Below are 56,958 nucleotides of genomic sequence, written 5' to 3' on the forward strand. Positions count from 1 at the left end.
AAAAGAAATGGAACTTGCGTTTAGAAGATGAAGAAACAGGTGAAAAGATTGATCCACGTCTTTCTTTACTTGGAATGGAAGAATCGATTGGAACTGTACAAATTCCGTACTTCTCTGATGATGGAAACAAAGTACTAGAACGTACAATTCCAGTGAAAAAGGTTATGACAGAAGAAGGCGAAGTGTTCGTTACAACTGTATACGACTTAACGTTAGCAAATTACGGTGTGAACCGAGGGCTTGGCGGACAAGAGCCGAAAGACTTCAATGATGACGTTCCGTTTACACCTGCATGGCAAGAGAAAATGACAGGAGTAAAACGTGAGCTTATTATTCAAATCGCTCGTGAGTTCGCACAAAATGCTGTGGATACGAACGGTCGCTCAATGATTATTGTCGGAGCTGGTATTAACCATTGGTTTAACTCTGATACGATTTATCGCGCCGTTTTAAATCTTGTACTTCTCGTTGGGGCACAAGGTGTAAACGGCGGTGGCTGGGCGCATTACGTTGGGCAAGAAAAATTACGACCAGCAGAAGGATGGCAAACAATCGCGATGGCAAAAGATTGGCAAGGGCCACCAAAATTACAAAATGGTACATCTTTCTTCTATTTCGTAACAGATCAATGGCGCTATGAAGATACACCAGTTGGACATTTAGCATCACCAGTGGAAGGAAACTCTCGTTATCAACACCACGGTGATTATAACGTTTTAGCGGCGCGACTTGGTTGGTTACCTTCTTATCCTACATTTGAGAAAAATGGAATTGAACTATATAAAGAAGCTGTTGCTGCTGGTGCAACAACACAAGAAGAAATCGGAAAATACGTTGCACAAAAACTAAAAGAAAAAGAACTGAAATTTGCGATTGAAGATCCAGATAACAAAAATAACTTCCCGCGCAACTTATTCGTATGGCGTGCGAACTTAATTTCAAGTTCCGGTAAAGGGCACGAATATTTCTTAAAACATTTACTAGGTACAACAAACGGATTAATGAATGACGATAGTGATTCATTACGACCAGAAGAAATTAAGTGGCATGAAGAAGCACCAGAAGGGAAGCTTGATTTACTTATTAATTTAGATTTCCGTATGGCTGGAACAGCGCTGTATTCTGATATCGTATTACCAGCTTCAACTTGGTACGAAAAACATGATTTAAGTAGTACAGATATGCATCCATTTGTGCATCCTTTTAATCCAGCAATCGGTTCACCGTGGGAAGCACGCTCTGACTGGAATATTTTCACTTCACTTTCTAAAGCTGTGTCAGATTTAGCGAAGAAAATAGATCTTGAACCAATGAAAGAAGTTGTTGCAACACCACTTCTTCATGATACACCGCAAGAATTAGCGCAACCACTTGGCAAGATTAAAGATTGGAGTAAAGGTGAATGTGAACCAATCCCGGGTAAAACGATGCCACAAATTCATGTTGTTGAAAGGGATTATAAAACGATTTATGACAAAATGACAGCACTTGGACCAAATGCCGGAAAACAACCGATTGGTACGAAAGGGATCTCTTGGTCAGCAGAAAAAGAGTATGAGCAATTAAAGAGCAAATTAGGAGTTGTTCGAACGGATACTATTGCGAAAGGTTGCCCAGACATTAAAGAAGCAATAAATGCTGCTGAGGCAGTATTAACACTTTCTTCTACAACAAATGGTCATATGGCTGTAAAAGCATGGGAAGCACTTGAAAAACAAACGGATTTAAAACTACGTGATTTAGCAGAAGAACGTGAAGAAGAATGCTTCACATTTGAACAAATTACAGCACAGCCAAAAACAGTAATTACTTCTCCAGCCTTTACAGGTTCTGAAAAAGGTGGACGCCGTTACTCACCATTTACAACAAATGTGGAACGTCTTATCCCTTGGAGAACGATAACTGGTCGACAATCTTTCTACTTAGACCATGACATGATGAAAGAATTTGGTGAAACGATGGCAACATTTAAACCAATTCTGCAACATAAACCGTTCCGTAAATCACGGCCCGAAGTAGAAGGGAAAGAGATTACACTAAACTATTTAACACCGCATAATAAGTGGTCGATTCATAGTATGTACTTCGATTCATTACCGATGTTAACGCTATTTAGAGGTGGTCCAACTGTTTGGATGAATAAAGAGGACGCTGCTGAAGCGGGTGTTGCAGATAATGATTGGATTGAGTGCTTTAATCGTAACGGTGTTGTTGTAGCGCGTGCTGTTGTAACGCATCGTATACCGAGAGGAATGGCATTTATGCACCATGCGCAAGATCGTCACATTAACGTACCTGGTACGAAATTAACAAGTAACCGCGGGGGAACGCATAATAGTCCAACTCGAATTCACGTAAAACCGACACATATGATTGGTGGATACGGTCAATTAAGTTATGGATTTAACTATTATGGTCCGACTGGGAACCAGCGCGATTTAAACGTTGTAATTCGCAAACTGAAGGAGGTAGATTGGCTTGAAGATTAAAGCACAAGTCGGAATGGTAATGAACCTAGATAAATGCATCGGCTGCCATACTTGTAGCGTAACGTGCAAAAACACCTGGACAAATCGTCCAGGTGCTGAATATATGTACTTCAATAACGTAGAAACAAAACCTGGAATTGGTTATCCGAAACAATGGGAAGATCAGGATAAATATAAAGGCGGCTGGGAATTGAAAAATGGTGAAATTCAGCTGAAATCTGGTTCGAAAATGAAACGTCTTATGAACATTTTCCACAATCCAGATCAACCAACAATTGATGATTACTTTGAACCTTGGAATTATGATTATGAAACATTAACAAATAGCCCACAGCGTAAACATCAACCAGTTGCTCGTCCGAAATCAGCAATTACAGGCGAATTTATCGACAAAATTGAATGGGGTCCAAACTGGGAGGACGATTTAGCAGGCGGACATATAACAGGATTACAAGATCCGAACGTAAAGAAAATGGAAGAAGAAATTAAAACAGATTTTGAAAACGTCTTTATGATGTATTTACCACGCATATGCGAACATTGTATGAATCCATCGTGCGTATCATCTTGTCCATCTGGTGCAATGTATAAACGTGAAGAAGACGGGATTGTACTTGTGGATCAAAATGCATGTCGTGCTTGGAGATTCTGCGTATCATCTTGTCCATATAAAAAAGTGTATTTTAACTGGCAAACGAATAAAGCTGAAAAATGTACAATGTGTTTCCCACGTATTGAGGCTGGTATGCCAACAATTTGTTCAGAAACATGTGTAGGACGTATCAGATATATTGGGGTAATGCTATATGACGCTGATAAAGTAAAAGAAGCAGCGTCTGTTGAAGACGAAAAAGATTTATATGAATCTCAGCTTACTGTTTTCCTAGATCCAAATGATCCAGAAGTGGCAGCTGAAGCGAAAAAACAAGGCATTCCTGAAGAATGGATTAAAGCGGCACAACAGTCACCAATCTATAAAATGATTATCGATTGGAAAATTGCTCTACCTCTTCACCCAGAGTATCGTACAATGCCAATGGTTTGGTATATCCCGCCGCTTAGCCCAATTATGAATATGGTGGAGGGAAAAGGTAGTAACTGGCAAGCAGAAGAGATTTTCCCTGCTATTGATAATATGCGTATTCCAATTCAATATTTAGCGAATTTACTCACTGCAGGAGATGAATCACATATTCGTCTTACATTGAAAAAAATGGCTGTTATGCGAACGCATATGAGAGCAATGCAAATTAATAAAGAACCAAATGAAGCTGTATTAAAAGAACTTGGCTTAACGAAACAGGATGTAGAAGATATGTATCGTCTTCTTGCTATCGCAAAATATAAAGATCGTTTTGTTATCCCGACATCTCACAGAGAACAAGTTGCAGATTTATATAGTGAACAAGGAAGCTGTGGTTTATCATTCGCAGGTGGTCCAGGCTCTTGTATGACAATTTCTTAAATAATGGGGGCGGAAAAATATGAAACAAAGTTTACAAACTGCTTTTTCATGTTCTTCATTTCTTCTCTCCTACCCAGAAATCGGGTGGAGAGAAACTTTAACTGAATTACAAGAAGAGATGGAAGCGATTGAACAGGACGATGTTAAAGCTTCACTTACAGCATTTATAAAACAAGCGCTAAATAAAACGAACGATCAACTCATTGATGGTTACGTATATACATTTGATTTTGGTAAAAAGACGAATATGTATTTAACGTATATGAACACTGGTGAACAAAGAGAAAGAGGGATTGAATTACTAGAGTTAAAGCAGCATTATAAAAAATCAGGTTTTGAAGTAACAGATAAAGAATTACCTGATTATTTACCGCTATTGCTTGAGTTTTTTGCAAATGCAAATGAGCAAGACAGTGAACCAATTATGAGTAAATACAAGGAGAACATACAAGCATTACACGTTCAGTTAAAAGAAGCAGGTAGTATGTATGAACCAATTCTTGCGGCTGTTCTACTCGCTATCGATACATGGGGTGTACAGACAAATTAGAAAGGAGAGTTGTTAAAATGATGGATCAATTTCTATGGGTATTGTTTCCCTATATCATTTTTGCAATCTTTATCGGTGGACATATTTTTAGATACAACTATGATCAATTTGGATGGACATCAAAATCTAGTGAACTATTAGAAAAGAAAATGCTCCGAATCGGAAGTCTATTATTCCACTTTGGGATTATGTTCGTAATTGGCGGTCATGTTATGGGGATTTTAATTCCAGAAGCTGTATACTGTTCAATAGGTATTTCTGAGCATATGTATCATGTAGTAGCAATTAGTTTTGGGCTTCCGGCAGGTGTTGCTTCTATCATCGGTTTAATTATATTAACGTACCGCCGCGTAACTGTAAAACGTATCATTGCAACGAGTACAAAGGGAGATTATATTGCGCTTATTTTATTACTTATCGTAATGCTAGCAGGACTTTCTTCAACATTTTTAAATATCGATTCAAAAGGATTTGATTATCGTACAACAATTGGCCCTTGGTTCCGAAGTCTCTTTATTTTCCAACCGAAAGTTGAATATATGATGGAAGTACCAGTATGGTTTAAAATTCATATTCTTGCGGGAATGGGGCTTTTCGCAGTATGGCCATTTACTAGACTGGTACACGTATTTAGTGCCCCAATTAAATATATAAGCCGTAGCTATGTAATTTACAGAAGACGTATTCCTAATGAGCTGAAAAAATAATTTAGTTTTATATGTTTCGTAATTTATAAAGAAAGCCGAGATCTAATTGGAGACCTCGGCTTTCTTTGTAGGTATAAGTATCTAAATAAGACGCTAATCAATACTACAAACAGAAGCAGAACAATCTTCACAAGCAATTTCACATTTTAAAAATTGTAAATCGTGTATTGTAATCTTTCCTTTATGAATAGAAATTGTACCTTGCTTTTTTAATTCATTTAACATTCGATTTACACTTTCACGTGAAGTTGCACAGAAATTAGCAAGTTCTTGATTCGTTAATGGTAAATCGATGAGAATACCATTTTCCTTTAAAACACCATAACTATTTGTCATTCGTATGAGAGTAGAATATAGGGCACCTTTTTTGCCATGTAATACTAAATCTCGGAACTTCGTTTGCATTCTTCTTAAATGTTCACTAATCCATTTCATAAATTCAAATACAAGAGCTGGTTTTTGGAGTAATTCTTTTTCTAACGCTTCACGCTTTATAACGCCTACTTCAACATCTTCAAGGCATTTTGAATTTAATAAATACTTCGCATTATCCGTGAACAATGTTAATTCTCCAATAATGTCGTATGCCGAACAAATTCGAAGTGTTAGTTCTTGTCCGTCAGCACTAAGTTTACTAATTTGTACTTTTCCTGAGTGGATGATATAGAGTTCGGTTGCCTCCATACCTTCCTGAAAAATAAAACTACCTTTTTTAATTTGCATTTTATATTCAACAGATGCAAGTAATTCTTTTAAATCTTGAGATAATGTCATACTGTTTGCCACAGCAATCACCTTTCTTCTTATAAGCAATACATTTCCTATTTTGAGTGTAAATATGATGAAAATGCAAGAGCTATTTTAAAAATAATGTAAAATTTCAATGACCGTAAAGAGTATGGCCTGAAGATGTGAACAAAATGCGAACGGATTTGTGAAAAGTTTTTGAATGGGGAAAGTGATGTGAGAAAAGTCACATTGAATATGTAGCTTCTTTTTTATAATAAAGGCAAATAAAAAAATGAAAGCTTACTAAGGATTGCAGCAGAAAAGAAGGGATAGAGATGCACGAGAACATAAAAGATTCTTTAAAGCGGCCACTCCAAGATTTACGTATTTCAGTTATTGATCGTTGTAATTTTAGGTGTACATACTGTATGCCTGCTGAAGTGTTCGGACCTGATTACGCTTTTTTAAAGGAAGAGCTTTTATTAACGTTCGATGAAATAGAAAGGTTAGCGAGATTATTTATAAGTATGGGAGTTAATAAAATTAGGCTTACTGGCGGTGAACCTTTATTGCGTAAAGACTTATCGACGTTAATTGCAAGACTTACAAATCTAGAAGGCTTACAAGATATTGGACTCACAACAAACGGAATTCATTTAGCAAAACAAGCTAAGGCGCTAAAAGAAGCAGGATTAAAGCGTGTGAATATTAGTTTAGATGCAATAGAGGATCATGTCTTCCAAAAAATTAATGGAAGAAATGTAAGTACGAAACCTGTACTGAAAGGAATTGAAGCAGCGAAGGAAGCTGGATTAGAAGTAAAGGTAAATATGGTCGTAAAAAAAGGGATGAATGATAGTCAAATTCTTCCTATGGTTCGTTATTTTAAAGAACAAGAAATACAGTTACGTTTCATTGAGTTTATGGATGTAGGCAGTACGAACGGATGGAACTTTGAGCAAGTCGTTACGAAGAAACAATTAATAGAGAAAATTAATCGTGTATATCAAATTGAACCTGTTAAACCTCGTTACTTTGGAGAAGTTGCGAAATTGTATCGATATGTAGGAAGCGATGCCGAAGTTGGATTTATTACTTCAGTATCTGAGTCATTTTGTTCTTCTTGTACGAGAGCCCGTATTTCGGCAGATGGTAAGTTTTTTACGTGCCTATTTGGAGAAAAAGGAACGGATTTGCGAACGCTTCTTCGAGAAAATATTTCTGATGCCTCACTATTAAAAATTTTACAACATACATGGCGATATAGAACAGATCGATATTCAGATGAAAGAACGGTTGAGAGTGCAAGTAAACGTCCAAAAGTTGAAATGTCTTACATTGGTGGATAGTGAAAGGAGGATTTCTTATGCAAGAGCGTTATTCAAGACAAGTGTTGTTTTCTGGAATTGGTGAAATGGGACAAAGAAAAATAAGAGAAAAGCATGTGCTCCTAATCGGTGCGGGTGCACTAGGAGCTGCAAATGCAGAGGCTCTTGTTAGAATGGGAATTGGGAAATTGACAATTGCTGATCGTGACTACGTTGAATGGAGTAATTTACAACGGCAACAGTTATATACAGAAGAAGATGCACACCAGTGTAAACCGAAAGCAATTGCAGCGGCAGAACATGTAAGAAAGATTAATTCTGATGTGGAAATTGTACCAGTTGTAACGGACGTCACAATGCAAGAAATGGAAGAGTTAACGAAAGAAGTGGATCTCATATTGGATGCGACTGACAACTTTGATACGCGTCTACTTATAAATGACATTTCACAAAAAGAAAATATACCTTGGATATATGGTGGATGCATTGGAAGTTATGGTGTAACGTACACAATTCTTCCAGGAAAAACACCATGTTTTCGCTGCTTAATGGATCATCCTATGGGCGGTGCAACATGTGATACAGCGGGGATTATTCAGCCAGCTGTACAAATGGTCGTTGCTCACCAAGTGACAGAAGCAATGAAAATATTGGTGGGTGATTTCGAGGCGCTGCGAGGAACAATGTTATCATTTGATATTTGGAACAATCAGTATCTCTCATTGAAAGTGAATAGGCAGAAGAAAAATACATGTCCATCTTGTGGGAAATCACGAACGTATCCAAGTTTAACATTTGATGCACAGATGAAAACGGAAGTGCTATGTGGACGGAATACGGTTCAAATCCGTCCAGGGATAAAACGTGTTCTTCATTTAGAGGAAATTGAAAAACGATTACATAAAAGTGTACATGTCCAAAAAACGCCGTACTTGCTATCATTTCTAATTGATGAATATCGTTTCGTTTTATTTACAGACGGTAGGGCATTTATTCATGGAACAAATGACGTGAAAATAGCAAAACGATTATACGCAAAATATATAGGCTGAATAGAAAGTGAGTTTCACTTTCCAAAAACGAGGTGAAAAAGAATGTTATTAAAACGTAATCCAATTCCAGTGGCAGAAGCAGTTGCACGAGTAATGGAATATGCTTATCAGGGTGAAATAGAAGAGGTTTCTCTTATAGAAAGCTACGGTAGAACGCTTGGAAAAGATGTTATTGCAGATCATGATGTCCCGCATTTTGATCGCTCTCCGTACGACGGGTTTGCGATTCGAGCAGAAGATACGAAAGAAGCAAGTAGCAGTAATCCCATTCTGTTTGAAGTGATTGGTGAAATTGGAGCAGGTTTTGTTTTTACAGAAGATGTGAAAGCATTTCAAGCTGTCCGTATTATGACAGGTGCGGCAATTCCTGCGGGGTGTAATACAGTAGTTATGTTAGAGCTAACGGAAGGATTTGAAGAAAACGAAAAGACTTATATGAAATTGAAACGCTCCTTTGTTGCTGGGGATAACATTTCTTTTAAAGGAGAAGATGTAAAACAAAATAGCATTCTGGTGAAAAAAGGGACTGTTATTAATCCTGGAGTAGCAGCACTTCTTGCTACGTTTGGTTATAGTACCGTACGCGTTGTAAAACAGCCGGTTATTGGAATTGTAACGACAGGAAGTGAACTGCTTGAAGTACATGAACAATTAAAGACAGGGAAGATTCGAAATAGTAACTCCTATATGATAGCTGCGCAAATTGAACGAGCAGGCGGAGTTGTACGGTATTATGGACAATTCGCTGACGATTTTGAGACGTGTTATAACACTGTGGAAAAAGCGATAAAAGAAGTCGATATTTTAATTACAACTGGTGGCGTTTCGGTAGGAGACTATGACTATTTACCTGCCATCTATGAGAGATTACGAGCTAATGTACTTTTTGACAAAATAGCGATGCGACCAGGAAGTGTGACAACTGTAGCTGAGGTAGAAGGAAAATTACTATTTGGTCTATCTGGTAATCCTTCTGCTTGTTATGTCGGTTGTGAATTATATGTTAGACCAGTGATTGGAAAATACTTGCATAGGGAAGATTTGCACATATATCGTGCAGAGGCAATTTTACAAAAAGACTTTCCGAAAGCAAACCCATTTACTCGTTTTGTAAGAGGGAGAGTGGAAATTGTAGATGGGCAATTACAAGTTACACCAGTTGGTTTAGATAAATCTAGCGCAATTTCTTCACTTGCAGAAGCGAATGCATTTATCGTTTTGCCAGGGGGAACGAGAGGATTTAAAGCTGGAATTACTGTTTCAGTACTGTTATTAGAATCAAACAACGGAAGTGAGTGGCCGTGGGAAGAGCCGCTTCGATCATACAAGTAATAGAAAAATAGGTTGCTAACTTATATAAAGATAAGAGGTGCAAAATGACACATACGTATTATGAAGTAATTGATACACCTATTTCAATTGAAGAAGTTACAAACAAAGTAATTCGTCGTGAGTGTGGTGCGGTTACTACTTTTATTGGTACTGTTAGAGAATTTACGAAAGGTCGACGTACACTTTGTTTAGAGTATGTAGCTTATAAGACAATGGCGGAGAAACAGCTTGAGAGAATTGGCACTGAAGTAGGAGAGAATTGGCCGGGGATATATGTCGCTATTACACATCGCATTGGTACATTACAAATTTCTGATTTTGCTGTTGTCGTTGCTGTTTCTACACCACACCGGAAAGCTGCATATGAGGCGAACGAATATATTATGGAGCGTATTAAACAAATTGTTCCAATTTGGAAGAAAGAGTTTTGGGAAGATGGTGAGTCATGGATAGGTGATCAGTTAGAGAGGGTAACATATGCAAATGGTGAGCCTAGAAAGGAGATGAGAATATGATTGAAGTGCTATTATTTGCACATTTACAGGAAGAAGTAAGTAAGTCGTCATTGCACATAGATTGTGAAAATATTACAGTTGCGAAGCTGAAGGAAGTACTCATTAAGAAATACAACATAGCAATTTCAAACGAGATTATGGTCGCGATAAATGAAGAGTATGCAAATGAGAATGACATCATTCAAACTGACGATATCGTAGCAATGATTCCGCCAGTAAGTGGTGGTTGATTCTTTTCAGCCTAATCATGTTAGGACGTAATTAGGCTGGAGAGAATGAATATAACTATGCATACATAGGAGGGAACAGGATGAAAAGTCCTAATTTTCAATTAAGTTTACAAACTTCTAATCTAATTATCGGTTTTATGGTATGGGTCATTTTATCATCATTAATGCCTTATATTAAAGCGGATATTCCATTAACTGCGGGACAAATTTCTATGGTCACAGCAGTACCTGTTATTTTAGGCTCTATTCTTCGTATTCCAATTGGTTATTGGACGAATCGTTTCGGAGCAAGAAAATTATTCTTTATTAGTTTTATTCTATTGTTATTTCCTGTCTTTTATATTAGTGTTGCTAATTCTATGATGGATTTAATTATTGGTGGATTATTTGTAGGAATTGGTGGAGCTGTATTTTCAGTAGGGGTAACCTCTTTACCAAAATACTTTTCGAAAGAGAGCCACGGTTTTGTAAATGGTATTTACGGTGTCGGTAACGCCGGAACAGCAATTACTTCGTTTTTAGCACCTGTCATTGCAACTTCAGTTGGCTGGAGAACGACAGTACAATGTTATTTAGTTTTACTTGCAGCATTTGCACTTATGAACTTTTTATTAGGTGATCGTAAGGAGAAAAAAGTGAATACACCATTAATGGAACAAATAAAAGGTGTATATAAAAATGAGAAACTTTGGTTTTTATGTATCTTTTACTTTTTAACATTCGGATCATTTGTCGCATTTACAGTATACTTACCAAACTTTCTAGTATCTCATTTCGGATTAGAGAAAGTAGATGCAGGTATGCGGACAGCCGGATTCATCGTACTCGCAACAATTATGCGTCCGATTGGTGGTTGGCTCGGTGATAAGTTTAATCCATTTAAAATATTAATCTTCGTATTTATCGGTTTAACACTATCAGGTATTATTTTATCATTTATGCCTAGTATGAACGTGTATACATTTGGTTGCTTACTAGTAGCATTTTGTGCAGGGATTGGTAATGGTACAATCTTCAAACTCGTTCCAATGTATTTCTCAGAACAAGCTGGTATTGTAAATGGTCTCGTATCAGCTTTAGGTGGACTAGGAGGATTCTTCCCACCGCTAATTTTAACATTACTATTCCAATTAACAGGTCATTATGCAATTGGATTTATGGCGCTATCAGAAGTCGCACTTGCTTGTTTAATCATTACAGTATGGATGTATAGCCAAGAGAAATTGTTAGTGATGTTAAAGAATCATTAATAAGGAAAAAGAACCATCCCAAAGTATATTGGGATGGTTCTTTTAGTAATAGGCTTCAACATGTTTTTATTGATATCTCAATAAACGCTTGTTTTCTATAAGAATGTGTTTTTAAAATGAAAAACAGAAGGCTTATGGAATTTTATTTTAAAATATAGAAGTCAAAAGTTATTCATTTAAAGGGTAGATTAGTGAAGGAAATCTTAAATCTATTCTAAAGATCGAACTCATTTTTAGAATGCAAATATTTAATTGAATCGGGATGTTTAGATGAAAAAAATATAAGTCCACTCAAGATAAACAAGTATCAGGTGTGTTAGGTGGTTTAAGCGACAAGTATGGGATTGATATAAGTATTCTTCGCATAGTAACTGCAGTATCAGATTTTTTTTAGGGCCAAATTTTTTGGTAAGGCTAACGGATATTGTGAAAAAAGTACTACACTAAAGAATACAGTTTAGTTCGATAAGATAAAATTATGAATTTGTATAAATAATCCATAATTTTCTTTATGAGTTATATTTGATATGTTAAAGAAAAGAGAGGGGAGGGAAATGAAATAAGAATTTTTGATGAGCATTTTCATATTATCGATTTCAGTTTTCTGATTATTGAGAACTAAGGGTGTTTTCCGATGAATGAAATGTGTCCACATTTAGTAAAGCGTTTAATCCAACTAAAATATATTTAGAATGAGGTTTTAAATGTTTGTATTTATTATATTAGACGTAATATTACCGATATTAATATTGATGCTAATTGGTGCAATCTTACAAAGAAAGTTCCAATTTAACTTAAAGCAGCTATCTACACTTATTACTTATTGCTTAATGCCAGCGGCTGTATTTGTGAATATATATGATATTCGTATAGAAACAGGTTTGTTGCTCCAGATAATATACTATTTAATGCTTTATAGTCTGAGTCTGATCATAGTAAGTCATTTCATTTCAAAAATATTGAAGTTAGAAAAAGGAGAAAGTGCAGCTCTAAAAAATAGCATTTCGTTAATGAATTCCGGTAATTATGGGTTACCAGTAAGTCAATTGATTTTCAGTCACAATCCAGTGGGGGTTTCCATTCAAATTTTTATTATTATTTTCCAGAATCTTTTAACTTATTCATATGGGATATATAACTTACTATCAGCAACAAAAACAATCGGAGGTATTATTCGATCATTTCTAAGACTGCCTGTATTTCATGCGCTCGTATTAGGGGTTCTCTTTCAATCTTTTAAAATTCAAATACCTAATTCTATCTTGTTACCTCTTAATCAGCTTGCGAATGGTTTTGTTGCAATAGCACTCATATTGCTAGGGGCACAATTATCTAACATTAAACTTAATTTTTTCCATCGAGTCATAACATGGGCTTTAATTGGAAGGTTACTGATGGGACCATTATTAGCACTTGCCGTAATATACATACTAAACATCGATGGTATTGTTGCACAATCATTATTTATTGCAAGTTCTTTTCCTACTTCAAGAAATACATCAACCATTGCTATGGAATATCAAATAGAGCCTGAATTACATGCACAAATCGTTTTATTTTCAACACTTTTCAGTATTATTACAGTAACTGTTGTTATTTATTTGTCATATATTTTGTTTTGAATATACGTGCAAAAACGAATAGATTTGAGGCGGTAAATGATGGACGGAAACCCCATCGATATGAGAAGAAAACAGTCTATGATATATGGGGGGCGTTTACAATTGTACCGTGTCTGATAATCAAGTGGCTTAATTCAAAAAAAGGAAACTCGTTACGGGTTATTTCGTATGAAAATCTTTAAAGCATCTACATATAGACTGGCGAAAAAAGACAAAATTCCGTTTATAATTGACGTTACATGAGCTTAGTTTGATAGCAGTGGGGTGGGAGCGTCAAGTAAGAATTTTTTCTTTATTGATTTTATGCGGTTTTTCCGCAAAATTGTAACTAAGGGGGATTCCAAGTTGAGTAAACAGAATATCAGCACAACAGTTTCAGGAGATATAATTGTTACCCATCTAGTTGGCAATATAAAAACAGATGATGTGTATGAATGGTTTAATGGTTTTGAGCAGGTTTGTCAGCAATTCATTTCTGAAGGGCGGAAATACAAATTGTTGGTGGATAGAAAAGGATACACGCCAAATCATTTTTCTGTTCAAAAAGTATGGAAAGAGAAGTTCTTCAATGAAATCATTTTGAATAACAGTAAGGCAATTGCATTTCTCCTTGAAGAGGGGGAGATAATGGATTATTTACAACAATCTAATACGAAAGAATCTGTGAGATTTTTTGATGATTATGAACAAGCGCTAATTTGGTTGGATGAATATCCAATATAAAACCTGTATTGAAGCAGTTGCTCTCAAGCAACGGCTTTTTTGTCCGTAATTGTTGCTGTTATTTTTCTTCACAGATTCTTGTCCAATTGTTTGTCTGATCCTAAAAAACGAAACTAAAGCAAAAAGAACAAACGTCTCTAAAAAACGTTTGTTCACAGTTAATTCCTATTTTAGCTAAGTGATAGATTCCATTTTATGAGTACGAGAAATTCTTTTTATAAGTTTAGGAAGGACAGAAGTTAATTCCTGTTTCATACGCTTCGTAAACGATGGGTCCTTACCTGAAGTCGAAATAGTGACAACATATTCATCATTTCGAATGACACCAGGTGTGTGAAACGATGATGCTGTACCATCACTTACAACGTTAACCCACTGGAAATCATGAGCGGCCTGTTTGACCATCATATTTACAGCATGTTGATTTGTAGCTGCATAAATTAGATGAGCATCTTTAATATCATCATTACTAAAAGTTTTTTGTTTCCAAGTAATATAAGGAAGTTCCTTCATTTCCTCGCAAATTTCTGGGCTGACAACAGTGACGAAAGCGCCTGTATCTTTTAATCCAGACGCTTTTCGATATGCAATTTTACCTCCACCAATGATCATGACAACTTTATTTTGTAGATTAAACATAAGAGGGTACATGTTATACATATATGCATTCCTCCATTCGTTCTAATAATGTTAGTTTCATATATGTATCAAACTGAAGACAGTTACAAGTCGTGACGTGATTATATTTTTTTGTATGCAATTTAATTTTTTGAAGTAATAATCCGGTAAAGAGAAGGTAGGGCATGACATATACATGGGATGCAGTTGATGTTATAGTCTTTAGCTCAGCAGTAAAAGAGGGGGTTCCTTTCGTTAAAAAGGAGCATGATAATGGTAGACTGAGTTTTTGTTCGACAGCTGCTCCGATTTGTTGTAACTCATGTATCGGCTGAAAATCACTACTACCTCTCCCTACGAGTAAAACACTACTACCTTGCATTGGCATAGTTTCACGTATTCTTTTCACTACAAGTTCAACCATATGCGGATGCGTACTAAAAGGTTGTACAACTGAAAATGAGATATGTGGATATTGATTTTTCATTTTCGCTATCTCCAAAGGAATATCACGTTTATAGTGAGCTGCTGCAAATAATAAAACAGGTACAATCATTATTTCAGTTACTCCCTCTATTATCGTTTCTGTAACTGCATCCGAAATAGTAGGTGTCGTTAGTTCTAGAAAAGCTATTTTTTGAATTCTTTCGTTTCGCTCTTTCATAACAGATTGAATAAATTGAATGAATTGTTCATTACCTTCTTGTAGCCGGCTTCCATGTCCAACATATACAATTCCTTTCATTGTCTCACCATGTCTTTCTTCATAAGAGTTTCTTGTAATTGATGATCTACGTTATGAAACCCAACTTTATTTGCATAGTGTAAAGTTGGAACGTCGGTATACGAGAATGGGAGAGTAAGAATATTGATAAAGCCAAGGCGTTTTATTTCTGCTAGAAACGTATCAATAGAAGCACGACCTTCAAATACAATGCTATCCCATGAGAATTCAGAAAGAATACGTGAATGAATTTCATCGAAGCGATGATCAATTGTGTACTCATGAGTCATCATATAGGAACCAGCACCAATTTTTTCTTGAATAACAGCAATTCGGTTAATGTTTCGTCCTAAATAAATCGTTGAATTCGAAGAAAATTGCGCAGGTTTACTGAACAATCCATATTGCATGAGCTTTTCTTGAATAGAAAGGTTCATATACTGAAGTTCTGCCTGTAAGGAACGAATATCTTTATGATATTTACTGCATGATTGCATTAAGATGTCTACACTGTCAGCGGAACAAAATACAAGACGATCAACGTTAAAAATCTTATTGATTTGTTCAGAGGTTACTGTGTATTCTTTCTTTTTGAAAGTTGGAATTTGATATATTTCTGCACCGGACTCTTGTAACTTTTGCTTTATTGCGCTTTTTTTATTTGTTGCAGCTGCAAATAAAACTTTCTTGCCGTGCAATGGTTTACGTTCTTTCCAAGAGATTTGATTCCGCAAAGTAACAACATCACCAACAATTGTCATAGAAGGATTAGAAATATTTTCGTTTTTGACAATAGAAACAATGGTAGACAGTGTCCCTGTGACAACGCGCTGTTTACCAGTTGTACCCCATTCAATGACTGCTACTGGCGTATCTTCTTTTTTTCCTGCTTGTCGTAAGTTTTCACAAATTGTAGGTAAGTTTTTTATACCCATGTAGTAGGCAATCGTGTCGCTATTGTGAGATGAATTATATTTTCCATGATCGGTTAAGGGACCTTTTGCATGTCCGGTTAATAAAGTGACACTATTACTGTAGTCACGGTGGGTGAGGGGAATACCTGCATAGCTACTAGCGGCGATGCTAGATGTAATGCCTGGTACAATTTCATATGGAATATTTGCTGCTGCTAAAGTTTCTGCTTCTTCACCAACACGGCCAAAAATAGATGGATCTCCGCCTTTTAATCGGACAACAATTTTGCCCTCTTTCGCAAATTGAAGAAGGTGTGCGTTAATTATTTCTTGTCGCATAATATGATTCTTTGGCATTTTTCCACAATACATAAGTTCACATGTTTGTTTTGTATAGCTAAGAAAGAAAGGGTTTAGTAAACGGTCATATAAAACAATATCTGCACGTTTTAAACACTCTATCGCTTTTTTTGTAATAAGCCCTTCATCACCTGGTCCTGCACCAACTAAATATACATATCCGTTCATAATTGCACCTCATCAATTTTTATTTAAAAGGAAGCCAGAGGAGGCTTCCTTTCGAAAATTACATGTATAAATAAATGTCACCGTCAATAACTTCTACTTCGTATGTTTGAATACAGCCGTCATCAGGTTTTTGAACTTCACCTGTTAGTAGTGAGATTTTCCAATCATGCAGTGGACAAAAGACGAATTCTTCAGACACAATCCCTTCTGCTAACGGTCCGTTTTTATGAGGACAACGATTTTCTACAGCTCGAATATCGCCATTTGAAAGGCGGAATAGGGCGATAGACATACCTTTCATTTGTACTTCTTTACCGATTTGAATAGCAAGGTCTTCCGCACGCATAACTTTTATTTTTTCTTTCGTTTGTATCATTTAGATCACAGCTCCTTATTTCACAGTTTCTACTTCATACATCGCTTTTAATGATTTCGTTTCTAGTGCTTGTCCCCATGCTTCCGTATATGTTCTACGAGCTGTTTGGAAACGTTCATTTAACGTAGTAACCATACTTGCATCTTGTAATATTTCTTTTATATGATCGAAGCCTAAACGTTCTGTCCAGTAGGCGGTACGCTCTCCGTAAATACCAGTTTCACGATAATATTGCATGTAAGCTGCAGCGGTGCGAAGGACATCATCTTCAGTAGAGACAATCATTACAAAATCAGCTTCACGTACTTCTGTACCACCATTTCCGCCAATATAAAGTTGATATCCATTTTCGACACAAACAACGCCAAAATCTTTCGTCAGTACTTCCGCACAGTTACGCGGACAACCGGTTACACCCATTTTCATTTTATGAGGTGTATCTACCATTTCTAATGATTGTTCAAGCAACATACCAAGTCCTAATGAATCTTTCGTACCGAAACGGCAAAAACGAGAGCCAACACATGATTTTACATTACGAAGAGACTTTGAATACGCATATCCCGAAGTCATATGTAAGTCAGCCCATACGTTAGGTAAATCTTGTTTCTTGACACCGTATAAGCCAATCCGGCTTGCACCGGTAATTTTCACAAGTGGAACATCATACTTCTTCGCAACTTCAGCAATTTTCATTAAATCATCAGCTGTTGTAACGCCTCCGTACATACGTGGAATAACAGAGAATGTACCATCGTGCTGGATGTTACCATTCATTCTTTCATTAACGAAACGGGACGATTTATCATCTTCATATTCTTCTGGAATCGCCATACGTAAATAGTAGTTTAAAGCAGGGCGGCATTTCGAACAGCCGTCTTCATGTGCAAAACCAAGAACATTTCGTACTTCTTTTGGAGATTTTAAGCCTTTCTCGTGAATGGCCGCTACGACTTCATCACGGGATAAAGGTGTACATCCACACATACCGGCAGATTGCGCTGAGGCATCAAAAGCATCTCCAAGTGTATGAGATAAAACTTGTTCCACAAGTGGACGACATTTACCACAAGAACCTGCGGCTTTCGTACAGCCTTTAACTTCTTCAAAAGTCGTTAACTCTTGTTCTAAAATGGCGTGAACGATTGAACCTTTCGTAACACCATTACATCCACAAATCGTGTCATCCGCACTCATTGTAGCAACGTCAAATTCACTTTCTTCACCAGCTTTGTGAAGAAGGGAAGCTGGTGTATATTCTTGTATATCTTCTTCCTTCTTTAACATGCTAAAGAGACGTGCACCGTCAGCTGTGTCACCATATAAAACGATACCGACGACTTTATTATCACGAATTAATACTTTTTTATAGGAACGTTTACATTCATCAAAGATGGATATTGCTTTCGTTTGATCATCTTCATAAATTTGACCAGCAGAGAATAAATCACAACCTGCAACTTTTAATTGCGTACCGACGATACTGCCCGAATATCCATCAGTTTGTAAATTTGTTATATGTTTTGCTAGTATCGCACCTTGTTCATAAAGAGGAGCAACAAGTCCATATGCGATACCGTCATGCTCTGCACATTCTCCAACTGCATAAATGGACTCATCATTTGTTAGCATATAGTCATTGACTACAATACCGCGATTTACAATTAAACCAGCATCTTTTGCTATTTGCGTATTTGGGCGTATTCCGACAGCCATTACGATTAAATCACAATCTACAACTTCACCATCTTCAAATTGAATGCCCTCAACATGGTCTGTACCAAGAATTTTTACAGTTTTCTTTTCCATTAGAAATTTCATGCCTTGCGCTTCTAAATCTTCGCGTAATAGAGAAGCTGCTTTCGTATCTAGTTGTTGCTCCATTAAGTTTGGCATTAAATGAACAACATGTACGTCCATCCCTAAGTCAATAAGACCTCGTGCTGCTTCTAAGCCAAGTAATCCACCACCAATGACAACAGCCTTTTTCTTTTCATTAGCGGTATCAATCATAAATTGTGTATCTTCAATAGTTCGAAATCCTGTTACACCAGGAAGAGTAGAACCTTCTACAGGCAAAATAAAAGCACTAGAACCTGTTGCGATAATGAGTTTGTCATATGTAAGAGTACGATTCTTTTCTGTAATAATAATTTTTTCTTCTCGGTTAATACTTTGAACTTTTTCATTTGTATACAAAGTTATTTCGTTTTCTTCATACCAACTGTATTCATTCATAATGATATCTTGCATATTTGTTTTGCCTTGTAAAACATGAGAGAGCATAATACGGTTGTAGTTTGGATGAGGTTCATCTCCAAAAATAGTAATCTCATATGAATCACTATCATGTTTTAATATTTCTTCCATACAGCGTATGCCAGCCATACCATTTCCGATCATAACTAAACGTTTTTTCATTTTCGTTTCCCCTTTTTCTGTGAAATGTTGAACAAAGGATTATGTTTTTATTATAGAAAATCAAAAAAGGAAGAGATGTGATGTTTATCACATTTTTATAATGATTCACAAATTGTTAAAATTCGGATTTATTCGAGAGGGATGTGTATAGTCTTTACCAAATGAAAGAGCAGGACATAAGTATGTATACTCATGTCCTGCTCTTTATTTATGCTCTCGTAATGGCACGTGGAAATAAAATATTATTTTCTAAATGAATGTGCTCAAATAAATCAGACTCTAGCGCTTCAAGACGTTGGTAAACAAGTCGATAAGTACCGCAAGCTCCTTCTGGAGGAGTAAAGTCATTTGTAACTTTACGAAGTTCTTTAATAATGTTGCCTGCGTGGTTATGTTCATTTTCCAACTCATCTACTACTTTACGTAATTTCACATAGTTTTCGTCAATTGGATTTTGTTCAAATTCTAAAATTAATGGGAAATCTTCTGTTTCTTCTTTAATTAAATGCTGTTCTAATTCCATCTTTAATTCGTGAAATAGCTTATGAATTTGAGCTAAGTGAGGCTGACTTGCTCCGTGGACGCGTAATACTTTCGTCACATACGGACTTAACTGTGGTAATTCTTCATTTAAATAGCGATGATGCTTATTTATAACATAATCAATCAATTCACGATAAGAAGCATTTTTCCAATCAATTTCAGATTCATTTAATCGTTTCGTATTATTATAAAGTGTATTTAATTCTGTAAGTACTTCTGTTGCTGATAAATTTCTTTCATGAATTGCATCAATAAGTGGTTTATTACCACCACAACAAAAGTCTATTCTATATGATTTAAAAAGATTACTAGCTTTCGGAAATTGTGTAACAATCTCACCGACAATAGAAGTTTCAGTAAATGTATGTTCCATATGAATGCCTCCATAAAGTTTAAATGTAATATCTGAATTAAGAATAGCGATAAATGAAAAACAATGTGGTGATTGAAATCACTTATAATGTGTCAATTTTAAGGATAATCAAATGAGTTTTATAAAAGGAAGAGGGAGAGGGAATTCGTCATAATAGTTTCTGATAATAAAAAAGAAGCTTACTAGAAGCTTCTTTTTTACTACTATTTTTCACATGCAACTCCATCGCCATCACGATCAAGATGTGAGTCATAACCTGGTTGTCCTTTATATAGAGGAGCTTTCCCGGCAGCTCTAACTGCGGCACAATTTTTGTAATATGCACTACTAGTATTTCCTGAAGCAGGTTGTGTTTGAGCTTGCTGTGCTTTTTGCTCTTCTTGTTGCTTACGAGCTTGTTCATCAGCCTGACGTTTTTGCTCTTCTTGTTGCTTACGAGCTTGCTCATCAGCTAAGCGTTTTTGCTCTTCTTGTTGTTTACGAGCTTGTTCATCGGCTAGACGTTTTTGCTCTTCTTGTTGTTTACGGGCTTGTTCATCAGCCTGGCGTTTTTCATCCTCTTGCTTACGAGCTTGTTCATCGGCTAGACGCTTCTCATCTTCTTGCTTTTGAGTTTTTTCGTCCGCCTCTTTTTTCTTTTTGCTATCTTTCTGTTCTTCATTGTTAGAAGCAACTTTTGTACTAGTTGCTGTCGTTTTTTCAGAAGAAGAATCTGAAATACCTGATAGCGCAACAAAAATGACAAATAATACGGCTGTAATAATAAATTGTTTTTTCGCTACACCTGTTTTCTTAATAACAGATAAGATTGCTAGAACAAGGAAGAATATAAATAGAATGAAACTTAAAGTAGAAAAAAACTCGACGACGGGGTGTTCCGATTTTGTTGTACCGGCCGTTATTAATATAATAGAAATCATAAAAAGAATAACGGTAGGACGTCCATATTGTTTTGCTTTTCCATTTTTCTTAAAGAATGAAATAATACATAAGATTAAAAAAATAAAAGCAATAAAAAATAAAGCTGCACCAATATTACTTAAAATCGTCATTTTCATACCTCCATTTGTAAGATTCTTCTTATTGATTATATAGGAACTTATTGGATATTACACGTTTTATATAAATTTAGAAAGTTAATATTTTTACTAGACTTATAAACATTTATTTTATATATAGGGAAAAATAGATATATATCCTATTACGTTTTGAAAGAGATTTCATAAATTATAGTATATCGATTGAAAGGAGGAGATTTGAATGGAATTTCAATTGTTGGTAACTTGTATATTACAAGAAGGTAATGCTTACTTTTTAGTAACGAAGGTAGACGATGTTATTACGTTAAAAGTACCGATTACTGCGGGAGTAGCAGGTTTATTTTTAGCTTTAGGTGTACCAAGATGTTCTTAATTTAAATCTCTATAGTAGAAGGGGAAGGGACATGCCTTCCTTTTCTACTATTACATAATATAATTATGTAAACTTAAATATCATATTTGTGATAGCACGTTTGAAATGGACATGCATATACTATAATGTTTCATTGGATGTTAGCGGTGAAAGGTAGTTTTAATAAGTGCATCCAGTGATGTTTTTAAGTTATGAAAATAAAAGAGGTGCTATTATATATGAAAAGAAAAACATTTGATATTCCAGTTACATTGCGAAGAGAGTGGTTTTTACTAGAGTTAGCTTATTTAACGAAAAAATATGGAATTGAAATTGCAACTAGCAAAATGGATGCTGCACCGTTTTTAAGAGATCAAGTTACAGAATCAAAGATAGGGAAAGGGTTACAATACGATAAATATGATGATGAATATATAATTGAAAATTAAAGGGTAACAACAAAATTAAATTAATTTATAACAAAGTATAAAATAAAGCAGATTCTAAATATAGAATCTGCTTTATTATGAAGTACTTGTAGTCAACTAACCTCTTTCTAGTGTTTTTCCTACATATTTCTCTTGCGTTATTCCAAAAGATTCACGAAGAATGCGAGCATAATCTTTAGATTCTATTGGTCGTTTATTTTTAGTGCCTTTAAAGGTTTCTGTATAATTTTTATTTGTTAATGATATGTGACCATAAGTAGTTAATTTACAAGTGATAGCCCCTTTATTAAAAGGAGATTCTTTATGCTCTACAATCACTTTTTGAATGTTATTCACTTTTTTCTCATCTATTGGATCTACAGTGAAAGCATAGCCTATTTTCCATTCGTTTGAAGGTTCAGATTGTAAGAAACTTGTAGATTCCCCGTTAGCTCCTTTTCTCATTTCTAAAATATGCGTACCTTTTCGAGTATTTCGCTTACGAATTCGATATTCTCCTGTTTGAGAGGAGATGACTTCTCCGTTAAAAGGGACTGGATGTAAAGGGAGATGAGATGCAAAACCTGCATCCACAACATAATCTTTATCCTCATGACTTAATATGATAATGACATGACCATCATCGGGTTTCCATTTATTATCGTACAGATCATAAACAGTACCGGCTACTTTGTATACTTGAAACCCACAATCAATTAAAAAATAATACAATAAGGAGTTTAATTCATAACAAAGTCCACCTCGTTTTTGAATAAGTAACTTTTCTATTAAGTTATCTTTTGAGATATTTTTAATAGTACCAGCCATAATATCAAGATTTTCATAGGGCAGAATCATTCCCATTTTTAAGAGAATTTCATCTAAATCATCAAATGTTATTTCTTTTGCAGGAATTTTTAAGCGTTTAAAAAACTCCTTTTGTAAATTGGTCATCATAAAGTATTCTCCTTTCTTTTTACAGAATTTTCTTCTGCTCACCGATAGGTTAGTACTTCTAAAAAGTTAATTCAAGTGCGCGGAAATTATCATAATATATGTTTCTGGAAATGCGATTGTCTATTCTGAAATTTCAGTTTAATTTTAATCGTAGGAAAGTCTTATAATATAAGCTCCTTTAAAATTAGTTTGTATTTAATGAAAAGAAAGTACATATCTTTATTATATTTTTAAATAACTAACTAGTAATAAAATGTTTTTTCACTAAAATTTTTTCAAGATTTGTATGCTTTATATAAACAATATTGATTTAAAAAATATCTGGATGTAGCTAAGTTAACAATTATTGAGAAACTTTTTTGTTGTATTCTATCAAAAGGAAGAGGTAGAAACAAAGAGAATAACGAGAGTTAAGGAAGAGGGTATACAACTAGTAACCTTCTAAAAATAGGGCTAACATCTTTTTAAAATAAAAGATTAGCTATTATTAAGGAAGGGAAAATATAAAATATTATAAAGAACACCTTCTTTCAAAAAAATAGGGGGAGTAATATGCGACTGATGAGAAGATGCGTGGCCTTACTAATTGTATTTTTTATCATGGCTCCAACGATTAGCACAAATGTACAGGCAGAAGTTGTAAAAGAGCTTGGAAAGGGGTTTCCTGATACAGAAGTATTCACACCTGGAGAATGGTTTTTAGGCCAAAAACCTACTAATTATGATGAGAATAAACCGCCAATTCTCTTTGTACAAGGAAGAAATGGTAATGCTGATAGTTGGTATGGAAAGACAGTATATCATGATATAAATGATATGTATGATTATGCTTTAAAAGCAGGCTATCAAACAGTGTTTATACAATTGTATGATGCAGCGGGGAAAGGTTCGGCTAGTCAGTGGGATAACGGAAAATTGTTGGCACAAAAACTTGAAGAAATATATAATCATTTCGGTAAGAAAGTTAATATTGTAGCGCATAGTAAAGGTGGAATTGATACACAAGCTGCATTAGTTGAATATGGTGCGAATCGATTTGTTGGAAATGTTATTACACTTGCTACACCGCATCACGGCTCAAATTTAGCAGATTTGTCATATAGTTGGTGGGCAGGGTGGCTTGCTTCTATATTAGGTCAAAAAGATGATGGTACGTACTCGTTACAAATAGGTGAAATGGCAAAGTTTCGTTCAATAATAGATAACAACCCAGCAGCTAAATTAAACCGTTACTATACGGCTACTGGAACTAGCTGGGGGCCAACATTTTCTGCATTATCTATGGGTGGGTTATATTTATCATCGTACGGTTCAAATGATGGACTAGTAAATGAATGGAGTGCCAAGCTATCGTACGGTACACATTTATTTACAGATTCCAGATTTGATCATGACAATATAAGAAAAGGATCAGCTGTTTTTGCACGAATTGAACCATATTTACGTACGACAAATGTGGGATTACCAGCTTTAGTAGCATCCAGCACTAGTTCAAATGAAAATCTAGAACAATTAAATACAACTTCAAATCAAAATATTTTAGGAGGCGAATTACCACAAAATCAGTGGATAGAGCAAAGTATTTCTGTTGATAAAAAGGCTGAAGGAATAGTTTCTGTACTAACTGCTTCTTCTGATGTTGAAGTACAAATGGTATCTCCAAAAGGAAAAATCTATGCAAATAAAGATAGCGCTATAACTACTAGTGAAGGCGAATCTTTTTTTAATGGGGCGACAATTAGAACATTTAAGTTTGATAAATTGGAAGTAGGCGAATGGAAAATCAAAATGATGGCGAAGCAGTCGAAAGATGCATATTTAGTTGTAAGCGATTACAAGGATGGCGCGCCATTTGTTCTTCAAATGCCTACAAAAGTTAAAGTAAATAAACCTGAGTATAAACTGAAAAAATCACCTGTAGCACCTGAAATGAAAGGGGATCTTTCCATAACAGTAAGAGTCGTTAATAAAGAAGGTAAGTTAGTCTCTGAATTTAATGAATTACAAAATGTTAATACGAATACATTTACAGGTGCTTTGAAAGATATAAAACAACCGGGAGTATATAACGTTACGATGGATATAAAAGGGATGAATAAAGAAGGAAAATCATATAATCGTACGATTGTTAAGTCGGTTTATGTAGAGAAATAAGGAAGAATAAATAAGTATAATAAAAAAGTGCAGAAATCTTGTGTTAGAAAGAATTCTGCACTTTTTTTGCGTGATGAAAGATAATAAAAGTCGAAGAAAACTGTTATTCAATAAAAAAAGATGCTGAAATAGCATCTGAATGTAAAGAAATAATATTAACTTAGTTTTGTAACTGTTAATTCAACTGAATTTATACCATTGTCACAAGTTACAATACTTTGACGATTAAAACCACTATTATTTCTAAGTTGAAGAGTTGAATTAGCAGGCACTGTAACAATCGTTTCGCCAACGAGTTGAAGACATTCGTTATTTGATGAAGTATTCATTTGAATAGCGAAGTCACCTTGACTATTAGCAAGTGGATTGTTATTTAAAAATATAGTTATGACTGGGATATGTGGAAATACAGGATTTAAAGTAGTATTAATACTGGAAATGAACGAAACTCTATAATCACCAAATTGTCTAAAGTGTATAGTAGTAGGATTTAGTAAGGAAACGCCTCCTGCTAAAGGTCCAACGTGATTAAATGGAAAAGGATCGCCAAAAGGAACAGTTATAAATTCAGTTTGCCAAAAAGTTCCGTATGCAGGACAGCTGCGTTTATGTGAATGGTCACATGAACATTTTTTATACGAGTTTGAAGAATGATAGTATGAACCCAATATATTACCTCCTATTCTTAATAAATTTAAACCACATAGTAGTTTATGAAGGTGAATCACAATTGGCGTGTATGCTTGTACTATAAAAGGAGATAGATGTGGAATATAAAGTGGTCAAATGATGAAATGTAGTATTTGGGTATTACCTGTAACACCTTTTGAAGATGATAAGGTTCATAATTTGATAGAAAAATAAATGGAATTTCTAAATAGATTGAAGTAACGAGGAAACGTTTATCCCGCTATTTTCCGAGCAGTAAGACTCCCATCTCAAAATTCAGCGAAAGCAAAGAAGTTAGGTGGGGATGAACAAAACCCCCACTCATTAAAGTTTCACTTTACTATATTAATTTCGTCTGACAAACAGCAATATTATCTTTCGCTGTATGGATGTTATCATTTGGTGAAGTTATGGCATTTAACTGTATGCATATTAGGTTATTCAGTTTATTTTTTTATTTGCGTAGCTGAGCAGGAAGAAGTCAGAAAATATAGAATAATGTACATATGAAGCATCGTTTGTTTTTGGTGTGAATAGTAATTAAAGATACGCTAAAATATTTAAAATTGTAACGAAAGAGAGATTAAATAATAGAGGGAGCAACTTACATGGAAAATATATTAAAGGTATCTTCAAAATCAAGCCCAAATTCAGTCGCGGGTGCAATAGCGGGTGTACTAAGAACAAGTGGTAATGTGGAAATTCAAGCGATTGGGGCTGGAGCTATAAATCAAGCGATTAAAGCAATTGCGATTGCAAGAGGGTTCGTCGCTCCAAGTGGTATTGACTTAGCCTTCGTACCAGCATTTCAAGAGATTTCTATCAATAATGAAGAAAGAACAGCGATTAAATTAATTGTAGGCCCTAGAAAGAAAAGGTCTTAGTAGAAGAGAGTGTTACTATAAGGGGAAAAGACCAATAGACTTCCCATGTTAGATACGTTATTTTATGTAACCGATCCTTGGGTGTGGACATGGCATTATGCCGGACGCCTGTCTGTTAAGTTCTCCTTAAACTTAGCGAGTGTTCTAGATACTTAAAAATGCCAAATCCTTTATGATATAAGGGATTTGGCATTTTTGATGTTTTAAAAATAAACACCCTTAAAACTGCTCATTCTTTTCCCAAGATTCAACGATATAGTATGGAAAACCTTATTATATCAAGGTTTATAAGTGTTGGTTTTCCTCGATGCTCACATTTTGCTCACATTAAATCTTTTCATTTGTTATCAGGTGTTTGCATTAGATTTTATTATGCTCTCGAAGTTTTCTGCTGCTTGTTGCTGCATGTTCTGTGTGATGTGGCTATACTTGTCTAAAGTCATTTGAATAGATGAATGTCCTAAGCGATCTTGTACGATTTTAGGATGTTCTCCAGCCTGAAGCATAAGTGTAGCATGAGTATGTCGTAAGTCGTGTATACGAATTCGAGGAACACCAGCTTTTTTATAGTGATCATTCAAAAAGCGATGAGGAGCATCTATATGTAAGGGCGAATGTATCGTATTGCCGGTGAAAATAAACGCCTCTTCATTCAAGTGTATACCCCAACGGAAAAATTCTTTCTTTTTATAGGAGTAGTAGGATTGTAACTTTCCTATAACAAAAGAAGAGATACTAATACTTCTATTTGAGGACTTAGTTTTTGTAGCAGCTTTAAATAGTCCTTTTTCTGTTTTTACAAGTGATTTATTAACCAGGATACGTTTATTATCAAAGTCAATATCTTTCCATGTTAGTGCAAGTAATTCTCCGTGTCTCATACCTGTATAGATTGCAAGTAAGAAGAACATATGGTACTTAATATTTTTTTCTTTTAGATACTGGAGGAATCGATTACATTCTTCGCTAGACCATGTTTTCATCTCACCTTGCTCTTCACGTGGTTTTTTAACCTTATTCATTATATTATCATGTATGATTTCCCATTCTACTGCATGTTTGAATATGCATCGGAAGCAGCGATGGATATTGCTGATTGTACCATTTGACAGGCCTTTTTCTTTAAGTTCAGCATAGTAGCTTTGAATCATTACGGACTTAATACTTTTAATTTTTTTATAACTAAATGGGGGAAGGATATAGAGCTTAACTAAGCTCATGTCTTTTTCATAAGATGTAATTTTTAATTCAGCTTTACGAAGGGGGTTTAATTTTTCCCACACATCTAAAACAGTTAATTGTTTGTCATCAAAATATATTCCTTTCTCTATCTCTGTAATCATCGTTGCAGCAGCATTTTGGGCTTCTTTTTTTGTTCTAAATCCACTCTTACTTTTTTGCTGTCGTTTTCCTGTGGTTGGATCTATACCGATATCTATCGTAAAAGACCACGTATTTCCACGTTTACGGAAACTTCCTTTCATATTCAATACCTCCTGTATCGTTATTTTTGTAAATTACAGTATTGTGATATCTTATTCTGTAATTTACTTGCTAATAATTGATTTTTATAATGTAAAAGCCTTTTTTCAGCAAATTTTGTTGTTACATTGAATTTTTCTGAGATTATATATGCTTTTAATTGTAGGGGAGGAAGCTTTCGTAACATAAAAGTAGGTACACAAAATTGTTGTGCGAAGTTTTTAGCCTTTGCTTCTTGGTAATCTAGAAACATCTGATGCATTAATAATTGATTACCTGAATGAAATAGGATATGACAAGTCTCATGACCAAAATCCTCCCATTGTTCTTGCTGAGAGATACGATTATCAATAACTAAGTTAGCTATTTGATTCCTTTTCATTGCATGACTTCCAAACGGAGCAAAGTACAACCAAATGTTTAGCTTTTTCGCAATCTCTATCATATCAATTTGCTCGGGAACAAAAATAGATAAGGATTGGTACAAGTGCTGGATATAGTCTTCAAGTTGTGTTGTATAGTAGGGTTGCGATTGAAACATATTTTCACTCCATTCGTATTTTAAGAACGTATGTTCTTATGATATAACAAAAATGAAGAAGTTGGAAGAATATTAATGAACAAAATTTAAACAAATATGGATTAGTTAATGGCTTGTATTTATTATTCGTACTGCAAGTAAGGGTGATTAGGTAGTGGAATGGATAAGAAAAGTTGAATGAACACATTTGTAAATCACTGTCTATATTTTAGAAATTAAGGTAAAATATAGACAGTGACTTATTCGTAAGTTTTCGTTTTTTATCATAGAACTTAGATAACGATTTAAAAACATATAATTATATTATTAAAGCAGATAGATAAAATACAAATCTCAAAAAATCTAAATATATTATAGTAGAAGGAAGGAAAAATGTTAAAATGATATCTCCTAACCAACTTTTGGAAATACCTGATTTTCAAAGTGATTTACAAAATGAAAAATTAATTATATTTGTCGGTTCTGGATTTTCTCTAGATTGTGGAAATTATAATTGGGTTGATTTAGTAGAACAAATTATTATTCATCTTCAAAGGGAAACTCAGGATAAAAAGTATGAAGCGCTAAAGATTTTATTAGAAACTGGGACAGATGTTCTAGATATACTAGATTTAATGGAAAAATCTACACCTAAACGTAAAATGATAGAGGGATTATTAAATAATATTAAAGACCCAATAGTTTCAGAAAAGCATGAGAAATTAATCCATATTAGTAAAAAGTTAATTACAACTAATTATGATAAGTTAATTGAATATAATTCTGATATAAAACATATTTTCACATATGATAACTTATATCATATTGCTGGTATTCGGGAGAAAGATGAGTTTATATTAAAACTTCATGGTTGTATAAATGATCCGGATAAATGTATATTATTCAGAAAGCAATATGATGATATATATACGAAAGAAAGTGCTGCAATATTAAAAATGGAGACATTAATTCAAGATTATACATTTCTATTTCTTGGTTTTAGTTTCAATGATCCATATGTAAAGCAGTTATTTGATCACATAGATACTATTTTAAATGGATATTCGAAAACTCATTATTTAGTATCAACAGAAAATAGTTTACCATCAGCAAAATACATAGAAACCGTAAAAATTGAAAATTGGAATCAATTAGATTTATTATTAAATGACCTAGAAGAATTAAAAAAAAAAAGAATAATTAATGAGATAGTTACAGAGGAAAAGTTATTTGAAATAGATGATGACGATGATTTTAGAGATTTTATAATTGATTTTCATGAGAAATCACCTAGCTATAGACCATTAGCACTAGGGTCGGAGTTTAAAGGAATTACAAGAAAATTCAAGGATATGAAATGTAGTCCTACCATGAAAATTAACTTTGATAAGCGTTTGTCAGTAAGGTTTCCATTAATTACTGAAATACTTGATACAGAAGATTATATTGAAAGTGATAAAAAAGAATTAATTACGGATTTAATTATTACTGAGTATTGTAAAATTGATTTGTCGAGTTATAAATCTGGAGATATGGTTTTTGAAACCTTAGTAACAAATATAACGGAATTATATGAAAATAAAATCCCACTTAATGGTGATAGACTGAGGTTTTATACTAAAATTTTTGTTGCATGGGTGATTAATGAGTGTGATATCTTTAATGAGAGTATTGAAGATGTTATATAGAGAGTGAAAGTAGGAATAAAGATGAACTATTTTATGATGACCAAACATAAAACTCTTGAAGAAAATATTTTATATACATCTAAAGTTTTATATCAATGTTTAGAAAAACCAATGCATATTGATGAGTTATTCACAAAATATTATGAAACACAAAAAAAAGAAATTAATATAAACATGGAAAAGACACTTTTTCTTAGTTTAGTTTTTTTATATAGTATAGGAAAATTAGAAACTGTCAATCATGTAATAAAGAAGGTGATGTAATGATAATTGAGAAATTAAGCATATATAATTTTCATACAAGAAAATTAATAAAGGATTACACATTTAATACAGTTGGATTGAATGTCATATTAGGAGATAAAAGAAATGAAAACGAGGACACTAATGGTGTAGGAAAATCAACTTTTATTAGGCAGTTACACTTTTTACTAGGAAAGGACTTTTCAAAAGAAAAAATTCCAGATGTTTTAATTCAAAATAATATATTAGTAACTTTAAAAATAGTAGTAGATGGAAAAAGTGTACACTTAGCGAGGCTTTTTACTGATCAAGAGCATGGTTATATTTTGGATGGAGAAAGTTTCAATATCGATTTAAGTATATGGGAAAAATATAAAACAAATAGATATAGATTGTATATCGATAAATTAATGAATTTTAATATGGATAATATTAGTTTTGCGGCTTTAAGGGAATACATAATGAGAGATGAGAAAGAAGGGTTTAATTCTGTCATTATTAAGGGAAGGAATGCTTTACAGCAACATAAAGTATTGAATTCATTATTCAATTTACCTAACAACTATGAAACTGATATAGATAAAATGACAAAGCAAATTAAAAAAATGGAAGATGATAAAAAGTTTATAGAATCTTACAAGCATTCGGCTGAAAAATTAGAAATTGAAAAACAGAATATTGAAAAGGAAATTGCTATATTAGAGAAGCAAATTTTAGAACTTAATATAGGGGATTTTAGTACTAAACAAGCAGATGTATATTCAGTGTTAAAAGAACAACAGAGTAAGATTCAATCATCTATCTATAAAATAAAACATAGTATTAAGCAGTATCAGAAAAATATTGAACATATTAATCGAAAAAGTGTTGAGTTAGAAAAACTAAATGGGTTAAAAGAATTCTATAATCAAATCAATGTTGTATTGCCAGAGAATATTGAAAAGAATTTTGAGGATATCCAAACATTTTATAATTTAATGAGACAAGATAGAGGGAATTTCTTTATAACGAAAATTGAAGAAGCGGAATTTGAATTAAGTATTTTGGAAAAACAAAACAATACTCTGACTGATAAAATTAATGAGTGCACAAAAACTCTCAAAGAAACAAATTTTATTAATGATATTTCTCATATTCAGAGGAAATTAAGCCTTCTTCAAAGTCAACTTGCTCAAATTGAGATACGAATAGCCGATTACGAAAGAATAAATGAAATTAATATAGAAATCCAAGAAAAAAAATTAGAGAGATCTAAAGAAATTGTAAAATTAAACAACAATTTCAAATCATATAATGAACAAATAATTAGACTAAATCAATTATTTAATCAAATTATTTTAGATACATATAATGTTCAAACTGGCTATCTGACCTTCTCTTTTAATAATAATGATAAAATGAACGCAAAATCAGGGAGAATAACAATTGATAGTTTCATTCCTGAAGAAGAGTCATTTGGACGATATAATTCTAAAATAAGAGCAATTGATTTAACATGGTTAATGTATAGAATCGAAAACGGACTACCTATAAACTTCTTGGTACATGATGGTTCATTTTCTGTAACTGATAATTATGCAACATTTAAAATGCTAAAAACCGCTCATGAGTTTTTATGTGGGCATGGAAGAGGGCAATATATTGTTACGCTTAATAGAAAAGATGTAGATGCAGAGGCATTAGCTTATTTTAAAAAGAACAAGCTTGTGATAGCAGATTTGAAAAAGGATCAAGATGAAAATCGTTTCTTTGGTTTTAAATATTGAGTAGAGAAATGATAAGTATTATACAATGTTTTTTGTTCTTTTTATTAAGTAAGTGTTCTTTTTTTATAGAATTGGTTATTTTTGGTAAATTGTAATATTTAGTTGAAGTAAAGTTAAGTGTTAATAGCATATCAACACTTAACTTTTTTTATTTGTTGGAAATTGCTTGTTTTCAGATTGATTAATAAATTCCCAAAAACGTTTTAATTCTTCACGTTTCTCAGGAGACGCATCTTTAATATCTTTAAACCAGAGACCTAGTTCTGGATCGTATGTGGTTTTATCTAATATAGATGTTTCTATTCGATTAGAATTGGACACCCTGCCTAGTAAAAAATCAGTAGTAACGTTAAAAAGATCAGCGATTTTTAAAATAGTTTCCATAGGTGGTTGTTTTGTGTTATTTTCATATGCAGTATATGTAGTACGTGCAACACCTAACTTATTAGATACATATGTTTGTGTCCAAATAGAGTCTTTCTTCTTTTTTTCTTCGCGTAAACATTTCAACTGTTCTCCAAAAGTCTTCAAAATAATCACCACCATTGAGTTAAAATAGTATCTCTTATTATAAACTAATTTTTATGTTACTAATAGTAACTTGTTATTTAAGTTCCTAAGAGGAACTTTTATTGTTGACTTGTTCCTTTTAGAAACATATAATTGAATTAAGATAATCATTAGTAATATAGAGAGGAGTATTGATATGAGGAAATGGTTAAAAGATTTTAGATGCGTAAAAGGTTATACTCAAGAAGAGGTTGCAAATCAATGTAATATGTCTAGAAGTTATTACACACATATTGAAAATGGAACTAAAACACCGTCAGTTCTAATCGCTAAAAGATTGGGAAGAAGCTTGAATTTCAATTGGACTATTTTTTTTGAGAATAAATGTTCCTTAAAGGAACATAATGTGGTGAAGGGGGGATGTTAATGATTAACTTTGATATTGAATCATTCCGTAAAATAATCCGAGAAGAAGTACAAAAAGCAACTGAACATCTTCAACCAATGAAAGAATTACCGCCATTTTTAACGATTACAGAATTAATGGACCTGTTACATATTAAACGCACCAAAGCATCTGAGCTATTAAACCGTTCTGATTTTCCAGTATGTCGTGAAGCCGGGGTTCTTATTCCTACACACCTTCTTTTTAAGTGGATGGAGAATCACACTGAATGGGTAGAAAACAATACGGAGTATTACAATCCATTTAAAGAATCTGTCTAATAATAAATTACCATAGTAAGTTGTCACAAATAAATAATGCTTTAGGTACGAATGGGGGAAGTAAACGATGTCCATAGGAAAAGAAGTTGCTATGGCACGAAAACGAAAGGGAATCACCCAAGAACAACTCTCCTTAGAAATCCCCGTGAGTCGTGAGTCATTAGCAAAATATGAAACTGAACAGCGACGATTACCAGAAGATTTACGAAAATGCATTACTGAAGGAATTGATGATCCACAGTTGTTTTTTAAAATGTGGAGTGAAGCAGCAGGATATGTAAGTATCCCGTTCTTTAATGGAGAGCAAATAGATCTTCATCCTACAAGTATGAGATATATGGTTTATCAAGAGACAAATGAAGCTTTGGAACAACTCGATACAGTATGTTGGTTTAAACCTTCACAAGCTTGGTCCGAAAGTGAGAAAGAGGATTTGAAAAAGGTAATGCATGAAATCTTGGATGCTACAGGTTCAATGTTGAGCCTCGTAGCGGTCCTATGTGATCAATATGGTATTTCAATGAAAGAAGTCTTTAAGTACTGGAAAGTATCATTACGAGCTAGGAAGTATATAAAAGCTTAATTTAATTATTTTATTGGGGAGGTTTAAGTTATGACAATTGATTATGCAAGTCCAACTTTAAAGCAATATAAAATGCTAATTCGTAAGGAAGCCAATTTATATGGTGATATTCGAATTGCGGCAGTTTGTGGAGACTATATGAAAGCTAGGGACCTAAAACAAGAGAAGAAATTAATGGAGATAAGAATTCGAATTATAGAAGCAGCATTCGTGTTGAAAAACAAAAAGAAAAAAGGAAAGGCCACCGCGTAGCCTGCGATAGCCAATCATGACAATAGATAAATTATAGCATATAAGAATTTAATGCGACAAGCTATTGTGCTTGTCGTTATGACCAGGAGGATTTGTTACCCTTAATCTTTTATACATTACTTTCTGTTCATAACGATGCGTACAGTATCACATTATTAAAAATGGGGAGCAAATTATGAAAGTAGAATGTAATCGTCTATTCGACTTAGTTCTACCAGGTGATTTTGCTTTTGCAAATGAATTACATAACTGCATGGTGACATGTATTCATAACATGTTCAATGCTAGTTCATTAGATGAAGCAGATCATTGGGAGAAGGAATTAAATAGATGCGCAAAAGAATTCAAGAGCCTTCGTAATGAAAAAGAGGATCACGATGTATCAAAGAGTTATCGTGTAGTTGTTAAAAGCCTTCAAGGGCAGGGGATTAATGCATCAGTAGTTAGTCGAAGAAAATAAAAAATCTATCACTTGGCAGAGTGATAGATTTTAGACTCTTATAGAGAGTCTTTCTAAAAATAGAATTGGATTAAGTATATCAAAGCAAATCAAGTAAAACAATGGAGGATGAATAATATGGCAGTTTATAGACCTGTTCAAGTTTCATATTGGCAAGATGCTTTCGTTTTAGATCTTACACCGGAGGAAAAATACTTCTACTTATACTTAATGACTAATAGCAAAACTTCTCAGAGTGGTATCTATGAGCTTCCATTACGAGTGATAGAAATGGATACAGGGTATAACCGTGAGACTGTTGAGAAGCTGCTAGAGCGGTTTGCTGATTACGGGAAAATTCATTACAACAAAAAGACGAAAGAAATTATGTTGATTAATTGGCTTAAATTCAATGCTATTACAAATATGAATATTGAAAAGTGTGTGTTAAAAGAAATCCAGAATATTAAGTGTGAAGATTTTTTAATGGATTTTTATGAGACATGTTTAGATTTAGAACAGCAGCAAGATTTTAAAATTCCCCGTATTAAGGAATACTTCCAAGCGCGTTTTGAGTGGCTTATAAGGGGCTTCGAAGACCCTATGAAGGAAAAAGAAGAAACAAAAACAGAAACAAAAGAAAAAGAAGAAACAAAAACAAAAGAAGAAGCAGCAAGCTACTCAAGAGATAAAAAAGTTGCAGAAGAAAATCCAATAGCATTTTATGAGCAAAACTTTGGAGTTCTTAAACCATTTGTGACTGAAGGGATTAATGCGTGGATTGAAGATTTGAATGCACAGCTTGTTATTAAAGCAATGAAAATAGCTCTAGAAAAGAATGCACCTAATATGTCTTATGTACAAGGTATTTTAAGAGATTGGCATGCTAAAGGATATAAGAGTATTACTGACGTTGAAGCTGCACAAGCTCAATTCCGTAAGAAATACCAGTCTCGTGGTGGAAGAAGTAATACTAGAAAAGAAATCGTCCCTGATTGGTTACATACACAAGATACAGAAGTGCAATCTCAGTCTGTAAAGCACGATGAAATGGATTTAGAGGGTGAACGTAAACGTTTAGAACAAGTATTAGCTAAATATAAAAAAGAGGCTTAGGAGGATTGTAATGCCAAAGTAGTTAACAATATTTGATGTTGAGCCTGTAGTAGTATTCGATACTGAGAAAGCACACATTCATCGATTAAATTCTAAAGTTCGTTTTACGGATTTAGTTGTTCAAGTACCAAAGCAAGTAAGAGCTACAGATGAATTAAAACCAACAACAGCGCCAAATGATCAGTATGAATTATTTGAGGAATATACAATTGGAATTTGGAGATTTAAGCGAGTGGAAGATAAGCAGTTCGATTGGGAAGAAGCGGAGGAACTTTGCAAGTCTGCGAGAGATAATAAAGAACCGATTCCAATACGACTTTATTTATCATTAGAACAATCATTTATTCCTGATAATGTTGTGGAATATCTATAACAAAATAAAAAAGTCGAGATTGCTCCCGACTTGCTTCGACAAAATAATCATAACATATGGGAGTGGTCTTAGTGGGAATTATTAAAGAAAATCTTGTAGAAATGACAGCTGAAATAGATTTGAAAATAAACGGAATATATGTTGTTAAAAATGGTCAGGTCCAACTAATAGAACCACCTCAAGGTGGATTTGGTGAACAATCATTTGTATATCAAAGCGGAAAAGTAATTCGTATGGAAGAACGAAAAACACAGTTACTTTAATCAAATTTGAATTTTGTTAAGAAATGGGGAAATTAAAGATGAAGGAAAAACACGGATTAAGTCAATATAGGATTAATCATGCACGGGATCATGCTAGGTATATTGCAGAGAGTGTCGCTAAGATAGAGATTTTATTTCACTTATCACAGGAAAGTCATATTGACGAAGAAAAGGCTGAAAACGGAATTCAATATTTAACAAAAGAAATAGAGCGTAGCACAAAAGACCTAATAGGTTATGTAGAACAACGTGATGACATGCGATAAGAAAACTAAACAAAAGCGTTATTTTGTACAAGAATTTTTACACTTATAAACAAACATAGCAGGCAACTGACTAGATTACCCGCTATGTTCATACACTGCACGGAGGAGTGCCTTCCGTTTTGAAAGAGCGAAGCCCAGGGAGAGAGCGCTCAGATGTAGTATGTGTAATGAAGAAAAGGTTATTCGTAAATGAGAATGAAAAATTATTTTATAATGACTGGCATTCTTTTAGTTTCAAATCTTTCAAAGTCTATAGGACAATATGCAAACGTCGCTATAGGTTCTGAAGTCTCGTTTGTAAAAAAAGTGTGCTTAATTACTTCACCAGAAGAAGAATAAAAAATAATTTTGGTTTTTGATATAGGAGGAAGTGTTATTACTAGTGGTTTACTTGTCATACTAATCAGCTCCTAAATTATTTGTTTTTATATGAACTTAATATGTATTCAATAATGTATATGAATTCATTTTATAAAGTTAGTACTTTGTGAATTAAAAAATTTAGCAAAATAGTTATCTTGTAATCAAAAATAAAATACCCCGTTAGTTATAACGGGGTATTCCCACAAGGTGTGCAAGAAATTCGAGGTGACTGGACGAGAGTACTCTATGGAATTCTTTGCAATAATAATGTATTCAAAGGGATCAAAAAGGTTAATGGAAATTAAACAAAATCCTTATTTAAACAGAAAAGAGCGCCTGGGAAAACGCTCTTTAAATAAGACACATATCGAAATGAAAGGTGGAAGCAATAATATCTTATGTATGTTTTCAGGGTATGTGTAATTTTTGAACAAAATAGTTATTTTATAACCCAAAATAAAAGAACCCGTTTGTTATAAACGGATTCTTCACACAAGGTCTGCAAGAAATTCAAGGTAACTGGACCAGAGCACCTTATAGAATTTCTTTTGATATTAATGTATTCAAAGAAATTTAAAACGTTAATAGTAATTAAACAAAATTCTTATTTTGCACAACAAAGCAGCTAGTTCATAAAACTAACTGCCTGTTGTACAAAGGAAAAGCCGCACTTACAGAAATAGTTTGTAACTTTAAGTTACAGAAATAGTATGAGCAGATTTGAAAATGCTATTCGGAAATAAAAGAAAATAAAAAAGAGCAGCTAGCAAAAGCTAACTGCAATGAGAAATTACAACCATGAATTTAGGAGTATAAAATTACATGGTTGATTATAGTATGGACCCAAATATCAAGTTTATGTAACAAAAATAAACATCGAGCAGTTAATGGGGAAACTACTCGATTCGATACAACCTGGGTAAGAAGCAGATTTTATTGTGATTAGTATTAACGGAATATCGAATTTTATTCAGCTTTTAATAAAATCCTTATTTCAACAGAAAAAAAGAGCGCTATCCCGTGCGCTCTTTGACCAAGTTTAAAATCGAAAAGTATCGGCAATTAAATCTTATGTATGTTTTTAGTTTATGTGCAAGTTTGAATCAAATCTTTATTTTACTAATTTGTAAGTTGATACAGTTCCCCAAACGAAAAGAACCAAGTAAAAAAGTCTTTGTAGTAGACCTGCAGGTAAGGGGAAAAGAAAAACAAGTGAGATAAGGATTGTTATTACTATTAAGCTTAGTAAACAGAAATATGTCCATTTTCTAGTTTTTTTAAGATTCTTAGCAAAAATAAATAGTCCTGGAAATACAGTAAGCATACCTATCCAAACTAGAATAGAATGTCCAATTAGGTTTACATCTGCAGGAATTAATCCTGAAACTATAGTGGAGACTCCTATTATAAGTATAAAAAATGTTGCTATTTTATTAATTTTTGTTTTTTCTAGATGTTGTGAAATATATAGTACTCCAATACAAAATGTTATTCCATTAAGAATAAAGAGTAAATTCATCCAAAGGTGATTAGGGGAGCATATTTCATAAGGGGCTATTTCGTAGGTGAATTCTCCACAGGTTGTTACACCTAGATCACTCATTGCATGATGCAAATAGTTATAAGGTACTGTAGAAGTGAAAATAAAGAAAGGTTCAATTAAAAAGTATAGGCAAGTTGCAATCCAGCTAAATAAGCCAATCCTGTTTGATATATACATTAGATTCCTCCCTTGAAAAAAATATATTTCTATTATAGGTGGTTACATCATTAAAAGTAAAAAATTTCAAGTTAAGAGTCGATAACCCTGTTTAATAATATAGGGTTTTCTAGACAAATGTGTTTAGCGGAAAGGCGTAGAAAAAATGGATGGAGCAAAATTTAACAAAATCGTTATTTGAATAAGGACGGTGAAAAAATGAGTTTACTACAAACATTATTAGAAACAATTAATCAAGAATGGTCTAGTCAAAGTACGGATGTATTTGGAGAAGTTGATAACGTTCTATCAATAGCATATATTCCTCCTGTTTTAGCAAAAGCAATCGAAAGTGAAGGTAATAAGGTGCCAACAGAATTTGATCCTAATAAATTCAGCTCTGATGAAGATGGTGATTATTGTACGGTAGAAATCAGGGTTTGTACCGGTCAAGAAACATTGGTTGAATTTTATTACGAGTAATACAAAGTGTGAAACTGAACAAAAACGCTATTTTATTAAAAAGGAGAAAGCAGCTAGCTCAATGAACTAACTGCTTTGTCGTCCAACAATGACGATACCCACAATACTTTGTAACTTATGGTTACAACTATAGTATGAGCAGAAGCAAAAATGTTATGCAAGAAATTTAGGCCCTACAAGTAAATGATATGTAACTTTAAGTTACAGCTATATTATAAGCAGAATTAAAAATATTATGTGGAAGTGAAAAAGAACTAAATAAAAACTTCATTTTAAACAATAAAACAGCTAGCGTGATTAGCTAGCTGTCCTGTTAAGAAAAGAAAACGGTGCTTATCAAATGTGCAGTTGTAATTGCGAATTACAACTATAGTATGAACAGAGTTGTAAATGTTATGCGAAAATAATCTAATAAAAATTTCATTTTGTGATAAAGGGGAATAGATATGAAACAAGAGATACAGCAATTAGTGCATAAGGCATTAATGTACTTTCCTAAACCATTTGTAAACAGCGGTAACGAATTAATATTTGACCCTCAAAAAAATCTGTATTTTCGTTTGAAAGATGTAGAAAATGAATTGGATTTTAAATGCAAATTGTTTGCATGGTTATCAAGACCTATTAGTAAGGGAGTGAGTCCATATTGCTCAAAAAAGGTTCTGAAAAGCTTTAATTGGTTGTTAGGGATAAGTTTCACTAAAGAAGAAATGAGATTGATCTATACGTATTTAGAAACCGGAATAAACAAATCGCTGTGTGTAAAATTCGTAAAATCAGATTACGATTTATTGTTACAGACGCCCATAAATAAAAGAACAGCTAGTAAAAACTAACTGTTCAAAAATAATAAAAGATTAGCTTTCAATTTGAAGGATAAAAAGTTTCATTTATACAATGTTTTAAAATCTCCCCGCTTCTGTAAGTTCACTAGCTGGGAGGCGCCCAAATCTAACGGTACACATGCCATTTAGCTTTGTAGGTATTACTATTGTAACAAGTTCTTGACCTGCTTGATTATAGTCAACTCTGTGTATAAAAACATCCGTGCCAGGTGGGATTGATTGACCAGTTGTTGTATTTGTAATAGGTACTGGAAGATTATAAACCTGACCAACCATACCTTTAAATGAACGGAAATCATATAAATCATTGCGATAATCATATGGATGAAAATTCTGATACATAAATATCTACCCTCTTTCTAGATGTAATTTTATTTAATACATTTACCTATATATTCATTAATTTATTTCATGCATAGGCAAAAAACATAATTATGAGAAAAATTAAATAAAAGTGAAGAATCTTTTTGTATTGAATTGTATTAATCAACGTGTCCGTGATTGGCTTGTGAGGAGCTGAAATGAAAATAATCTCTATATAGAGCATTGGTTGTATTTTTTAACAAAATAATCCTTTTCTGATAAAAGGTTACTAAAATGTGAGAAAATGATATAATAATCCAAATTAAAAATTTAGTCCTACTGGAAGAACCAGCGGACATCGAACTATAAGAGCATTATTGATATTGCTCTGTAGTTTGGTGTCCGCTTTCTTGTTTTTATTAACAAAATATATAAGGGGTGTTTTTATATATGACGCAATTAACTTTCTTACCTAAAATTGATCGTAAAGCAACGCAGATTCGTGTAGAAGAGATTCTTGAAAACATTCGTATTTATAGACAATTTGGGATGATGAGACATGAGATGAAGGTTACAGCAGCTAGCGAGGTAAGATATCACGGTCCGACAAATGTAGTAGGGAAGCCAGCTGAAGATATCGCTTTAGCCAATGTTGCTATGAGTGAAAGAGAAGTGAAACTACAACGTTTGTCTTTTCAAATTGATAAGGCATTAAGTCGTTTTAGTAAAAATCAAAGGGATATTATTGTAAAAAGATATTTAGAAGATGAAGAAGTCTTTGATTACATGGTTTATAACGAAATTGGTATGAGTGAGCGTACGTATAGACGGAATAAATCTAATGCTTTTTATAAATTAGCTTTTGCTCTTAGATTAGAAGTATATGAGACAGAAGAAACTGGAGGTAATGAATAATGAATTTTGTTCAACCAATACGTGATCCAGAGCAAATACAGCATTTAAAAGAGTATTTTAAGGAAAAGAGCTTACGTAATTACATTCTCTTTATTATGGGCATTAATACAGGTCTTAGAATCTCAGATATTTTGAAACTGAAGGTCGGGGATGTCAAAGGTAGTCATATATCTATGAGGGAAATGAAAACAGGGAAACAGAAACGAATACAAATTACTGTAGCATTGAAAAGAGAACTTAAATGGTTTATTGAAGAAAGAGAAGATAACGAGTACCTATTGCAAAGTAGACAGGGTAGGAATCGTCCAATTGGTCGTAGCATGGCATATAAGATATTAAGTAGAGCAGCGGCAGAATTCGGATTAGATGAAATAGGCACATATACATTGAGAAAGACGTACGGGTACCATATGTACATGCAAACAAAAAACATAGCCTTACTCATGGAGATATTCAATCACTCGTCAGAGAAGGTCACGTTACGTTATATAGGGGTAAACCAAGATGCAATGGATAAAGCGATGACTAGGTTTAAAATCTAAGCATTGCTTTTTCTTTTTAAATCTAGGGGTATTGTAGCATTTTGAAGAAAACTCACGCTAAGAGTATGCAAGATCTTATAGAGTTCTAGTAACAAACAAGAACTCTATAAATGCGCTAGGATAGAAATGTATAAAAAATGCATAGATCCATAGAACCAAAAAAGAAAGTTCCTTGGTGGGAGTATAGTTTCCTCCCTTTTCCTTGCTACCGATAATAATACGTTATGTTAAAAAACATGTATACGATACACAAAACTAAACATATAAAACTAGTTTATAAAAAAGATTCTTTGTATATAACATGCGTCATAAAAATGATATAACGTTTTTTATTACTTTTATTTCATGCATTTATTAGTTAGGATAAAAGTTTTTGGAGGTGAATCATGTTTAATAAAAAGAAATGGGAGGGTCTTATACCGGATGATTTATTAAGTGCCTCTGCATTAGATCCAAATTTGATTGGTCCTACATTCCCACCTATTCCTTCTTTTACTTTGCCAACAGGACCAACAGGACCAACAGGACCAACAGGACCAACAGGACCAACAGGACCAACGGGATCAACAGGACCAACAGGGCCAACGGGATCAACAGGATCAACAGGGCCAACGGGATCAACAGGGCCAACGGGATCAACAGGACCAACAGGACCAACAGGACCAACGGGATCAACAGGACCAACAGGACCAACGGGATCAACAGGACCAACAGGAGATACTGGTCCAACCGGGCCATCTGGAGGGCCACCAGGACCTACCGGACCAACCGGGCCATCTGGAGGACCACCAGGACCGACTGGCCCAACGGGAGACACGGGCCCAACGGGAGACACGGGCCCAACGGGAGACACGGGCCCAACGGGAAACACTGGACTAACGGGAGACACGGGCCCAACGGGAGACACGGGCCCAACGGGAGACACCGGGCCAACGGGAGACACGGGCCCAACGGGAGACACGGGCCCAACGGGAGACACGGGCCCAACAGGAGATACTGGACCTACGGGACCAACCGCAACAATTTGTATTAGAACTGACCCCGATAATGGATGTTCTGTGGCAGAAGGAACAAACACAAAAGCAAATGGATTTGCTTCCCATGCCGAAGGGTTCTTCACAACAGCAAGTGGATTTGCCTCCCATGCCGAAGGAGCGGGCACAAAAGCAATTGGAGATGACTCTCATGCCGAAGGAGCGGGCACAACAGCAAATGGAGGGGCCTCTCATGCTGAAGGATCGACCACAACAGCAAATGGAGATACCTCCCATGCTGAAGGAAGGAGCACAACAGCAAATGGATTTGCTTCCCATGCTGAAGGGAGGAGCACAACAGCAAATGGAGAGTCTTCCCATGCTGAAGGAGATGGCACAACAGCAAGTGGATTTGCCTCTCATGCTGAGGGATGTACCACCCAGGCTATCGGGGAGTGTTCTCATGCTGAAGGATCAAGCACGATAGCAAGTGGAGAAACCTCCCATGCCGAAGGAAACTCTACAACAGCAAGTGGATTTAACTCCCATGCCGAAGGGGATGGCACAACAGCAAGTGGAGGTAACTCTCATGCCGAAGGAAGGGGCACAACAGCAAGTGGAGAGTTCTCCCATGCCGAGGGATTCTTCACGCTAGCAAGTGGGAATTTATCCCATGCTGAAGGGCAAAATACAACAGCAAGTGGATTTGCCTCCCATGCCGAAGGAAACTCTACAACAGCAAGTGGACCTGTCTCCCATACCGAAGGAATCATCACGCTAGCAAGTGGAGAGTTCTCCCATGCCGAAGGATCGAGCACAACAGCAAGTGGATTTGCCTCCCATGCCGAAGGGGGGGGCACAACAGCAAGTGGATCTGTCTCCCATGCCGAAGGGGGGGGCACAACAGCAAGTGGATTTGCCTCCCATGCCGAAGGATCAGGTACAAGAGCAAATGCAGATTTCTCCCACGCTGAAGGACTAAATACTATTGTAGATGTACTTCATCCAGGTTCTCATATCATGGGGAGAAATGGAACTACAATATTCCCTTTTTCTTGGCATTTAGCAAATGGTCTTGTTGTTGGCCCATCATTAAATTCCGCAGTAATTGAAGGAGCAACAGGAAACCTTTACCTCGACGGTACTATATTTTCTCCTGCTGCTGCGGATTATGCAGAAATGTTTGAAACGGTTGATAAAAATCCAATTGATGTCGGATACTTTGTAACTTTAGACGGGGACAAAATTCGAAAAGCAAACGCAAATGATGATTACATTCTAGGGGTAGTAAGTGCAACACCAGCTATGATTGCAGATGCAAGTGATTTACGTTGGCATAATCTTTTCGTAAAAGATGAATGGGGCAGAACTCAATATCATGAAGTTGTTGTACCAGAAAAAGAAGATGCCGATGGAAGAGTAATTCAACCAGCTTTTACAAAAAACGAACCTATATTAAACCCTGAATGGGACTCCTCACAAGAGTATATTTCGCGGCTGCAAAGACCTGAATGGGTTCCTGTAGGTCTTGTCGGAAAGCTTCTAGTTCGTGATGATGGTACTTGTCAAGTAGATGGTTATTGTAAGTCCAATGATGAGGGAATTGCAACTACATCAAATGAAGGATATCGAGTAATGAAGCGCACAGGACCAAATCAAATTATGATTTTAGTTCGTTAAAAAATAAGCAATCGTATAACATATTAAATTAATACTTTTCACTTCCAATAGTGAGACATTGTGTTAACTTACCATGTATACGATATACAAAATTAAACATATAAAACTAGTTTGTAAAAAAGGATATTTATATATAACATGTGTCATAAAAATGATATAACGTTTTTTTACTTTTATTTTGTTTATTTCTTACATTTATTAGATAGGATAAAAGTTTTTGGAGGTGAATCATGTTTAATAAAAAGAAATGGGAGGGTCTTATACCGGATGATTTATTAAGTGCCCCTGCATTAGATCCAAATTTGATTGGTCCTACATTCCCACCTATTCCTTCTTTTACTTTGCCAACAGGATCAACAGGATCAACAGGATCAACAGGACCAACAGGATCAACAGGATCAACAGGACCAACAGGATCAACAGGACCAACAGGACCAACAGGACCAACAGGATCAACAGGACCAACAGGACCAACAGGACCAACAGGATCAACAGGATTAACAGGATCAACAGGACCAACGGGACCAACAGGATCAACGGGGCCAACAGGGTCAACAGGACCGACAGGATTAACAGGACCAACGGGGCCGACAGGACTGACAGGAGATACTGGTCCAACAGGGCCATCTGGAGGGCCACCAGGACCTACCGGACCTACCGGGCCATCTGGAGGACCACCAGGACCGACGGGCCCAACGGGAGACACGGGCCCAACGGGAGACACGGGCCCAACGGGAGACACGGGCCCAACGGGAGACACGGGCCCAACGGGAGACACGGGCCCAACAGGAAACACGGGTCCAACGGGAAACACGGGCCCAACGGGAGACACCGGGCCAACGGGAGACACGGGCCCAACGGGAGACACGGGCCCAACGGGAGACACCGGGCCAACGGGAGACACGGGCCCAACGGGAGACACCGGGCCAACGGGAGACACGGGCCCAACGGGGAACACTGGACCTACAGGACCAACCGCGACAATCTGCATTAGAACTGCCCCCAATAATGGATGTTCTGTGGCAGAAGGAAGTGGTACTGTTGCAATTGGATTTGCCTCCCATGCCGAGGGAAGTGGTACTGTTGCAATTGGATCTTTCTCCCATGCCGAAGGAGTTAACACAACAGCAAGCGCAAATCGCTCCCATGCCGAAGGAGACATCACAACAGCAAGTGGATTTGCCTCCCATTCGGAAGGGCGGGAGACACTAGCAAGTGGATTTGGCTCTCATGCTGAAGGAGGGGCCACAACAGCAAGTGGAGATTTTTCCCATGCCGAAGGAGAAGGTACAACAGCAAGTGGAAATACCTCCCATGCCGAAGGAACCTTAACAAAAGCAAATGCAGATTACTCCCATGCTGAAGGGTTTAATACCACTGTAAATATAGCTCATACAGGTTCTCATATTATGGGACAAAATGGAACTACACAATTCCAATTCTCTTGGCATTTAGCAAATGGTCTTGTTGTTGGACCATCCTTAAATTCCGCTATAATTGAAGGGGCAACAGGAAATCTTTATCTCGACGGTATTGTAATATCTCCTGCTGCTGCGGACTATGCAGAAATGTTTGAAACCATTGATGGAAACTCCATTGATGTTGGATACTTTGTAACTTTAGATGGAGACGGTGACAAAATACGAAAAGCAAACGCAAATGATGATTATGTTCTAGGGGTAGTGAGTGCAACACCAGCTATGATTGCAGATGCAAGTGATTTACGTTGGCACAATCTCTTCGTAAGAGATGAATGGGGCAGAACTCAATATCATGAAGTTGTTATACCAGAGAAAAAAGATGACGATGGAAGAGTGATCCACCCATCCTTTATAAAAAACGAACCTATATTAAATCCTGAATGGGACTCCTCACAAGAGTATATCCCACGTTTACAAAGACCTGAATGGGTTCCTGTTGGTCTTGTTGGAAAACTTCTGGTTCGAGATGATGGAACATGTCAGCCAAAGAAATATTGTAAACCTAATAATGAAGGTATCGCAACTACATCAAGTGAAGGGTATCGAGTAATGAAACGCACAGGACCAAATCAAATTATGATTTTAGTTCGCTAAAAGATAAGCAACCATATAACATAGTGAATTGATGATTTTCACTTCCAATAACGATAAGTATGTAAATAAGCTGTCCGCATGGGCAGCTTATTTTATTATTTTACATAGTGTAGGCTATTTTGAAAAATGCTGGTGGTATCCCTATACAGTTACCCATAATTTTTGTACTGTGTAACTCAAAAGAGAAAGTGAAATGAAATCAATGATATTAAGGGATTCAGCGAAGCGGTCAGTTACACACAATATAAGATATGGGTAAGTGGTAGTATCAAGGAATTGAATGGTGTATATACATAAACATAAAATGTAAGGGGGAGGTAATTGTAATTCATGTTAAATGAAGAACTATTAGAAGTAATAATTAGATACAAAAGGAATACTGGAAGAAATCCTGATGTGTTAAAGCTAAATCCAACTTATTTTAGAAATATTCTAGAAGAATTGAATTATCCACACTGGATTATAAAAAAGAAAATGACAGAAATGAAAAAAAGTATTTTCGGTGTATCAGTGGAATTAACAGATGCAGTGGAAAAATTTGAACTATGAAAAAGTTGGCAGAGTCGTGACCGCTTTTTGGCAGGAAATGTGCCGGTTATTTTGGAATTAACGTGTTATATTTGTATTGTGGGAAGTGGCGGGAAACACAACTCATTATGTTGTTTTTAAAATTCTAAACGGTTCGTAATGATGGCACATAAAATCCGAAACCAGCAGATGGTAACGATTGAATGATACCGTTATTAAGGAGAGCTTTTGCTCTTCTTCCAGTTACTTAATAGTGTATTAATAGATTGATACTTAATATTAGGTGATTGGAAGAAGGATAAAACTTCATTTACCGTAACTGAAGTAAAAATTAATAATTTATATCAAAGCGTCCATTCGTGCGCTTTTTATTATTTGTGTGGGAGGTAGAATTTATATGACGGAAACACATTGAAGTGATGAAATTGCAGGGAAACATTATAGAAGAAGCTAACAAGCTGCATATAGATTTAGAGTTGCTTATACTAGTGCAGAAAAGATTATTGATCGTCTTGAAGAGAATAGAGTTATTGGTCCGTATGAAGGAAGTAAACCAAGAATAGTATTAATTAAAGAGTAGCATCCAAAACGGGTGCTTTTTTCTTTGTTATATAGAAATTACACATTAAACGTATTTAGATACTGTTTTTAGGTATAACATGAATCGACTCATCAATGGTACAGATAACGGATATTTTTCTATTTAGATTAGATGTTAAATGTACCGTGAAACTCTTGGAAATAAAATGCTGGAAAAATATAATGATATTGGTATATTACAGGAGAAGGCGCAATTGTAGAAGTAAAGGGGATATGCCCAGGTTGCATACCATATTGACCATATGAAGGATGGTGAATTAAATGTTGCCAAGTCGAAGTTGGAGCTACAACAATCCTCATCGGGAAAGGATTCATAATATAATCACTCCTAAAGTAGTATTCATGTAATAGGGTATGCGCTTACTGAATATAGATGTGCACAATCTAGGTCTATAAACATAATAATCAACGGACAGAAAATAGGGTTACTAATCTTATGATGTGTCCATTATGGGTGTTTTATTTTACTATGTAGATAGAACAAACATGTGTATAGCAATTATCGTAGGCGCTGCCGTGATCTGGGTGGTGCCTTGTTTGTTGTGAAAGATAAGGATTAACAAAACAAACTCAACTCAACCCATTTAATGGTAAATGATTAAAAATATAGTCTAATGTTACAGATCATATATTTTGTTACGTAAATTTTGATAAAAATAGAGGTAGTTAACCAAGTGAAATTTATGCAGGAAATGGTGAGGGTTTTAGGGTAAAAACAGCGTAAAATCAACAATGTATAAAAGATGTTGTAAGTGGAAGTTCTTAAAAGTGCCACAAACGTTGATATGACAGCGTATTTCCCGAATACCTTGTTTACATAAGTAACCTTATCGGTAGTCATTTTGAATATCTATTCATTTCCCATGCATGTAACAAATTTCGTTATGGATTTGTGAAAATAAGATTCTTTTCACAAAAAAAGTATGAAACTTTTCAAAAGTAGCTATTTTTATTTTGTATAATAAATTTAAGGCGAATTGAAAGGGGGATGTTAAGATGAGAAAGTTGGATCGTTTTACTAAACCGTATTTCGAAACAAGAGGAGAAATAGAAGTTGGATTGTATGAAGTAATTAGACATAAAGGTAATGAAGCTATTCCATTCGAAGAAAAATTCAGTTCATTAAAAGAGGCTAGGATGTTTATTTATCAATACGCTCATAATAATCCGGAATGGCTAAACGTAAATGGCGACATAAGCGAGTTTAACTTTAAAAATAATAGAGTGGAAAAAGAGAACCGTTGGCATGGAAATGTTATTGAAAAGGTGTATAAAGTACGATATAAAGACTTGAATGAATGGAATAAGTAATTATCAAAGTAGCGAATCTGCTGCTTTTTTATTTTGTCACCATTTCAGAAGGACATGAATATATTAGGAGTAAATAAAAAGCATAGGAGTGATAAATATGTTCTTCGCAAAGTTACGTGGCAGAAATGAAGTTCCACCAGTAGAAACGGATGCTCGAGGACAAGCTTTCTTTAAATTGAGTCGGGACGAGCTTAGTTTAAAATTTAAGTTGGAGTTATTCGATATAGAGAATGTAGTAGTTGCCCATCTGCATCTAGGAGCGAAAGGAGCGAATGGTCCTGTTGTAGCTTTTTTATTTGGACCTATAACCAATCCAGTTTCAATAGAGTGTGCAACTTTTACAGGAATGATCACTCAAGAGGATTTGGTTGGGCCGTTGGCTGGTCAAACATTAGATGCTCTTGTAAATGAAATCATCGATGGAAACATTTATATTAATGTTCATACAGTACAACATCCTAATGGCGAAATTCGTGGTCAACTGTATCATTGTTAATTAAAAGTAGCAAATCCGCTACTTTTTTATTTTGGAAAGCAATTAGCGTGAGGTGGTGTAAATGGAAGAAGAAAATATAAACGTTCCTACATGCTCTGTTTGTAATGAGCCGTGCATGTGGACATTAAAAATGCCATTAACTATTACTCATTTTGATAAAACATATCTCCGTGAAGCAAATACGGATAATGCTCATATATGCATTGAGTGTTTAGAGAAGGAAGTGCAAACAATTGGATAAGGGGGCAGGTGTTATGTAATTATGGCCAGACAACGAAGTCCAGACCGTAACAAAGCGTATGAAATATTTAAAGAACATAATGGTGATATTACGAATCGTAAAATTGCTGAATTGTTGTCTACATCCGAAAAAACTGTAAGTGAAAAAACGGTTGGCGGATGGAAATCCAAAGATGGATGGATAGACAAATTAAATGGAGTACTCCATAAAAATGAACGGAGTACTCCAAAGAAAGATACGGAGTACTCCAAAAAGAAACCAGGAGCGCCCAAGGGTAATACGAATGCTGTAAACAATCGTGGTGGAGCACCCAAGGGTAATAAAAATGCTGTCGGTAATTCCGGTGGCGCTGCTCCACTACGTAATGGTAATGCTGCTACTCATGGTTTGTATAGAAAGTACTTACCGCAAGAAATATATGATTTAAAAGAAGAATTAAAAGAAGCAGTTAACAACGATTCCTTAACAATCATTTGGGATAGTATTATGCTGCAGTACACTCAAATCATTCATGCTCAACGTATTATGTTTGTTAAAGACAACGAAGACATGACCAAAGAACTGCGGAAAAATAAACTTACGGAAAGCGGCTATGAGGAAGAGTGGGAAATTCAATTTGCTTGGGATAAGCAAGCTAGTTTCTTAAATGCTCAATCGAAAGCAATGTCAACGCTAGTAAATCTAATTGAAAAATACGATAGATTAGCTAATACAGAGGAACAAAAACTACGAATTGAGAAACTCAAGAAAGAGATCGCTGCAATTAAAGTTGATGGTGATACTAATCAGAATACAGAAGACTGGAAAGAGTCTCTTATGAAGATAGCAGAGCGTAGACGAAAACAAAAGGAAGCTGAAGCTAATGAGTAATACGGCTTTTATTGAATTTATGGAGATTATCGATGTTTATTGGGATGATCCGGTTGCGTTTGCCGAGGACATGCTGGGTTTTTATCCGGATGAATGGCAGAGAAAAGTTCTTATGGATTTGGCACAAAGTCCAAAGGTTTCAGTGCGTTCTGGCCAAGGGGTTGGTAAAACAGGTCTTGAGTCAGTTGTTGTTATTTGGTTCCTCTGCTGTAGGCCGAATCCAAAAGTTATTTGTACAGCTCCTACAAAGGAACAGTTATTTACTGTACTTTGGGCCGAAATAGCCAAATGGTTAGAAGGAAGTGCAGTTAAGAATCTTCTTAAATGGACTAAAACACGAGTATACATGATTGGTAGTGAAGAACGCTGGTTTGCTACTGCTAGAACAGCAACGAAGCCGGAGAATATGCAGGGTTTCCACGAAGATTATATGTTATTTGTATGTGATGAAGCTTCTGGTATAGCAGATCCTATTATGGAAGCTATACTTGGTACTTTATCTGGTGCAGAAAATAAATTGTTTTTATGCGGAAACCCAACAAGAACAAGCGGTGTTTTTTATGATTCTCATAATCGTGACAGAGATTTATATAAAATACATAAAGTCTCTAGCTTAGATAGCCCTCGAACCAGTAAAGACAATATAGAAGTATTGAAAAAGAAATACGGTGAGGGTTCGGACGTTTGGCGTGTACGTGTACTTGGTGAATTTCCTAAAGCAGAAGCAGATGCTTTTATTCCACTAGAAATTGTAGAGCAAGCAGCATCTTGTAAAGTAGAGCCGACTGGTGAAACACTTGACTTAGGTGTTGACGTTGCGCGATTTGGTGATGATGAAACTGTAATTGCTCCAAGGATAGGAAATAAAGTCTTTAAATTATTAAACCACTATAAACAAGATACTATGGAAACTGCTGGTCATGTATTGAAATTAGCTAAGGAATACATGGCAAAGTACAAGCAGTTAAAAAGAGTTGATATAAAAGTCGATGATAGTGGCGTTGGTGGTGGTGTTACGGACAGATTGAAAGAAGTTATTAAATCTGAACGATTACCATTCAAAGTATATCCAGTTGTGAATAACGGGAAGCCACTTGATGATGAGCATTATGATAATGCAGGTACAGAAGGCTGGGCCGTTGTAAGAGATTTACTTGAAGAGAATATGAAAGCATTTATACAGGGTGAAGAACCTACAATGGAGATTCCAAATGATGAAAAAATGATTTCTCAATTTTCTAGCCGTAAATACAGAATAACAAGTAGAGGTAAGATTGCATTAGAGCGAAAAGAAGAAATGAAGAAACGCGGATTGCAATCACCCGATAGAGCAGATGCTATAGTTCTAGCCTTCTATAAACCGAAAGTAGTTATGGGTGGGAAGGTTAAAAGAGTGTAGTCGGACATTTATTGTTCGGCTATTTCTTTTGCTCTCTATTAATAGAAGAAAGGAGGACACACAAACGATATGAGCGATAAGAAAACCATAAAGAATGTAAAAGTATTTGGTATTAATAAAGCAGCAGATGATCCAAAGAATAGGGAAGACAACAGTAAGCAAATGGCTGTAGATCCATTCGCGCAAATATATGGCGATAAAGGGTTGGTTAAACCACCTTATGATATGTCGGTGCTGCTGGAAATAAAGGAAAGTAATCCAATCCATTCTGCTTGTATTAGCGCAAAAGTCGATGATATTGCTGGTGTTGGTTTTGACTTTGCTCCTTTTGAAGAAGTAAAAGAAGCAGCGAGTCAGGAGCAATATAAAAGGTTAAAAGACTTTATGCGAAATTGCAATCCGGAAATGACAAGCTCAGAGATCATAAGGGCGGTATGGGATGATTACGAAACCGTTGGATGGGGCATTATTGAAGTTGTTCGTAATATCAAGGATGAACCGTCAGAACTATACCACATTCCAGCTCATACAGTACGTGCTCATAAGGACAAAATACGCTTTGCTCAAATTGTAAATAACAAAGAACGATGGTTTAAAAAGTTCGGTTATCCTGATGATTTCCGTCTTGCTGATGGTAGACCTTTAATTGAAGAAGATATTGCAGAAAGCGGAACAGAAAAAGCCGGAGAAGTAATTGTTATTCGTAAATTTGGTTCTCGTTCTTCATATTACGGAATACCTAATTATGTTAGTTCTATTGGCTCAATAGTTGGCTCTCAAGCGGTAAGAGATTACAATATTAACTTTTTTACAGGCAAGACTATTCCAGACGCTCTGCTATTCCTTGAGGGTGTCGATGAAATAGATGAGGGAACAGAAAACGAACTAAAAGCATTTTTCTCTGCAGAAACTAAGGGTGAACATCATAAGTTGGCCGTAGTTCCTGTTCCACCAGGAGCAACAGCTAAGTTAGAAAAAGTCAGTCCAGACGTAAAGGAAGGTAGTTTCCGTTTATATAAGCAGGATAGCGCAATGGAGATATGTGTGGCCCATCGTGTACCGCCTTATCGCATAGGTTGGGCTATGACAGGTTCGTTGGGGCAAACAACCGCTAAAGAAATGAACGAGATGTATAAGCGCTCTATTATAGAGCCTGGTCAAGAAATCTTAGAACATCGATTAAATAATCAATTGTTCCGTGTATTTGCTGAAATACTAGGTGGTTTAGATTGGTATTTCAAATTAAATGAAATCGATACGGATGATCGTGAAGCAGATTTGAAGTATGCAAAAGACAGTTATGAAGGTGGAATATTAAAACTGAATGAGTCCCGCAAGGTAGTAGGTTATGAACCTGTACCAGAAGGGGATAAATTCTTTGATGGTACAACTGAACCTTCTCTACCGGAACCTATTGCAAAAGCTGCAGATAGTGAGCAAGATAACTTAATTGCTATTAATGCATTTAGGGAAAAGCATGAAGAAGTAGAGAAAGCTATGCAAAAGAAGGTAGCTGATTTTTTTCTGAACAGGGAAAACGGCTCTTAAACCTGCTTCCCGTAATTCGTATTAATAAAGCAGATGAAGAGATTGATCTTGTAATTGCAGAAGCAGAAGTTGATGAATTTCTGGATAGTGTTGATTGGGATGAAGAACGACAAATGTTTGTCGATGAAGTCACAGACACACTACAGGATGATGTAACAGAGTTTGTACAGAGTGCTATAGCTTCTAACGGTTTAACCTGGATGGTATTAGATCCAATTGGTGACGTTGCTGCAAAATGGGTAGCTACTTACGCTTTTGAATTAGCAAAGGGAATCCATGAAACCACTAAAGAAAGATTAAGAGAAACAATGCTAAAGAATCTTAGTGAAGGAATGGGTGTCGATGCATTAAGTGTTTCTATTGCAGATGTGATGTCAGAAGCAAGTAACTACAGAGCAATGATGATTGCACGTACAGAAACAACATATGCAATGAATTACGGCAATTTAATTGCTTATAAGGGCGCAAATAGAAATAAGAAAACATGGCTTACAGGAAACGATGAGCGTGTTTGTAAAGAATGTGGTGGTTTACATGGGGAAACGGTAGGTATTGATGATCTATTTAGTAATGGAAAGATGTGTCCGCCAGCGCATCCACATTGCCGCTGCACTATGATTTCAGAAGAGTAATAAAATACACCTATTTGATTGGGGTTTCATCGTCAAAACGTATGCGGCTTTAAATTGGCTATTATGCGTTTTGACAGTGGAACCCCAATATTTATAGGGAAGGAGGTAAAACGATGGGATATGAACTAAAAAACGCCAATATCAGCTATGTTTCATTAGTTACAAAGGGCGCTAATGGTCGTCAATTCGCCATTATGAAAAGCGAATCTACTAAACAATCAAATATATCAAAACAAGTTCCAATCCTTAAAACAGAGGAAGAGAAGCAACTTGTTACAGGCGTGGTATACGAACCGGATGTAGAGGATTCACACGGGGACACAATGACCGCAGAGGAAATTGAAAAGGCTGCATATACCTTTATGGAAAATTACCAACACATCGATAAACAACACGATGAAATTGCTGGTAAAGGGACGGTTGTTGAAAACTGGATTGCTAAAAGTGATATGACAGTAGGCGAACAAGAAGTAAAAGCAGGAACATGGCTTATGACTGTTCGTGTTGATGATACAGACACCTGGGAAGAAATTAAAAAGGGTGATGTAACTGGCTTTTCAATGGGTGGATTTGGTGAACGTGTTGAAATTGCCAAGACTGGTGATTTTACTCATGAAGATAAAGGCCTTATTCGAAAAATGCTAGATTTCGTTAAAGGTGAAACTCACAAAATCGCAAAAGGTGAAGTAAAAGACCGCTTTGTTGATGAAAAACAAAAGCGTGATTTGCGGGCTGTTTTTAATTTATTTGAAGATGTGTTCTATTGGGAGATTTGGGAAAGTAACCCCGATATCGACCGTATGGCAGCTGCTCTTGATGATATGAAGGACATACTTTCTTCTATTAAAGGCGGTTATACCATTGCGAAATCAGAGGACAGTGTACAAGCAGAAAGCATTGTTTTAGAAAGTATTAAAAAAGCTGGGAAGGTATTATCCCAAAAGAATCATACAAAATTAGATGAAGCATTAGCTTTAATTACCGAAATAAAAGAAGCAGCTTCACCACAGGAGGAAGACGAAATGAAAGCAGAAGATATTGCAGAGATTGTTAAACAAGCAGTGGAACCACTAGCTACTAAGTTAGAAAAGATTGAAAAGCAGGTGAATGGTGAAGAGGTAGAACCGACGCCAGAAGAGCAAACAGAGGAAGAAAAAGCTGCAGCAGTTATTCAAAAAGCACTAGAACCAATTACAAAGCGACTTGAAAATATCGAAAATGCTGCTTCTATCCGTAAAGGTTTAGATCCAGATGAAGAAGTTACACCAGGACAACAACAAATTAAAAAATCTAAATGGGCAGGATTGAACCTGTAAGAGGAGGATTTATCATTATGACAATGACTAACGCACAATTATTAAAACGTTTAGATCGTATTGAAAAGGCAGCAATGACAACAAGTGGAATGAATGCAGGGTTATTAAATCCAGAACAAAGTAAAGAGTTCTTCCGTATGGCATTTGATACAACGCCATTCTCACAATTACACCGTAAAGAAATGCGTAAAGCAAAACAAGGTGAATTAGATAAAATTGCAATTGGTGGCCGTATCTTACGCAAGAAAACAGAAAACAGCGATGATAATTACCGCGCAGGTGTTCAAACTTCTAAAATTGAGTACAATACAAAGGCTATTCGTTTACCTTGGGAAATTACAGAAGAATTACTCCGCGAAAATATTGAAGGTGAAGGTTATGAAGATACTGTAATGGCTCTTATGTCTACACAATTAGGTATCGATTTAGAGGATTTACATTGGAATGGTGATACAGACTCTCCCGACGGAATGTTATCTATCAATGATGGATGGTTGAAAAAAATCAAGAAATCAAAAGAGTCTCATATTGTCGATCACTCTAAGTTAGTAACTGGTACAGGTGAAGCAGCCGCAGCGAATGGATTTGGAAAAGGTTCTATCTTCGCTTTATCCGGTGCGATGCCAAATAAATATAAAAACAGCAATTTACGTTGGATTATGTCCCCAAGCCGTAGAGAGAAATGGATTGAGTATTTAACAAATCGTCCTACTGGCGCTGGTGATGCTGCGTTACTTGGAGCAGGAGATCAAGTTAATAAACCAATGGGATACGGAATTGTTACGGTTCCATCTTTAGAAGACGATGTTATTATTCTTGCAGACCCTAAAAACTTTATTGCAGTTAATACATACGACACTCGTGTTCGTAAAACTACAGAAGGTAAAACTGCAGTAATGGAAGATAAACGATTCTATGTAATTCACTTTGATGATGAT

General features: G+C 35.3%; 61 protein-coding genes and 2 pseudogenes (2 of these 63 cut by a window edge). 46 read left to right on the forward strand and 17 right to left on the reverse strand.

The features are described 5' to 3' along the window. The 4 genes in view from V7S45_RS10125 to narI are tightly spaced (at most 19 nt apart) and all read left to right on the forward strand, a layout consistent with a single transcriptional unit that may run on beyond the window. Positions 1 to 2,489, forward strand: partial view of a nitrate reductase subunit alpha gene (locus V7S45_RS10125; RefSeq protein WP_025688297.1) — the 3' portion only. It extends 1,195 nt beyond the left edge of the window; only the last 2,489 of its 3,684 coding nucleotides appear in the window; its start codon lies beyond the left edge, outside the window; the stop codon is at positions 2,487 to 2,489. Further along, positions 2,479 to 3,954, forward strand: a complete 1,476-nt coding sequence (gene narH / locus V7S45_RS10130) for a nitrate reductase subunit beta (RefSeq protein WP_025688298.1) — start codon at positions 2,479 to 2,481, stop codon at positions 3,952 to 3,954. Before V7S45_RS10125 ends, narH begins: the two co-directional genes overlap by 11 nt. Before the next feature lie 19 nt (positions 3,955 to 3,973). After that, positions 3,974 to 4,504, forward strand: a complete 531-nt coding sequence (gene narJ, locus V7S45_RS10135; RefSeq protein WP_025688299.1) for a nitrate reductase molybdenum cofactor assembly chaperone — start codon at positions 3,974 to 3,976, stop codon at positions 4,502 to 4,504. Positions 4,505 to 4,521: 17 nt separating this feature from the next. Next, positions 4,522 to 5,211 carry a respiratory nitrate reductase subunit gamma gene (gene narI, locus V7S45_RS10140; protein ID WP_025688300.1) on the forward strand — a complete coding sequence of 230 codons (690 nt, stop codon included), beginning with the start codon at positions 4,522 to 4,524 and terminating at the stop codon, positions 5,209 to 5,211. Positions 5,212 to 5,304: 93 nt separating this feature from the next. Here narI and V7S45_RS10145 read toward each other — a convergent pair whose 3' ends face one another. Then, complete coding sequence (locus V7S45_RS10145; RefSeq protein WP_000013859.1) at positions 5,305 to 5,997, reverse strand: Crp/Fnr family transcriptional regulator; 693 nt, start codon at positions 5,995 to 5,997, stop codon at positions 5,305 to 5,307. A gap of 278 nt (positions 5,998 to 6,275) precedes the next feature. Between V7S45_RS10145 and moaA the strand changes: the two genes are divergently transcribed. The 9 genes and pseudogenes from moaA to V7S45_RS10190 all read left to right on the forward strand — a co-directional run bounded on the left by moaA (position 6,276) and on the right by V7S45_RS10190 (position 13,992). Then, positions 6,276 to 7,289, forward strand: a complete 1,014-nt coding sequence (gene moaA, locus V7S45_RS10150; RefSeq protein WP_025688303.1) for a GTP 3',8-cyclase MoaA — start codon at positions 6,276 to 6,278, stop codon at positions 7,287 to 7,289. A 17-nt stretch (positions 7,290 to 7,306) separates the two neighbouring features. Beyond that, positions 7,307 to 8,320, forward strand: coding sequence for a molybdopterin-synthase adenylyltransferase MoeB (locus tag V7S45_RS10155; RefSeq protein ID WP_025688305.1), 1,014 nt, complete (start codon positions 7,307 to 7,309; stop codon positions 8,318 to 8,320). Positions 8,321 to 8,362: 42 nt separating this feature from the next. Continuing rightward, complete coding sequence (glp, locus tag V7S45_RS10160; RefSeq protein WP_025688306.1) at positions 8,363 to 9,652, forward strand: gephyrin-like molybdotransferase Glp; 1,290 nt, start codon at positions 8,363 to 8,365, stop codon at positions 9,650 to 9,652. Positions 9,653 to 9,696: 44 nt separating this feature from the next. After that, positions 9,697 to 10,167 (forward strand): molybdopterin synthase catalytic subunit MoaE, encoded by a 471-nt coding sequence (gene moaE, locus V7S45_RS10165; protein WP_025688307.1) that lies wholly within the window; start codon positions 9,697 to 9,699, stop codon positions 10,165 to 10,167. Further along, complete coding sequence (gene moaD, locus V7S45_RS10170; RefSeq protein WP_025688309.1) at positions 10,164 to 10,397, forward strand: molybdopterin converting factor subunit 1; 234 nt, start codon at positions 10,164 to 10,166, stop codon at positions 10,395 to 10,397. The genes moaE and moaD overlap by 4 nt, the downstream gene beginning before the upstream one ends. A gap of 80 nt (positions 10,398 to 10,477) precedes the next feature. Continuing rightward, positions 10,478 to 11,647 carry a nitrate transporter NarK gene (gene narK, locus V7S45_RS10175; RefSeq protein ID WP_025688312.1) on the forward strand — a complete coding sequence of 390 codons (1,170 nt, stop codon included), beginning with the start codon at positions 10,478 to 10,480 and terminating at the stop codon, positions 11,645 to 11,647. A gap of 313 nt (positions 11,648 to 11,960) precedes the next feature. Continuing rightward, a pseudogene (locus V7S45_RS10180) lies at positions 11,961 to 12,038 on the forward strand (hypothetical protein); the annotation flags it as partial. 313 nt (positions 12,039 to 12,351) lie between these two features. Continuing rightward, the gene (locus V7S45_RS10185) at positions 12,352 to 13,269 is read left to right on the forward strand and encodes an AEC family transporter (protein WP_025688314.1); all 918 of its coding nucleotides are present in this window, start codon (positions 12,352 to 12,354) and stop codon (positions 13,267 to 13,269) included. Positions 13,270 to 13,572: 303 nt separating this feature from the next. Further along, a complete protein-coding gene (locus V7S45_RS10190) occupies positions 13,573 to 13,992 on the forward strand; it encodes an STAS/SEC14 domain-containing protein (RefSeq protein ID WP_088345929.1) in 420 nt (139 codons plus the stop codon). 174 nt (positions 13,993 to 14,166) lie between these two features. On the opposite strand, the gene V7S45_RS10195 is transcribed toward V7S45_RS10190, so the two are convergent. From V7S45_RS10195 to V7S45_RS10225, 7 genes are all read right to left on the reverse strand, one after another. Next, the gene (locus tag V7S45_RS10195; protein ID WP_025688318.1) at positions 14,167 to 14,652 is read right to left on the reverse strand and encodes a precorrin-2 dehydrogenase; all 486 of its coding nucleotides are present in this window, start codon (positions 14,650 to 14,652) and stop codon (positions 14,167 to 14,169) included. After that, on the reverse strand, positions 14,645 to 15,355 hold the full coding sequence (locus V7S45_RS10200) for a sirohydrochlorin chelatase (RefSeq protein WP_342761765.1): 711 nt from the start codon (positions 15,353 to 15,355) through the stop codon (positions 14,645 to 14,647). Before V7S45_RS10200 ends, V7S45_RS10195 begins: the two co-directional genes overlap by 8 nt. Next, entirely contained in the window at positions 15,352 to 16,776 is a 1,425-nt protein-coding gene (locus V7S45_RS10205) for a uroporphyrin-III C-methyltransferase (protein WP_001014946.1), read from the reverse strand. The genes V7S45_RS10200 and V7S45_RS10205 overlap by 4 nt, the downstream gene beginning before the upstream one ends. 58 nt (positions 16,777 to 16,834) lie before the next feature. Next, positions 16,835 to 17,152 carry a nitrite reductase small subunit NirD gene (gene nirD, locus V7S45_RS10210; protein ID WP_025688323.1) on the reverse strand — a complete coding sequence of 106 codons (318 nt, stop codon included), beginning with the start codon at positions 17,150 to 17,152 and terminating at the stop codon, positions 16,835 to 16,837. A gap of 15 nt (positions 17,153 to 17,167) precedes the next feature. Next, positions 17,168 to 19,573, reverse strand: a complete 2,406-nt coding sequence (gene nirB / locus V7S45_RS10215; protein WP_342761766.1) for an NADPH-nitrite reductase large subunit — start codon at positions 19,571 to 19,573, stop codon at positions 17,168 to 17,170. A 208-nt stretch (positions 19,574 to 19,781) separates the two neighbouring features. Continuing rightward, the gene (ric, locus tag V7S45_RS10220; protein WP_000401374.1) at positions 19,782 to 20,489 is read right to left on the reverse strand and encodes an iron-sulfur cluster repair di-iron protein; all 708 of its coding nucleotides are present in this window, start codon (positions 20,487 to 20,489) and stop codon (positions 19,782 to 19,784) included. Positions 20,490 to 20,692: 203 nt separating this feature from the next. Continuing rightward, positions 20,693 to 21,541: an excalibur calcium-binding domain-containing protein gene (locus V7S45_RS10225; RefSeq protein WP_025688327.1), complete on the reverse strand. Its 849-nt coding sequence runs from the start codon at positions 21,539 to 21,541 to the stop codon at positions 20,693 to 20,695. Between the two features lie 208 nt (positions 21,542 to 21,749). On the opposite strand from V7S45_RS10225, the gene exsG reads away from it, so the two are divergent. Then, on the forward strand, positions 21,750 to 21,902 hold the full coding sequence (gene exsG / locus V7S45_RS10230; protein ID WP_000395679.1) for an exosporium protein ExsG: 153 nt from the start codon (positions 21,750 to 21,752) through the stop codon (positions 21,900 to 21,902). 218 nt (positions 21,903 to 22,120) lie between these two features. Next, a complete protein-coding gene (locus V7S45_RS10235) occupies positions 22,121 to 22,330 on the forward strand; it encodes a hypothetical protein (RefSeq protein WP_000824197.1) in 210 nt (69 codons plus the stop codon). A gap of 96 nt (positions 22,331 to 22,426) precedes the next feature. Here the strand turns inward: V7S45_RS10235 and V7S45_RS10240 are convergent, their stop codons facing one another. Next, positions 22,427 to 23,266 (reverse strand): arylamine N-acetyltransferase, encoded by an 840-nt coding sequence (locus V7S45_RS10240; protein ID WP_000988903.1) that lies wholly within the window; start codon positions 23,264 to 23,266, stop codon positions 22,427 to 22,429. A 552-nt stretch (positions 23,267 to 23,818) separates the two neighbouring features. Here V7S45_RS10240 and V7S45_RS10245 point away from each other — a divergent pair. Continuing rightward, entirely contained in the window at positions 23,819 to 25,420 is a 1,602-nt protein-coding gene (locus tag V7S45_RS10245; protein WP_025687367.1) for a hypothetical protein, read from the forward strand. Positions 25,421 to 25,575: 155 nt separating this feature from the next. Here V7S45_RS10245 and V7S45_RS10250 read toward each other — a convergent pair whose 3' ends face one another. Further along, entirely contained in the window at positions 25,576 to 26,088 is a 513-nt protein-coding gene (locus V7S45_RS10250) for a hypothetical protein (RefSeq protein ID WP_000536148.1), read from the reverse strand. Between the two features lie 609 nt (positions 26,089 to 26,697). On the opposite strand from V7S45_RS10250, the gene V7S45_RS10255 reads away from it, so the two are divergent. After that, on the forward strand, positions 26,698 to 26,973 hold the full coding sequence (locus V7S45_RS10255) for a stage V sporulation protein S (RefSeq protein ID WP_000427801.1): 276 nt from the start codon (positions 26,698 to 26,700) through the stop codon (positions 26,971 to 26,973). 347 nt (positions 26,974 to 27,320) lie between these two features. On the opposite strand, the gene V7S45_RS10260 is transcribed toward V7S45_RS10255, so the two are convergent. Both V7S45_RS10260 and V7S45_RS10265 read right to left on the reverse strand, forming a co-directional pair. Next, positions 27,321 to 28,457 (reverse strand): site-specific integrase, encoded by a 1,137-nt coding sequence (locus V7S45_RS10260; protein WP_342761767.1) that lies wholly within the window; start codon positions 28,455 to 28,457, stop codon positions 27,321 to 27,323. Positions 28,458 to 28,477: 20 nt separating this feature from the next. Further along, positions 28,478 to 28,996, reverse strand: coding sequence for an ImmA/IrrE family metallo-endopeptidase (locus tag V7S45_RS10265; protein ID WP_342761768.1), 519 nt, complete (start codon positions 28,994 to 28,996; stop codon positions 28,478 to 28,480). Positions 28,997 to 29,376: 380 nt separating this feature from the next. Here V7S45_RS10265 and V7S45_RS10270 point away from each other — a divergent pair, with 380 nt between their 5' ends. Genes V7S45_RS10270 through V7S45_RS10280 form a run of 3 tightly spaced genes read left to right on the forward strand, consistent with a single transcriptional unit; the run spans position 29,377 to position 32,672 of the window. Further along, a complete protein-coding gene (locus tag V7S45_RS10270) occupies positions 29,377 to 30,663 on the forward strand; it encodes an SIR2 family protein (protein ID WP_342761769.1) in 1,287 nt (428 codons plus the stop codon). A gap of 21 nt (positions 30,664 to 30,684) precedes the next feature. Beyond that, positions 30,685 to 30,927: an ABC-three component system middle component 6 gene (locus tag V7S45_RS10275; RefSeq protein ID WP_016512937.1), complete on the forward strand. Its 243-nt coding sequence runs from the start codon at positions 30,685 to 30,687 to the stop codon at positions 30,925 to 30,927. Beyond that, positions 30,927 to 32,672, forward strand: a complete 1,746-nt coding sequence (locus tag V7S45_RS10280) for a DUF2326 domain-containing protein (RefSeq protein WP_342761770.1) — start codon at positions 30,927 to 30,929, stop codon at positions 32,670 to 32,672. The genes V7S45_RS10275 and V7S45_RS10280 overlap by 1 nt, the downstream gene beginning before the upstream one ends. A 138-nt stretch (positions 32,673 to 32,810) precedes the next feature. Here V7S45_RS10280 and V7S45_RS10285 read toward each other — a convergent pair whose 3' ends face one another. Beyond that, entirely contained in the window at positions 32,811 to 33,203 is a 393-nt protein-coding gene (locus tag V7S45_RS10285) for a helix-turn-helix transcriptional regulator (protein ID WP_098920106.1), read from the reverse strand. Positions 33,204 to 33,378: 175 nt separating this feature from the next. Between V7S45_RS10285 and V7S45_RS10290 the strand changes: the two genes are divergently transcribed. From V7S45_RS10290 to V7S45_RS10330, 9 genes are all read left to right on the forward strand, one after another. Continuing rightward, entirely contained in the window at positions 33,379 to 33,609 is a 231-nt protein-coding gene (locus V7S45_RS10290; protein WP_342761771.1) for a helix-turn-helix transcriptional regulator, read from the forward strand. Then, positions 33,609 to 33,908 (forward strand): DNA-binding protein, encoded by a 300-nt coding sequence (locus V7S45_RS10295; RefSeq protein WP_097859869.1) that lies wholly within the window; start codon positions 33,609 to 33,611, stop codon positions 33,906 to 33,908. Before V7S45_RS10290 ends, V7S45_RS10295 begins: the two co-directional genes overlap by 1 nt. 67 nt (positions 33,909 to 33,975) lie before the next feature. Continuing rightward, on the forward strand, positions 33,976 to 34,491 hold the full coding sequence (locus tag V7S45_RS10300) for a helix-turn-helix transcriptional regulator (RefSeq protein WP_342761772.1): 516 nt from the start codon (positions 33,976 to 33,978) through the stop codon (positions 34,489 to 34,491). A 30-nt stretch (positions 34,492 to 34,521) separates the two neighbouring features. Continuing rightward, positions 34,522 to 34,743 (forward strand): RNA polymerase subunit sigma, encoded by a 222-nt coding sequence (locus tag V7S45_RS10305; RefSeq protein ID WP_342761773.1) that lies wholly within the window; start codon positions 34,522 to 34,524, stop codon positions 34,741 to 34,743. Between the two features lie 175 nt (positions 34,744 to 34,918). Further along, entirely contained in the window at positions 34,919 to 35,203 is a 285-nt protein-coding gene (locus tag V7S45_RS10310; protein WP_076537216.1) for a hypothetical protein, read from the forward strand. Between the two features lie 117 nt (positions 35,204 to 35,320). Further along, positions 35,321 to 36,298: a DnaD domain protein gene (locus V7S45_RS10315; protein WP_342761774.1), complete on the forward strand. Its 978-nt coding sequence runs from the start codon at positions 35,321 to 35,323 to the stop codon at positions 36,296 to 36,298. 28 nt (positions 36,299 to 36,326) lie between these two features. Beyond that, positions 36,327 to 36,671 carry a cell division protein SepF gene (locus V7S45_RS10320; RefSeq protein ID WP_342761913.1) on the forward strand — a complete coding sequence of 115 codons (345 nt, stop codon included), beginning with the start codon at positions 36,327 to 36,329 and terminating at the stop codon, positions 36,669 to 36,671. Between the two features lie 71 nt (positions 36,672 to 36,742). Further along, entirely contained in the window at positions 36,743 to 36,934 is a 192-nt protein-coding gene (locus tag V7S45_RS10325; protein WP_000511367.1) for a DUF3954 domain-containing protein, read from the forward strand. Positions 36,935 to 36,972: 38 nt separating this feature from the next. After that, positions 36,973 to 37,200, forward strand: a complete 228-nt coding sequence (locus tag V7S45_RS10330; protein WP_088345964.1) for a hypothetical protein — start codon at positions 36,973 to 36,975, stop codon at positions 37,198 to 37,200. Between the two features lie 203 nt (positions 37,201 to 37,403). Here V7S45_RS10330 and V7S45_RS10335 read toward each other — a convergent pair whose 3' ends face one another. Further along, positions 37,404 to 37,598, reverse strand: coding sequence for a hypothetical protein (locus V7S45_RS10335; RefSeq protein ID WP_088345966.1), 195 nt, complete (start codon positions 37,596 to 37,598; stop codon positions 37,404 to 37,406). 1,076 nt (positions 37,599 to 38,674) lie between these two features. Beyond that, positions 38,675 to 39,283 carry a DUF998 domain-containing protein gene (locus tag V7S45_RS10340; RefSeq protein WP_166695773.1) on the reverse strand — a complete coding sequence of 203 codons (609 nt, stop codon included), beginning with the start codon at positions 39,281 to 39,283 and terminating at the stop codon, positions 38,675 to 38,677. Between the two features lie 198 nt (positions 39,284 to 39,481). On the opposite strand from V7S45_RS10340, the gene V7S45_RS10345 reads away from it, so the two are divergent. Both V7S45_RS10345 and V7S45_RS10350 read left to right on the forward strand, forming a co-directional pair. Continuing rightward, positions 39,482 to 39,745, forward strand: a complete 264-nt coding sequence (locus tag V7S45_RS10345; RefSeq protein ID WP_342761775.1) for a hypothetical protein — start codon at positions 39,482 to 39,484, stop codon at positions 39,743 to 39,745. A 446-nt stretch (positions 39,746 to 40,191) separates the two neighbouring features. Next, positions 40,192 to 40,581: a hypothetical protein gene (locus V7S45_RS10350; RefSeq protein ID WP_342761776.1), complete on the forward strand. Its 390-nt coding sequence runs from the start codon at positions 40,192 to 40,194 to the stop codon at positions 40,579 to 40,581. 66 nt (positions 40,582 to 40,647) lie between these two features. On the opposite strand, the gene V7S45_RS10355 is transcribed toward V7S45_RS10350, so the two are convergent. Next, complete coding sequence (locus tag V7S45_RS10355) at positions 40,648 to 40,932, reverse strand: hypothetical protein (protein WP_342761777.1); 285 nt, start codon at positions 40,930 to 40,932, stop codon at positions 40,648 to 40,650. A 411-nt stretch (positions 40,933 to 41,343) separates the two neighbouring features. On the opposite strand from V7S45_RS10355, the gene V7S45_RS10360 reads away from it, so the two are divergent. From V7S45_RS10360 to V7S45_RS10385, 6 genes and pseudogenes are all read left to right on the forward strand, one after another. Further along, positions 41,344 to 41,808: an ArpU family phage packaging/lysis transcriptional regulator gene (locus tag V7S45_RS10360; protein ID WP_342761778.1), complete on the forward strand. Its 465-nt coding sequence runs from the start codon at positions 41,344 to 41,346 to the stop codon at positions 41,806 to 41,808. Next, positions 41,808 to 42,350 (forward strand): site-specific integrase, encoded by a 543-nt coding sequence (locus tag V7S45_RS10365; RefSeq protein WP_342761779.1) that lies wholly within the window; start codon positions 41,808 to 41,810, stop codon positions 42,348 to 42,350. The genes V7S45_RS10360 and V7S45_RS10365 overlap by 1 nt, the downstream gene beginning before the upstream one ends. A gap of 386 nt (positions 42,351 to 42,736) precedes the next feature. Next, positions 42,737 to 45,004 (forward strand): peptidase G2 autoproteolytic cleavage domain-containing protein, encoded by a 2,268-nt coding sequence (locus V7S45_RS10370; protein WP_342761780.1) that lies wholly within the window; start codon positions 42,737 to 42,739, stop codon positions 45,002 to 45,004. A 230-nt stretch (positions 45,005 to 45,234) separates the two neighbouring features. Beyond that, positions 45,235 to 47,079: a peptidase G2 autoproteolytic cleavage domain-containing protein gene (locus V7S45_RS10375; protein WP_342761781.1), complete on the forward strand. Its 1,845-nt coding sequence runs from the start codon at positions 45,235 to 45,237 to the stop codon at positions 47,077 to 47,079. 330 nt (positions 47,080 to 47,409) lie between these two features. Beyond that, positions 47,410 to 47,628: a hypothetical protein gene (locus V7S45_RS10380; RefSeq protein WP_342761782.1), complete on the forward strand. Its 219-nt coding sequence runs from the start codon at positions 47,410 to 47,412 to the stop codon at positions 47,626 to 47,628. A 457-nt stretch (positions 47,629 to 48,085) separates the two neighbouring features. Continuing rightward, positions 48,086 to 48,187, forward strand: a pseudogene (locus V7S45_RS10385) (DNA translocase FtsK); the annotation flags it as partial. A 128-nt stretch (positions 48,188 to 48,315) separates the two neighbouring features. Here V7S45_RS10385 and V7S45_RS10390 read toward each other — a convergent pair. After that, positions 48,316 to 48,522: a hypothetical protein gene (locus V7S45_RS10390; RefSeq protein WP_089607437.1), complete on the reverse strand. Its 207-nt coding sequence runs from the start codon at positions 48,520 to 48,522 to the stop codon at positions 48,316 to 48,318. A 681-nt stretch (positions 48,523 to 49,203) separates the two neighbouring features. On the opposite strand from V7S45_RS10390, the gene V7S45_RS10395 reads away from it, so the two are divergent. The 9 genes from V7S45_RS10395 to V7S45_RS10435 form a co-directional block, all read left to right on the forward strand. Further along, the gene (locus V7S45_RS10395) at positions 49,204 to 49,518 is read left to right on the forward strand and encodes a hypothetical protein (RefSeq protein WP_342761783.1); all 315 of its coding nucleotides are present in this window, start codon (positions 49,204 to 49,206) and stop codon (positions 49,516 to 49,518) included. A gap of 97 nt (positions 49,519 to 49,615) precedes the next feature. Then, a complete protein-coding gene (locus tag V7S45_RS10400; protein WP_342761784.1) occupies positions 49,616 to 50,014 on the forward strand; it encodes a CHRD domain-containing protein in 399 nt (132 codons plus the stop codon). Positions 50,015 to 50,075: 61 nt separating this feature from the next. After that, positions 50,076 to 50,255, forward strand: a complete 180-nt coding sequence (locus V7S45_RS10405; RefSeq protein WP_000390759.1) for a hypothetical protein — start codon at positions 50,076 to 50,078, stop codon at positions 50,253 to 50,255. 21 nt (positions 50,256 to 50,276) lie between these two features. Beyond that, a complete protein-coding gene (gene terS, locus V7S45_RS10410; protein ID WP_242805855.1) occupies positions 50,277 to 51,125 on the forward strand; it encodes a phage terminase small subunit in 849 nt (282 codons plus the stop codon). Beyond that, positions 51,118 to 52,524 (forward strand): DEAD/DEAH box helicase family protein, encoded by a 1,407-nt coding sequence (locus V7S45_RS10415; protein WP_342761785.1) that lies wholly within the window; start codon positions 51,118 to 51,120, stop codon positions 52,522 to 52,524. Before terS ends, V7S45_RS10415 begins: the two co-directional genes overlap by 8 nt. A 69-nt stretch (positions 52,525 to 52,593) precedes the next feature. Further along, positions 52,594 to 54,072, forward strand: a complete 1,479-nt coding sequence (locus V7S45_RS10420) for a phage portal protein (protein WP_342761786.1) — start codon at positions 52,594 to 52,596, stop codon at positions 54,070 to 54,072. A 113-nt stretch (positions 54,073 to 54,185) separates the two neighbouring features. Further along, positions 54,186 to 54,704, forward strand: coding sequence for a phage minor head protein (locus V7S45_RS10425; RefSeq protein WP_342761787.1), 519 nt, complete (start codon positions 54,186 to 54,188; stop codon positions 54,702 to 54,704). Between the two features lie 113 nt (positions 54,705 to 54,817). After that, positions 54,818 to 56,020, forward strand: coding sequence for an XkdF-like putative serine protease domain-containing protein (locus V7S45_RS10430; protein WP_342761788.1), 1,203 nt, complete (start codon positions 54,818 to 54,820; stop codon positions 56,018 to 56,020). A gap of 17 nt (positions 56,021 to 56,037) precedes the next feature. Then, a protein-coding gene (locus tag V7S45_RS10435; RefSeq protein ID WP_342761789.1) for a phage major capsid protein crosses the window boundary here: on the forward strand, positions 56,038 to 56,958 show its 5' portion. Its footprint extends 66 nt past the window's final position; the window shows 921 of its 987 coding nt (coding positions 1-921); its start codon is at positions 56,038 to 56,040; its stop codon lies off the right edge, out of view.

Origin of the sequence: Bacillus sp. BR3(2024) (assembly GCF_039134555.1) — a bacterium.
In the GTDB taxonomy this organism is placed as follows: Bacteria; Bacillota; Bacilli; order Bacillales; family Bacillaceae_G; genus Bacillus_A; species Bacillus_A cereus.

What these genes read in the sequence shown, in the direction of transcription:
- glp (WP_025688306.1), top strand. Translation starts at nt 8,363, where the DNA reads ATGTTATTAAAACGTAATCCAATTCCAGTGGCAGAAGCAGTTGCACGA.
- V7S45_RS10340 (WP_166695773.1), bottom strand. Translation starts at nt 39,283, where the DNA reads ATGTATATATCAAACAGGATTGGCTTATTTAGCTGGATTGCAACTTGC.
- V7S45_RS10205 (WP_001014946.1), bottom strand. Translation starts at nt 16,776, where the DNA reads ATGAACGGATATGTATATTTAGTTGGTGCAGGACCAGGTGATGAAGGG.
- narJ (WP_025688299.1), top strand. Translation starts at nt 3,974, where the DNA reads ATGAAACAAAGTTTACAAACTGCTTTTTCATGTTCTTCATTTCTTCTC.
- narI (WP_025688300.1), top strand. Translation starts at nt 4,522, where the DNA reads ATGATGGATCAATTTCTATGGGTATTGTTTCCCTATATCATTTTTGCA.
- V7S45_RS10375 (WP_342761781.1), top strand. Translation starts at nt 45,235, where the DNA reads ATGTTTAATAAAAAGAAATGGGAGGGTCTTATACCGGATGATTTATTA.
- terS (WP_242805855.1), top strand. Translation starts at nt 50,277, where the DNA reads ATGGCCAGACAACGAAGTCCAGACCGTAACAAAGCGTATGAAATATTT.
- V7S45_RS10300 (WP_342761772.1), top strand. Translation starts at nt 33,976, where the DNA reads ATGTCCATAGGAAAAGAAGTTGCTATGGCACGAAAACGAAAGGGAATC.
- V7S45_RS10345 (WP_342761775.1), top strand. Translation starts at nt 39,482, where the DNA reads ATGAGTTTACTACAAACATTATTAGAAACAATTAATCAAGAATGGTCT.
- moaD (WP_025688309.1), top strand. Translation starts at nt 10,164, where the DNA reads ATGATTGAAGTGCTATTATTTGCACATTTACAGGAAGAAGTAAGTAAG.
- V7S45_RS10280 (WP_342761770.1), top strand. Translation starts at nt 30,927, where the DNA reads ATGATAATTGAGAAATTAAGCATATATAATTTTCATACAAGAAAATTA.
- V7S45_RS10315 (WP_342761774.1), top strand. Translation starts at nt 35,321, where the DNA reads ATGGCAGTTTATAGACCTGTTCAAGTTTCATATTGGCAAGATGCTTTC.
- V7S45_RS10195 (WP_025688318.1), bottom strand. Translation starts at nt 14,652, where the DNA reads ATGTATAACATGTACCCTCTTATGTTTAATCTACAAAATAAAGTTGTC.
- V7S45_RS10415 (WP_342761785.1), top strand. Translation starts at nt 51,118, where the DNA reads ATGAGTAATACGGCTTTTATTGAATTTATGGAGATTATCGATGTTTAT.
- V7S45_RS10390 (WP_089607437.1), bottom strand. Translation starts at nt 48,522, where the DNA reads ATGAATCCTTTCCCGATGAGGATTGTTGTAGCTCCAACTTCGACTTGG.
- V7S45_RS10245 (WP_025687367.1), top strand. Translation starts at nt 23,819, where the DNA reads ATGCGACTGATGAGAAGATGCGTGGCCTTACTAATTGTATTTTTTATC.
- V7S45_RS10255 (WP_000427801.1), top strand. Translation starts at nt 26,698, where the DNA reads ATGGAAAATATATTAAAGGTATCTTCAAAATCAAGCCCAAATTCAGTC.
- V7S45_RS10350 (WP_342761776.1), top strand. Translation starts at nt 40,192, where the DNA reads ATGAAACAAGAGATACAGCAATTAGTGCATAAGGCATTAATGTACTTT.
- V7S45_RS10430 (WP_342761788.1), top strand. Translation starts at nt 54,818, where the DNA reads ATGGGATATGAACTAAAAAACGCCAATATCAGCTATGTTTCATTAGTT.
- V7S45_RS10305 (WP_342761773.1), top strand. Translation starts at nt 34,522, where the DNA reads ATGACAATTGATTATGCAAGTCCAACTTTAAAGCAATATAAAATGCTA.
- moaE (WP_025688307.1), top strand. Translation starts at nt 9,697, where the DNA reads ATGACACATACGTATTATGAAGTAATTGATACACCTATTTCAATTGAA.
- V7S45_RS10190 (WP_088345929.1), top strand. Translation starts at nt 13,573, where the DNA reads ATGCGGTTTTTCCGCAAAATTGTAACTAAGGGGGATTCCAAGTTGAGT.
- V7S45_RS10295 (WP_097859869.1), top strand. Translation starts at nt 33,609, where the DNA reads ATGATTAACTTTGATATTGAATCATTCCGTAAAATAATCCGAGAAGAA.
- nirB (WP_342761766.1), bottom strand. Translation starts at nt 19,573, where the DNA reads ATGAAAAAACGTTTAGTTATGATCGGAAATGGTATGGCTGGCATACGC.
- V7S45_RS10425 (WP_342761787.1), top strand. Translation starts at nt 54,186, where the DNA reads ATGTTTGTCGATGAAGTCACAGACACACTACAGGATGATGTAACAGAG.
- V7S45_RS10380 (WP_342761782.1), top strand. Translation starts at nt 47,410, where the DNA reads ATGTTAAATGAAGAACTATTAGAAGTAATAATTAGATACAAAAGGAAT.
- V7S45_RS10365 (WP_342761779.1), top strand. Translation starts at nt 41,808, where the DNA reads ATGAATTTTGTTCAACCAATACGTGATCCAGAGCAAATACAGCATTTA.
- V7S45_RS10260 (WP_342761767.1), bottom strand. Translation starts at nt 28,457, where the DNA reads ATGAAAGGAAGTTTCCGTAAACGTGGAAATACGTGGTCTTTTACGATA.
- ric (WP_000401374.1), bottom strand. Translation starts at nt 20,489, where the DNA reads ATGGAACATACATTTACTGAAACTTCTATTGTCGGTGAGATTGTTACA.
- V7S45_RS10235 (WP_000824197.1), top strand. Translation starts at nt 22,121, where the DNA reads ATGAAAAGAAAAACATTTGATATTCCAGTTACATTGCGAAGAGAGTGG.
- V7S45_RS10155 (WP_025688305.1), top strand. Translation starts at nt 7,307, where the DNA reads ATGCAAGAGCGTTATTCAAGACAAGTGTTGTTTTCTGGAATTGGTGAA.
- V7S45_RS10265 (WP_342761768.1), bottom strand. Translation starts at nt 28,996, where the DNA reads ATGTTTCAATCGCAACCCTACTATACAACACAACTTGAAGACTATATC.
- V7S45_RS10185 (WP_025688314.1), top strand. Translation starts at nt 12,352, where the DNA reads ATGTTTGTATTTATTATATTAGACGTAATATTACCGATATTAATATTG.
- V7S45_RS10270 (WP_342761769.1), top strand. Translation starts at nt 29,377, where the DNA reads ATGATATCTCCTAACCAACTTTTGGAAATACCTGATTTTCAAAGTGAT.
- V7S45_RS10275 (WP_016512937.1), top strand. Translation starts at nt 30,685, where the DNA reads ATGAACTATTTTATGATGACCAAACATAAAACTCTTGAAGAAAATATT.
- V7S45_RS10290 (WP_342761771.1), top strand. Translation starts at nt 33,379, where the DNA reads ATGAGGAAATGGTTAAAAGATTTTAGATGCGTAAAAGGTTATACTCAA.
- V7S45_RS10335 (WP_088345966.1), bottom strand. Translation starts at nt 37,598, where the DNA reads ATGACAAGTAAACCACTAGTAATAACACTTCCTCCTATATCAAAAACC.
- V7S45_RS10310 (WP_076537216.1), top strand. Translation starts at nt 34,919, where the DNA reads ATGAAAGTAGAATGTAATCGTCTATTCGACTTAGTTCTACCAGGTGAT.
- V7S45_RS10225 (WP_025688327.1), bottom strand. Translation starts at nt 21,541, where the DNA reads ATGACGATTTTAAGTAATATTGGTGCAGCTTTATTTTTTATTGCTTTT.
- V7S45_RS10240 (WP_000988903.1), bottom strand. Translation starts at nt 23,266, where the DNA reads ATGATGACCAATTTACAAAAGGAGTTTTTTAAACGCTTAAAAATTCCT.
- nirD (WP_025688323.1), bottom strand. Translation starts at nt 17,152, where the DNA reads ATGATACAAACGAAAGAAAAAATAAAAGTTATGCGTGCGGAAGACCTT.
- V7S45_RS10355 (WP_342761777.1), bottom strand. Translation starts at nt 40,932, where the DNA reads ATGTATCAGAATTTTCATCCATATGATTATCGCAATGATTTATATGAT.
- V7S45_RS10200 (WP_342761765.1), bottom strand. Translation starts at nt 15,355, where the DNA reads ATGAAAGGAATTGTATATGTTGGACATGGAAGCCGGCTACAAGAAGGT.
- V7S45_RS10420 (WP_342761786.1), top strand. Translation starts at nt 52,594, where the DNA reads ATGAGCGATAAGAAAACCATAAAGAATGTAAAAGTATTTGGTATTAAT.
- V7S45_RS10395 (WP_342761783.1), top strand. Translation starts at nt 49,204, where the DNA reads ATGAGAAAGTTGGATCGTTTTACTAAACCGTATTTCGAAACAAGAGGA.
- moaA (WP_025688303.1), top strand. Translation starts at nt 6,276, where the DNA reads ATGCACGAGAACATAAAAGATTCTTTAAAGCGGCCACTCCAAGATTTA.
- V7S45_RS10400 (WP_342761784.1), top strand. Translation starts at nt 49,616, where the DNA reads ATGTTCTTCGCAAAGTTACGTGGCAGAAATGAAGTTCCACCAGTAGAA.
- exsG (WP_000395679.1), top strand. Translation starts at nt 21,750, where the DNA reads ATGGAATTTCAATTGTTGGTAACTTGTATATTACAAGAAGGTAATGCT.
- V7S45_RS10370 (WP_342761780.1), top strand. Translation starts at nt 42,737, where the DNA reads ATGTTTAATAAAAAGAAATGGGAGGGTCTTATACCGGATGATTTATTA.
- V7S45_RS10405 (WP_000390759.1), top strand. Translation starts at nt 50,076, where the DNA reads ATGGAAGAAGAAAATATAAACGTTCCTACATGCTCTGTTTGTAATGAG.
- narK (WP_025688312.1), top strand. Translation starts at nt 10,478, where the DNA reads ATGAAAAGTCCTAATTTTCAATTAAGTTTACAAACTTCTAATCTAATT.
- V7S45_RS10360 (WP_342761778.1), top strand. Translation starts at nt 41,344, where the DNA reads ATGACGCAATTAACTTTCTTACCTAAAATTGATCGTAAAGCAACGCAG.
- V7S45_RS10330 (WP_088345964.1), top strand. Translation starts at nt 36,973, where the DNA reads ATGAAGGAAAAACACGGATTAAGTCAATATAGGATTAATCATGCACGG.